The 57,545-nt window shown below is 51.0% G+C and carries 51 protein-coding genes (2 of these 51 only partly in view); 40 read left to right on the top strand and 11 right to left on the bottom strand.

The window, feature by feature from the left end:
• The 4 genes from gltB to radA form a co-directional block, all read left to right on the top strand.
• A protein-coding gene (gltB, locus tag O5O45_RS30330) for a glutamate synthase large subunit (RefSeq protein WP_305902990.1) crosses the window boundary here: on the top strand, window positions 1-3,806 show its 3' portion. 646 nt of this gene lie to the left of the window's left edge; 3,806 of the gene's 4,452 nt are visible here — the last part of the coding sequence; its start codon lies beyond the left edge, outside the window; the stop codon is at window positions 3,804-3,806.
• A 128-nt stretch (window positions 3,807-3,934) separates the two neighbouring features.
• Entirely contained in the window at window positions 3,935-5,353 is a 1,419-nt protein-coding gene (locus O5O45_RS30335; RefSeq protein WP_305902991.1) for an FAD-dependent oxidoreductase, read from the top strand.
• Between the two features lie 130 nt (window positions 5,354-5,483).
• Window positions 5,484-6,554: a uroporphyrinogen decarboxylase gene (hemE, locus tag O5O45_RS30340; RefSeq protein WP_305902992.1), complete on the top strand. Its 1,071-nt coding sequence runs from the start codon at window positions 5,484-5,486 to the stop codon at window positions 6,552-6,554.
• Between the two features lie 32 nt (window positions 6,555-6,586).
• Complete coding sequence (gene radA / locus O5O45_RS30345) at window positions 6,587-7,945, top strand: DNA repair protein RadA (RefSeq protein WP_305902993.1); 1,359 nt, start codon at window positions 6,587-6,589, stop codon at window positions 7,943-7,945.
• Window positions 7,946-7,955: 10 nt separating this feature from the next.
• On the opposite strand, the gene O5O45_RS30350 is transcribed toward radA, so the two are convergent.
• Both O5O45_RS30350 and ettA read right to left on the bottom strand, forming a co-directional pair.
• Window positions 7,956-8,333 carry a PilZ domain-containing protein gene (locus tag O5O45_RS30350; protein WP_305902994.1) on the bottom strand — a complete coding sequence of 126 codons (378 nt, stop codon included), beginning with the start codon at window positions 8,331-8,333 and terminating at the stop codon, window positions 7,956-7,958.
• A gap of 104 nt (window positions 8,334-8,437) precedes the next feature.
• Window positions 8,438-10,099 carry an energy-dependent translational throttle protein EttA gene (gene ettA / locus O5O45_RS30355; RefSeq protein WP_305902995.1) on the bottom strand — a complete coding sequence of 554 codons (1,662 nt, stop codon included), beginning with the start codon at window positions 10,097-10,099 and terminating at the stop codon, window positions 8,438-8,440.
• A gap of 387 nt (window positions 10,100-10,486) precedes the next feature.
• Between ettA and glyA the strand changes: the two genes are divergently transcribed.
• Genes glyA through O5O45_RS30400 form a run of 9 tightly spaced genes read left to right on the top strand, consistent with a single transcriptional unit; the run spans window position 10,487 to window position 17,783 of the window.
• The gene (gene glyA / locus O5O45_RS30360; RefSeq protein ID WP_305902996.1) at window positions 10,487-11,743 is read left to right on the top strand and encodes a serine hydroxymethyltransferase; all 1,257 of its coding nucleotides are present in this window, start codon (window positions 10,487-10,489) and stop codon (window positions 11,741-11,743) included.
• A 57-nt stretch (window positions 11,744-11,800) separates the two neighbouring features.
• Window positions 11,801-12,310 (top strand): transcriptional regulator NrdR, encoded by a 510-nt coding sequence (gene nrdR, locus O5O45_RS30365; protein WP_305902997.1) that lies wholly within the window; start codon window positions 11,801-11,803, stop codon window positions 12,308-12,310.
• On the top strand, window positions 12,310-13,428 hold the full coding sequence (gene ribD, locus O5O45_RS30370) for a bifunctional diaminohydroxyphosphoribosylaminopyrimidine deaminase/5-amino-6-(5-phosphoribosylamino)uracil reductase RibD (RefSeq protein ID WP_305902998.1): 1,119 nt from the start codon (window positions 12,310-12,312) through the stop codon (window positions 13,426-13,428). The genes nrdR and ribD overlap by 1 nt, the downstream gene beginning before the upstream one ends.
• Before the next feature lies 1 nt (window position 13,429).
• On the top strand, window positions 13,430-14,098 hold the full coding sequence (locus tag O5O45_RS30375) for a riboflavin synthase (protein ID WP_305902999.1): 669 nt from the start codon (window positions 13,430-13,432) through the stop codon (window positions 14,096-14,098).
• Window positions 14,099-14,149: 51 nt separating this feature from the next.
• Window positions 14,150-15,286 (top strand): bifunctional 3,4-dihydroxy-2-butanone-4-phosphate synthase/GTP cyclohydrolase II, encoded by a 1,137-nt coding sequence (gene ribBA / locus O5O45_RS30380; RefSeq protein WP_305903000.1) that lies wholly within the window; start codon window positions 14,150-14,152, stop codon window positions 15,284-15,286.
• 20 nt (window positions 15,287-15,306) lie between these two features.
• On the top strand, window positions 15,307-15,783 hold the full coding sequence (gene ribH, locus O5O45_RS30385; protein ID WP_305903001.1) for a 6,7-dimethyl-8-ribityllumazine synthase: 477 nt from the start codon (window positions 15,307-15,309) through the stop codon (window positions 15,781-15,783).
• Between the two features lie 30 nt (window positions 15,784-15,813).
• Window positions 15,814-16,263 (top strand): transcription antitermination factor NusB, encoded by a 450-nt coding sequence (gene nusB / locus O5O45_RS30390; protein ID WP_305906260.1) that lies wholly within the window; start codon window positions 15,814-15,816, stop codon window positions 16,261-16,263.
• 30 nt (window positions 16,264-16,293) lie between these two features.
• Window positions 16,294-17,271, top strand: coding sequence for a thiamine-phosphate kinase (thiL, locus tag O5O45_RS30395; RefSeq protein WP_305903002.1), 978 nt, complete (start codon window positions 16,294-16,296; stop codon window positions 17,269-17,271).
• Complete coding sequence (locus O5O45_RS30400) at window positions 17,268-17,783, top strand: phosphatidylglycerophosphatase A family protein (protein WP_305903003.1); 516 nt, start codon at window positions 17,268-17,270, stop codon at window positions 17,781-17,783. The genes thiL and O5O45_RS30400 overlap by 4 nt, the downstream gene beginning before the upstream one ends.
• A 4-nt stretch (window positions 17,784-17,787) precedes the next feature.
• Here the strand turns inward: O5O45_RS30400 and O5O45_RS30405 are convergent, their stop codons facing one another.
• Entirely contained in the window at window positions 17,788-18,018 is a 231-nt protein-coding gene (locus O5O45_RS30405; RefSeq protein ID WP_305903004.1) for a DUF6316 family protein, read from the bottom strand.
• 170 nt (window positions 18,019-18,188) lie between these two features.
• Between O5O45_RS30405 and O5O45_RS30410 the strand changes: the two genes are divergently transcribed.
• The 3 genes from O5O45_RS30410 to amrA all read left to right on the top strand — a co-directional run bounded on the left by O5O45_RS30410 (window position 18,189) and on the right by amrA (window position 20,441).
• Complete coding sequence (locus O5O45_RS30410; RefSeq protein ID WP_305903005.1) at window positions 18,189-18,962, top strand: YccT family protein; 774 nt, start codon at window positions 18,189-18,191, stop codon at window positions 18,960-18,962.
• 149 nt (window positions 18,963-19,111) lie between these two features.
• Complete coding sequence (gene amrB, locus O5O45_RS30415; RefSeq protein WP_305903006.1) at window positions 19,112-19,891, top strand: AmmeMemoRadiSam system protein B; 780 nt, start codon at window positions 19,112-19,114, stop codon at window positions 19,889-19,891.
• On the top strand, window positions 19,878-20,441 hold the full coding sequence (gene amrA / locus O5O45_RS30420; RefSeq protein ID WP_305903007.1) for an AmmeMemoRadiSam system protein A: 564 nt from the start codon (window positions 19,878-19,880) through the stop codon (window positions 20,439-20,441). Before amrB ends, amrA begins: the two co-directional genes overlap by 14 nt.
• A 13-nt stretch (window positions 20,442-20,454) precedes the next feature.
• Here the strand turns inward: amrA and O5O45_RS30425 are convergent, their stop codons facing one another.
• Both O5O45_RS30425 and O5O45_RS30430 read right to left on the bottom strand, forming a co-directional pair.
• The gene (locus O5O45_RS30425; RefSeq protein WP_305903008.1) at window positions 20,455-22,032 is read right to left on the bottom strand and encodes a WS/DGAT/MGAT family O-acyltransferase; all 1,578 of its coding nucleotides are present in this window, start codon (window positions 22,030-22,032) and stop codon (window positions 20,455-20,457) included.
• Window positions 22,033-22,133: 101 nt separating this feature from the next.
• Window positions 22,134-23,102 (bottom strand): polyprenyl synthetase family protein, encoded by a 969-nt coding sequence (locus O5O45_RS30430; RefSeq protein ID WP_305903009.1) that lies wholly within the window; start codon window positions 23,100-23,102, stop codon window positions 22,134-22,136.
• A gap of 502 nt (window positions 23,103-23,604) precedes the next feature.
• On the opposite strand from O5O45_RS30430, the gene rplU reads away from it, so the two are divergent.
• The 4 genes from rplU to proB all read left to right on the top strand — a co-directional run bounded on the left by rplU (window position 23,605) and on the right by proB (window position 26,724).
• Window positions 23,605-23,916, top strand: a complete 312-nt coding sequence (gene rplU, locus O5O45_RS30435; RefSeq protein WP_127973434.1) for a 50S ribosomal protein L21 — start codon at window positions 23,605-23,607, stop codon at window positions 23,914-23,916.
• Window positions 23,917-23,945: 29 nt separating this feature from the next.
• Window positions 23,946-24,206 carry a 50S ribosomal protein L27 gene (gene rpmA / locus O5O45_RS30440; protein ID WP_011399650.1) on the top strand — a complete coding sequence of 87 codons (261 nt, stop codon included), beginning with the start codon at window positions 23,946-23,948 and terminating at the stop codon, window positions 24,204-24,206.
• A gap of 141 nt (window positions 24,207-24,347) precedes the next feature.
• The gene (gene cgtA, locus O5O45_RS30445) at window positions 24,348-25,538 is read left to right on the top strand and encodes an Obg family GTPase CgtA (protein ID WP_305903010.1); all 1,191 of its coding nucleotides are present in this window, start codon (window positions 24,348-24,350) and stop codon (window positions 25,536-25,538) included.
• Window positions 25,539-25,563: 25 nt separating this feature from the next.
• Window positions 25,564-26,724: a glutamate 5-kinase gene (proB, locus tag O5O45_RS30450; protein ID WP_305903011.1), complete on the top strand. Its 1,161-nt coding sequence runs from the start codon at window positions 25,564-25,566 to the stop codon at window positions 26,722-26,724.
• Window positions 26,725-26,787: 63 nt separating this feature from the next.
• Here the strand turns inward: proB and rpsT are convergent, their stop codons facing one another.
• Window positions 26,788-27,057, bottom strand: coding sequence for a 30S ribosomal protein S20 (rpsT, locus tag O5O45_RS30455; protein ID WP_011399647.1), 270 nt, complete (start codon window positions 27,055-27,057; stop codon window positions 26,788-26,790).
• 254 nt (window positions 27,058-27,311) lie between these two features.
• Here rpsT and murJ point away from each other — a divergent pair, with 254 nt between their 5' ends.
• The 12 genes from murJ (at window position 27,312) to O5O45_RS30515 (ending at window position 41,510) form a co-directional block, all read left to right on the top strand.
• Complete coding sequence (gene murJ, locus O5O45_RS30460) at window positions 27,312-28,880, top strand: murein biosynthesis integral membrane protein MurJ (protein WP_305903012.1); 1,569 nt, start codon at window positions 27,312-27,314, stop codon at window positions 28,878-28,880.
• An 87-nt stretch (window positions 28,881-28,967) separates the two neighbouring features.
• Window positions 28,968-29,930: a bifunctional riboflavin kinase/FAD synthetase gene (gene ribF / locus O5O45_RS30465; protein WP_305903013.1), complete on the top strand. Its 963-nt coding sequence runs from the start codon at window positions 28,968-28,970 to the stop codon at window positions 29,928-29,930.
• Between the two features lie 182 nt (window positions 29,931-30,112).
• A complete protein-coding gene (gene ileS, locus O5O45_RS30470) occupies window positions 30,113-32,938 on the top strand; it encodes an isoleucine--tRNA ligase (RefSeq protein WP_305903014.1) in 2,826 nt (941 codons plus the stop codon).
• The gene (lspA, locus tag O5O45_RS30475) at window positions 32,938-33,477 is read left to right on the top strand and encodes a signal peptidase II (protein WP_305903015.1); all 540 of its coding nucleotides are present in this window, start codon (window positions 32,938-32,940) and stop codon (window positions 33,475-33,477) included. Before ileS ends, lspA begins: the two co-directional genes overlap by 1 nt.
• A gap of 16 nt (window positions 33,478-33,493) precedes the next feature.
• Window positions 33,494-33,967, top strand: coding sequence for an FKBP-type peptidyl-prolyl cis-trans isomerase (gene fkpB / locus O5O45_RS30480; protein WP_305903016.1), 474 nt, complete (start codon window positions 33,494-33,496; stop codon window positions 33,965-33,967).
• Window positions 33,957-34,910 (top strand): 4-hydroxy-3-methylbut-2-enyl diphosphate reductase, encoded by a 954-nt coding sequence (ispH, locus tag O5O45_RS30485; protein ID WP_305903017.1) that lies wholly within the window; start codon window positions 33,957-33,959, stop codon window positions 34,908-34,910. Before fkpB ends, ispH begins: the two co-directional genes overlap by 11 nt.
• Window positions 34,911-35,064: 154 nt before the next feature.
• Window positions 35,065-35,547, top strand: coding sequence for a GspH/FimT family pseudopilin (locus tag O5O45_RS30490; protein ID WP_305903018.1), 483 nt, complete (start codon window positions 35,065-35,067; stop codon window positions 35,545-35,547).
• Window positions 35,525-36,004: a type IV pilus modification protein PilV gene (gene pilV / locus O5O45_RS30495; RefSeq protein ID WP_305903019.1), complete on the top strand. Its 480-nt coding sequence runs from the start codon at window positions 35,525-35,527 to the stop codon at window positions 36,002-36,004. The genes O5O45_RS30490 and pilV overlap by 23 nt, the downstream gene beginning before the upstream one ends.
• Before the next feature lie 12 nt (window positions 36,005-36,016).
• A complete protein-coding gene (locus O5O45_RS30500; RefSeq protein WP_305903020.1) occupies window positions 36,017-37,027 on the top strand; it encodes a PilW family protein in 1,011 nt (336 codons plus the stop codon).
• A 9-nt stretch (window positions 37,028-37,036) separates the two neighbouring features.
• Window positions 37,037-37,576: a pilus assembly PilX family protein gene (locus O5O45_RS30505; RefSeq protein WP_305903021.1), complete on the top strand. Its 540-nt coding sequence runs from the start codon at window positions 37,037-37,039 to the stop codon at window positions 37,574-37,576.
• A 22-nt stretch (window positions 37,577-37,598) separates the two neighbouring features.
• Window positions 37,599-41,003 (top strand): PilC/PilY family type IV pilus protein, encoded by a 3,405-nt coding sequence (locus tag O5O45_RS30510; RefSeq protein ID WP_305903022.1) that lies wholly within the window; start codon window positions 37,599-37,601, stop codon window positions 41,001-41,003.
• Between the two features lie 12 nt (window positions 41,004-41,015).
• Entirely contained in the window at window positions 41,016-41,510 is a 495-nt protein-coding gene (locus tag O5O45_RS30515; protein ID WP_305903023.1) for a type IV pilin protein, read from the top strand.
• Window positions 41,511-41,571: 61 nt separating this feature from the next.
• Here O5O45_RS30515 and O5O45_RS30520 read toward each other — a convergent pair whose 3' ends face one another.
• The 3 genes from O5O45_RS30520 to O5O45_RS30530 form a co-directional block, all read right to left on the bottom strand.
• Entirely contained in the window at window positions 41,572-42,120 is a 549-nt protein-coding gene (locus O5O45_RS30520) for a GspH/FimT family pseudopilin (protein ID WP_305903024.1), read from the bottom strand.
• A 131-nt stretch (window positions 42,121-42,251) separates the two neighbouring features.
• On the bottom strand, window positions 42,252-43,610 hold the full coding sequence (locus tag O5O45_RS30525; protein ID WP_305903025.1) for a sigma-54-dependent transcriptional regulator: 1,359 nt from the start codon (window positions 43,608-43,610) through the stop codon (window positions 42,252-42,254).
• Window positions 43,611-43,621: 11 nt separating this feature from the next.
• Complete coding sequence (locus tag O5O45_RS30530) at window positions 43,622-45,211, bottom strand: sensor histidine kinase (RefSeq protein ID WP_305903026.1); 1,590 nt, start codon at window positions 45,209-45,211, stop codon at window positions 43,622-43,624.
• 169 nt (window positions 45,212-45,380) lie between these two features.
• On the opposite strand from O5O45_RS30530, the gene O5O45_RS30535 reads away from it, so the two are divergent.
• A complete protein-coding gene (locus tag O5O45_RS30535) occupies window positions 45,381-47,009 on the top strand; it encodes an NAD+ synthase (RefSeq protein WP_305903027.1) in 1,629 nt (542 codons plus the stop codon).
• Window positions 47,010-47,117: 108 nt separating this feature from the next.
• Here the strand turns inward: O5O45_RS30535 and O5O45_RS30540 are convergent, their stop codons facing one another.
• Complete coding sequence (locus O5O45_RS30540) at window positions 47,118-47,972, bottom strand: outer membrane protein assembly factor BamD (RefSeq protein WP_305903028.1); 855 nt, start codon at window positions 47,970-47,972, stop codon at window positions 47,118-47,120.
• Window positions 47,973-48,074: 102 nt separating this feature from the next.
• Here O5O45_RS30540 and rluD point away from each other — a divergent pair, with 102 nt between their 5' ends.
• The 4 genes from rluD (at window position 48,075) to O5O45_RS30560 (ending at window position 53,841) form a co-directional block, all read left to right on the top strand.
• The gene (gene rluD / locus O5O45_RS30545; protein WP_305903029.1) at window positions 48,075-49,034 is read left to right on the top strand and encodes a 23S rRNA pseudouridine(1911/1915/1917) synthase RluD; all 960 of its coding nucleotides are present in this window, start codon (window positions 48,075-48,077) and stop codon (window positions 49,032-49,034) included.
• Window positions 49,035-49,799: a peptidoglycan editing factor PgeF gene (pgeF, locus tag O5O45_RS30550; RefSeq protein WP_305903030.1), complete on the top strand. Its 765-nt coding sequence runs from the start codon at window positions 49,035-49,037 to the stop codon at window positions 49,797-49,799.
• Between the two features lie 153 nt (window positions 49,800-49,952).
• Window positions 49,953-52,532: an ATP-dependent chaperone ClpB gene (gene clpB, locus O5O45_RS30555; RefSeq protein WP_305903031.1), complete on the top strand. Its 2,580-nt coding sequence runs from the start codon at window positions 49,953-49,955 to the stop codon at window positions 52,530-52,532.
• A gap of 100 nt (window positions 52,533-52,632) precedes the next feature.
• On the top strand, window positions 52,633-53,841 hold the full coding sequence (locus O5O45_RS30560) for an IS256 family transposase (RefSeq protein WP_305901731.1): 1,209 nt from the start codon (window positions 52,633-52,635) through the stop codon (window positions 53,839-53,841).
• Between the two features lie 37 nt (window positions 53,842-53,878).
• Here the strand turns inward: O5O45_RS30560 and O5O45_RS30565 are convergent, their stop codons facing one another.
• Window positions 53,879-54,322, bottom strand: coding sequence for a DUF4124 domain-containing protein (locus O5O45_RS30565; RefSeq protein WP_305903032.1), 444 nt, complete (start codon window positions 54,320-54,322; stop codon window positions 53,879-53,881).
• A 449-nt stretch (window positions 54,323-54,771) separates the two neighbouring features.
• Here O5O45_RS30565 and O5O45_RS30570 point away from each other — a divergent pair, with 449 nt between their 5' ends.
• The 3 genes in view from O5O45_RS30570 to ilvC are tightly spaced (at most 40 nt apart) and all read left to right on the top strand, a layout consistent with a single transcriptional unit that may run on beyond the window.
• Window positions 54,772-56,487, top strand: a complete 1,716-nt coding sequence (locus O5O45_RS30570) for an acetolactate synthase 3 large subunit (protein WP_305906261.1) — start codon at window positions 54,772-54,774, stop codon at window positions 56,485-56,487.
• A 5-nt stretch (window positions 56,488-56,492) separates the two neighbouring features.
• Window positions 56,493-56,984 (top strand): acetolactate synthase small subunit, encoded by a 492-nt coding sequence (ilvN, locus tag O5O45_RS30575; protein ID WP_127974600.1) that lies wholly within the window; start codon window positions 56,493-56,495, stop codon window positions 56,982-56,984.
• Between the two features lie 40 nt (window positions 56,985-57,024).
• Window positions 57,025-57,545: the 5' portion of a ketol-acid reductoisomerase gene (ilvC, locus tag O5O45_RS30580; RefSeq protein ID WP_305903033.1), read on the top strand. The gene runs 496 nt beyond the window's last position; 521 of the gene's 1,017 nt are visible here — the first part of the coding sequence; it begins with the start codon at window positions 57,025-57,027; the stop codon falls past the right edge of the window.

A 57,545-nucleotide genomic window follows, 5' to 3' on the forward strand; every position in this document is an offset into this window, starting at 1 on the left:
GCGTATTCCATCAACGCTTTTCCACCAATACGGCCCCGCGTTGGCCGTTGGCGCAGCCTTTCCGATATCTGGCTCACAATGGTGAGATCAACACGATTGATGGCAACCGTAACTGGGCGATGGCGCGCGCAAGCAAATTTAAATCCCCACATCTGCCTGATCTGGAGGCATTGCAGCCGATTGTGAATCGCATTGGCTCAGACTCCTCCTCCATGGACAACATGTTGGAGGTCTTGCTGGCAGGCGGCGTTAACCTGTTCCGCGCCGTGCGTATGATGATCCCGCCCGCATGGCAGAATGTTGACACGATGGACCCGGATTTACGCGCGTTTTATGAGTACAACTCCATGCACATGGAGCCCTGGGATGGTCCCGCCGGCGTGGTATTGACTGACGGTCGCTACGCGGTGTGTCTGCTGGATCGTAATGGATTGCGTCCTGCGCGCTGGGTTATCACCAAAAACGGCTACATTACACTGGCCTCGGAAGTGGGTACTTATGGATATAAGTCTGAGGATGTCGTCGCCAAGGGTCGTGTTGGCCCGGGTCAGATTTTGGCGGTGGACACCCATACCGGCGAAGTACTGCATACTCAGGACGTGGATAACCGTCTGAAATCGGCGCACCCCTATAAAAAGTGGTTGCGTGAAAATGCGCTGCGCGTAGAAACCAAGCTCAATCAGCAGACGCCTGAATTCACGCTGATGGAAAAGGAAAGCCTGCATGAATACATGAAAATGTTCATGATTTCCTTTGAAGAGCGTGATCAGGTGTTACGTCCCCTGGCTGAATCCGGTCAGGAGGCGGTCGGCTCAATGGGAGATGATGCGCCGATGGCGGTGCTGTCCACCCGAATTCGTTCCGTTGCGGACTATTTCCGCCAAAAATTTGCGCAGGTGACCAACCCGCCGATCGACCCGTTGCGTGAAACCATCGTCATGTCTCTGGAGACCTGTTTGGGCGCGGAACGCAATGTATTCCAGGAAACGGCTCAGCATGCTAACCGTATTATCCTGAGTACTCCGGTCTTGTCGCCCGCCAAGTTCTTCCGAATTGCTAACTTGCAGCGTGAAGGGTTCTCCGTAGAGAAAATCAAGTTGTCGTACCGCCCTGAGCTGGGTCTCAAACAGGCAATTGAAGCGGTAGCGGATCAGGCGGAAAATGCGGCGCGCAACGGCAGAGTATTGTTGATACTGAGCGACAACGGCATCAATCAGGGCGAACTGCCCATCAACGCCTTTATGGCGACGGGCGCTGTGCATCACCGTTTGGTGAACAAAGGTCTGCGTTGTGACGCCAATATCATCGTGGAAACAGCTTGGGCGAGAGATCCGCATCATTTCGCTGTGTTGTTTGGTTTCGGCGCCACCGCGGTCTATCCGTACCTGTCTTATCAAGTGCTTAATGACCTGATTAATACCGGCGAAGTATTGATCGACCCTATCGAGGCCAAGAACAACTATCGGAAGGGCATTAACAAAGGGTTGTTGAAAATACTCTCCAAGATGGGGATTTCGACAATCGCCTCTTATCGCGGCGCGCAATTGTTTGAAGCCGTGGGACTGGCGGATGATGTTGTTGACTTGTGCTTCTGCGGCGTTTCCAGTCGCATTCAGGGCGCTTCTTTCTATGATTTCCAGGCGGAGCAGGCAGAGCTGGCCAAAATGGCCTGGGCCAAACGCAAGCCAATCTTACAAGGCGGCCTGCTGAAGTTTGTTCACGGCGGCGAATATCATGCATATAACCCGGACGTGGTGGGCGCGCTGCAGAAGGCGGTGCGCGAAGGCGACTACGGCGTTTATCAGGAGTATGCCTCCTATGTAAACGGCCGGGCGCCGATGACGCTGCGCGACCTCTTCAAAATTTCTGATAAGGTCAAGCCGGTTTCCATTGATGAAGTTGAGCCGCTGGAAAACATACTTCCAAGGTTTGACTCCGCGGCCATGTCTATCGGCGCATTGTCCCCAGAGGCGCATGAAGCGCTGGCGGTCGCGATGAACCGTTTGGGCGGGCGCTCTAACTCAGGCGAAGGCGGTGAAGATCCTGCTCGTTATGGGACGGAGAAGCGCTCCAAGATCAAGCAGGTCGCATCAGGTCGCTTCGGCGTGACGCCGCACTATCTGGTCAGCGCGGATGTGCTGCAGATTAAAGTGGCGCAAGGCGCTAAGCCTGGCGAGGGCGGGCAGCTTCCAGGCGGTAAAGTGAATCAGCTGATAGCGCGTTTGCGTTACGCAGTTCCTGGCGTAACTCTGATTTCTCCGCCACCGCATCATGATATCTACTCGATTGAAGATTTGGCGCAGCTGATTTTCGACTTGAAACAGGTCAATCCTGAGGCGCTGGTGTCGGTCAAGCTGGTGTCTGAGCCTGGCGTCGGCACAATCGCGGCGGGCGTAGCCAAAGCCTATGCGGATTTGATCACGATTTCGGGATATGACGGCGGCACTGGCGCCAGCCCGCTGACCTCTATCAAGTACGCCGGCTCTCCCTGGGAATTGGGCCTATCAGAAGCGCATCAGGCGTTGCGTGCAAATGATCTGCGCGGCAACGTGCGCCTGCAGACGGACGGTGGTCTGAAGACCGGTCTGGATGTGGTGAAAGCCGCCATTCTCGGTGCGGAAAGCTTCGGCTTCGGCACTGGACCAATGGTGGCGTTGGGTTGTAAATACCTGCGGATTTGCCACTTGAACAACTGCGCCACGGGTGTTGCGACGCAGAATAAAGATCTGCGCGATAAGCATTTCCAGGGCACAGTGGAGATGGCGATCAACTACTTCAAATTCGTCGCAACGGAAACCCGTGAGTGGATGGCCAAGCTGGGCGTTCGTTCTCTGGAAGAACTGGTTGGCCGCACGGACCTGCTGGAGATTTTACCGGGCGCGACAGCCAAGCAGCGTAATCTGGATTTGACGCCGATGCTGAGCAACGACGCGATTCCTGCGGACAAACCGCATACCTGCCAGTCCGCTCGAAATGCCCCATACGACAAAGGCCGTTTGGCGGAAGAAATGGTGAAGGCTGCGCTGCCAACCATCGAAGCCAAGAGTGGTGGTGAGTTTGTGTTTCGCGTCACCAACTGTGATCGCTCTATCGGCGCTCGCTTGTCCGGCGAGATCGCCAAGCGACACGGCAATCAGGGCATGGCGGAAAACCCGCTGGTATTCCGTTTGACCGGCACCGCTGGGCAAAGCTTCGGCGTGTGGAACGCTGGCGGCTTGCACATGTATCTGGAAGGCGACGCCAACGATTACGTGGGTAAAGGTATGACTGGCGGGAAGTTGACCATACGTCCGCCCCAGAACAGCTCTTTTGCATCGCAGGAAACCTCTATCATCGGTAACACCTGTCTGTATGGCGCCACTGGCGGCAAGCTTTTCGCCGCGGGTGTGGCGGGCGAACGCTTTGGCGTGCGTAACTCCGGCGCCTATGCGGTGGTGGAAGGCGTGGGCGATCATTGTTGTGAGTATATGACGGGCGGCATGGTGGCTGTGCTGGGGAAAACTGGCTACAACTTCGGTGCGGGCATGACCGGCGGCTTTGCTTATGTTCTTGACCTGGAGAATCGCTTCGTCGACCGCTATAACCATGAGCTGGTGGAGATTCACCGTATTACCAGCGAAGCGATGGAAGCGTACCGCAACTATCTGCGCGACGTGATTGACGAGCACGTTCGGGAAACCAGCAGCGCCTGGGCGGAAAACATGCTGGATAACTTCGATGACTATGTAGGGCGCTTCTGGCTGGTGAAACCCAAAGCCGCCAGCCTTGCATCGTTGATGGACAGCACTCGGGCAAGGCCTGAGTAATAAATCGGGGCTGTTAAGTGTATTCGGAGTTCCCGGCGTAAGAGGCTGGCGAGACTGCGCCTCAGGCGTGCACGCCGCGCCGGGTCCAGAAACAGATTTTTTGTATACAGTTTAGAGGTTTAGACGCAATGGCGGAGAGACTGAGCAATAACTTTCAGTTCCTCGATGTGGGACGGCAAGATCCTGAAAAGGTTCCGGTTGGGCGTCGTAAGAAGCAGTTTAGAGAAATCTACAAGCCCTTTAAGGAAGAGGAAGTCAAAAACCAGGCGCACCGTTGTCTGGAGTGCGGCAACCCTTATTGCGAATGGAAATGCCCAGTGCATAACTACATTCCCAATTGGTTAAAGCTGGCGTCGGAAGGCAACATCATGGCGGCGGTTGAGCTCAGCCATCAGACCAACACGCTCCCCGAAGTCTGTGGTCGGGTGTGCCCTCAGGACAGATTATGCGAAGGCGCCTGTACGCTGAATGATGGATTTGGCGCCGTGACGATCGGTTCGACCGAGAAATATATCACGGATACGGCGCTGGCGCTGGGCTGGAAGCCGGATATGTCCAATGTGAGCATGACCGATAAGCGGGTCGCCATTATTGGCGCGGGCCCCGCTGGCTTGGGGTGCGCGGATGTCCTGATTCGCAATGGCGTGAAGCCTGTCGTGTTTGATCGCTATCCGGAAATTGGCGGGCTGCTGACCTTCGGTATTCCAGAGTTCAAACTGGAAAAAGAAGTGATGGTGCGCCGTCGTAAACTGTTCGAAGAGATGGGCATCGAGTTCCGTCTGAATACGGATGTAGGGATAGACGTGGCGTTTGCGGACTTGTTGAATGAGTTCGACGCCGTCTTCCTGGGAATGGGAACCTACAACTATATGAAAGGCGGCTTCCCAGGCGAGGAATTGCCTGGAGTATATGACGCGCTTCCGTACCTGATCTCCAACGTCAACCGTTGCTTGGGATATGAAAAAACGCCGGAAGAATTTGTCGACATGCAAGGCAAGCGAGTCGTCGTCCTTGGCGGCGGCGATACCGCCATGGACTGTAACCGGACGGCGATTCGTCAAAAAGCCAAATCAGTAACCTGTGCTTACCGTCGCGACGAGGCCAACATGCCTGGCTCGCGCAAGGAAGTCGCCAATGCGAAAGAAGAGGGCGTCAAGTTCCTGTTCAACCGTCAGCCTGTCGCCATTATTGGCGATGAGCGGGTGGAGGGCGTGAAAGTGGTGCAAACTCGCTTGGGCGAGCCGGATGAAAATGGTCGGCGTCGTCCTGAAGTGGTGGCGGGCAGCGAAGAGATACTGCCAGCGGACGCGGTGCTGATCGCATTCGGCTTCCGTCCCAGCCCATCGCCCTGGTTCCAGGAGTTTGGCATTGATGTCGATAACGGCGGACGGGTCATCGCGCCGGAGCAGCAGCAATACAAGTTCCAGACCACTAATCCGAAAGTGTTTTCCGGCGGAGACATGGTGCGTGGCTCCGACCTGGTAGTCACCGCTATTTGGGAAGGCAGACAGGCTGGCGAAGGCATTCTCGATTATCTGGAAGTATGACGCCGTGAAGTGATTGATTAACAATCAAAAAGCTTCAGACGTATGAAAAGGCATGGTTTTCCATGCCTTTTTTGTTGGGGGCGAACGTGGTATATGTGCTGCTCTCAAATTCTGGAACCCTGGAGACGTCATGTCAGAACTGAAGAATGATCGATTTTTACGCGCATTGATGAGACAGCCGGTGGACGTTACACCGGTGTGGATGATGCGCCAGGCCGGGCGTTACTTACCTGAATATAGGGCTTCCAGGGCTCGTGCAGGCAGCTTCATGGACCTGTGTAAAAATGCGGAATTCGCCTGTGAAGTCACGCTGCAGCCACTGGAGCGTTTTGAGCTTGATGCGGCGATTCTTTTCTCTGACATCCTCACTATTCCTGACGCCATGGGGCTGGGCCTGTACTTCGAAACTGGAGAAGGCCCCCGTTTCAAAAAGACGGTAAGAACGGAAGCGGACGTCAACGCGCTGCATATGCCAGACGCGGACACGGATCTCGGCTATGTCATGAACGCCGTACGCACCATTCGCCGGGAGTTGAACGGCCGCGTTCCCCTGATCGGCTTTTCCGGCAGCCCCTGGACCCTGGCTACTTATATGGTGGAGGGCGGCTCAAGCAAGGACTTCCGTGAAATCAAAAAGCTCGCATACGGACAACCGGAATTGTTGCATTTGTTGCTGGATAAACTGGCGGATTCCGTAGCGGATTACCTGAACGCGCAAATTCGCGCGGGCGCGCAGGCCGTGCAGATTTTTGATACTTGGGGCGGCGCTCTGACTGCGGCGGGATACCTTGAGTTTTCGCTGGCCTATATGAAAAAGATCGTGTCGAAACTGCAGCGCGAGGCGGAGGGGCGTCCTGTGCCGGTGATTCTGTTCACCAAAAATGGCGGCCAATGGCTGGAGCATATTGCTGACGCAGGGGCCGATGCGCTAGGTCTGGATTGGACGACAGAGATAGGCGACGCCAGACGGCGGGTTGGCGACAGAGTCGCTTTGCAAGGCAACATGGACCCGGCAACTTTATATGCGCCGCCTGCTGCGATTCGGGATCAGGTTTCACGCATTCTGGCGAGCTTTGGTTCTGGTGAGGGGCATGTCTTTAATCTTGGCCACGGGATCACGCCGGACGTGGACCCAGAGCACGCTAAAGTCTTTATCGACGCTGTCCATGAGCTAAGCGCCCCATATCATCAGAATGCCTGATTGCGATTGGCGTTAATGGAGTATTTGTAGGAATGGCGAAGAAACAGACCAGTTATGTCTGCACGGAATGTGGCGCGGATTACCGTAAATGGATGGGACAGTGCATTCAATGCGGCGCCTGGAATACGGTCAGTGAATTCCGTGAAAGCCGGGCGCCGGTCAAGAGCGCCGCACGCAGCGGTTTCACTGGGCAGCGGGCGCAAGTACAGTCTCTGGAAGAGGTCGAACTGGTCGATCTCCCTCGCACTTCCACTCTGAGTCCTGAGTTTGACCGTGTGCTCGGAGGCGGCATTGTTCCCGGATCGGTCGTGCTGATCGGCGGTCATCCTGGCGCCGGTAAAAGTACGCTGCTGCTGCAGACGACCTGTCGTCTGGCGGAGCGCCACAAAATCCTCTATGTGACCGGGGAAGAGTCCATTCAACAAATCGCCATGCGCGCTCGCCGGCTGCAGCTGAATAGTCACGGCATGCAGGTGATGTCTGAGACGGATGTTGAAAGCGTCCTTGACACCGTGCGTGAGCAGCAGCCGAATATTCTCGTGATCGATAGTATTCAGGTGATGCATATGGCGGAGCTGCAATCCGCGCCTGGCAGTGTGGCGCAGGTGCGCGAAGCTGCTGCGGCGCTTACCCGTTACGCCAAGCAGTCCGGCGTCGCCTTGTTAATTGTTGGTCATGTCACGAAAGACGGTTCTTTGGCGGGCCCCAAAGTGCTTGAGCATATGATCGACGCCTCCATCATGCTGGAGGGCAATGAAGACAGCCGTTTCCGGACGCTGCGCGCGATCAAGAATCGTTTTGGCGCGGTGAATGAACTCGGCGTTTTCGCCATGATGGAGACGGGGCTAAAGGACGTTAAAAACCCCAGCGCTATTTTTCTTAATCGCGAGGGACACACCGCGGCGGGCAGTGTTGTGACCGTCGCCTGGGAAGGCACCCGACCATTGCTGGTGGAAATTCAGGCGCTGGTGGACCAAGGCTTCGGCGCGGCCCCCAGACGTTTGGCGATAGGCTCGGACCCCCAGCGTCTGGCTCTGCTATTGGCGGTCTTGCATCGTCATGGAGGCCTGCATGTTGGAGATCAGGACGTGTTCATCAATGTGGTGGGCGGCGTGAAAATTGCCGAAACCAGCGCGGACTTGGCGGTATTGATGGCGATTTCCTCAAGCTTCAAAGACCGAGCGGCTCCAAGCGATTGGGTGGTGTTTGGCGAAGTGGGTCTGTCGGGAGAAATTCGGCCCGTCAGCAGCGGTCAGGAGCGTATTGTCGAAGCGGCCAAACATGGCTTCACCAAGGCGATTGTTCCCAAGTCAAACGTACCCAAGAAAGCCCCTGAAGGCATGCAGGTGATTGGCGTATCCCGTCTGCAGGAGGCGTTGGAACTGCTGTAACGCGAGGGCGTTACACGGTTTCAATCAGCGCGGCGAGTTCTCTTTCCAACAGATCGGAACTCCCCAAGTTCAACTCCACCAAGCGTCTCAGGGTTGAGGCGCTATCCAGATCCATGTGTTCGCAGGAAAACCCCAGGTGGCCTTTTTCTGCGTGGCGCAAATGCCCATTGAAACTGATTAAATGCTCCGCTCCCAGATTGACGCGAAGCTCAAACGGGGCGTTGGCGTCAGCTTCGCCCCAGTCTGCAGGCTCATGCACCAGTGCGCCGCGAAAAGAGATGTCCAATAACTGACTGATCCAGCTGCGGTGGCTTTGTTGAATGGTCACCTCCGCATCAAATGATATGCGCTGAAAGCGGCGGCGATCGGAAGAAGTCGTGGGCGACATAGTTTTTATTCCCTGTAGCGATACCTAAACTATAGTCGCTTCATGGGAGAACTTCACGTTGAGGGGAAGGACGGGGCGTTGACCCCGTCCAGTAAGAAAGGCTATCAGGCCAGACGCTTGTATTTCATGCGCTGAGGCACGGCGGCGCTTTCGCCGACGCGTTTCTTGTAGTCTTCGTCGTATTCGGAGAAGTTGCCTTCGAACCAAACCACTTCACTGTCGCCTTCGAAAGCCAGAATGTGGGTGGCGATACGATCAAGGAACCAGCGATCGTGCGAGATGACGATGGCGCAACCTGGGAACGCCAGCAAGGCTTCCTCTAGCGCTCGTAAGGTCTCAACGTCCAAATCGTTGGTCGGTTCGTCCAGCAGCAACACGTTGCCGCCCTGTTTCAACAGCTTGGCCAGGAATAAGCGGTTGCGTTCACCGCCAGACAACTCCTTGACCCGTTTTTGCTGCTCGCCGCCCCGGAAATTGAAGCGGGACAGGTAGGCGCGGGATGGAGTGCGGTAAGAGCCGACTTCAATCATATCCTGACCGTCGCTGACTTCTTCCCATACTGTCTTGCTGTCGTCCAGCTCGCGCATTTGTCCTACATAGGAAAGCTGTACTGTGTCGCCAAGACGAATCGCGCCAGACTCTGGTTGCTCCATGCCTGCGATCAGCTTGAACAACGTGGATTTACCCGCTCCGTTGCCGCCGATGACGCCAACAATGCTGCCTGGGGGCACATTGAAGCTGAGGTTGTCGAACAGCAGCTTGTCGCCAAAGCGTTTCTTGACGTCATTCACTTCAATGACGATATCCCCCAAACGTGGTCCGGGCGGAATGTAGATCTCGTTGGTTTCGTTGCGGGACTGGAAGTCCTGAGAGGACAGCTCTTCAAAGCGGGCCAGACGTGCTTTGCTCTTGGCGTGACGGCCTTTTGGATTGCTGCGCACCCACTCCAGCTCCGACTTGATGGTTTTCTGGCGGGCGGCCTCAGTTCTTTCTTCCTGTTCAAGGCGTTTTTCCTTGGCTTCCAGCCACTGGCTGTAGTTGCCTTCGAAAGGAATGCCGCGGCCTCGGTCAAGCTCTAGTATCCAGCCGGCGACATTGTCGAGGAAGTAACGGTCGTGGGTAATCGCCACGACGGTGCCAGGATATTCATGCAGGAAGCGCTCCAGCCAGGCGACGCTTTCTGCGTCCAGATGGTTGGTAGGTTCGTCCAACAGCAGCATGTCCGGTTTGGAAAGCAGCAGTTTACACAGGGCGACGCGGCGGCGTTCGCCTCCGGAAAGAGTGCTTACCTTGGCGTCCCAGGGCGGAAGACGCAGCGCATCGGCGGCGACTTCCAGCGTTCGCTCAAGGTTATGCCCGTCAGTGGTCTGTAACAGCGCTTCCAGCTTGGCCTGCTCTGCGGCCAGGGCGTCGAAGTCGGCGTCAGGCTCTGCATAGGCTGCGTATACCTCATCCAGACGCGTCATGGCGTTTTTAATTTCTGCTACGGCTTCTTCGACGTTGCCGCGGACATCTTTGCTCTCGTCCAGCTGTGGTTCCTGTGGCAGGTAGCCGACATTAATGCCGGGTTGCGGACGGGCTTCGCCGATAATGTCGGTATCCACGCCCGCCATAATGCGCAATAAAGTGGACTTACCTGAGCCGTTCAGACCCAGAACGCCGATTTTGGCGCCCGGGAAGAAGCTGAGAGAGATGTCCTTAAGAATTTCTCGCTTCGGGGGGACCACTTTGCCCACCCGATTCATGGTGTACACGTACTGTGCCATGAGATTGAAACCTATATCTTTGATTTGATAATGAAAACGAAAGCGTTCGCCCGCGTTAAGCTGTTTATGGAAATAATTCTGAGACTCCATCTGTCCTAACGAGTGACGGCTGGAAACTGCGCGGGCCTGTCTGGACATTGGCGTAAAGTCCGGCCGCAAGCGTCTGGGCGAATGGAATGGTACTGTGAATGGCCGTTTAAGTTAGCTGAAATCGTCGTCTTTGGCAAACGGGGGGCGGTTTTACGGGAGCTTTGAGCCGCCTTCTCCGACACGCAGTAAAATGGGGTGAAGAGCAGGGGATAATCGATTAAAATAGCGGCTTTTCTCACCGCCGTACGCTGACTTCACGAAACTACGGTACTCACTTCCTAGAGATAGAGGCGACAGATGTTTACGCGTGACATGACCATTGCAAGTTTTGATCCTGATCTTTGGAACGCCATGCAAGGTGAAACCCAGCGTCAGGAAGAGCACATAGAACTGATTGCATCTGAAAACTACACCAGTCCACGCGTTATGGAAGCCCAGGGCTCCGCGCTTACCAACAAGTATGCGGAAGGTTATCCCAACAAGCGCTATTACGGCGGTTGTGAATATGTCGACGTGGTTGAGCAACTGGCTATCGACCGCGCAAAAGAGCTATTCGGCGCAGATTACGCCAACGTGCAGCCTCACTCCGGCTCTCAGGCGAACGCAGCGGTATACATGGCCCTGTGTAAACCTGGCGATGTGATTCTCGGTATGAGCCTGGCTCACGGAGGTCACCTGACTCACGGCGCTTCCGTCAGCTTTTCTGGTCGTATCTACAAAGCGGTGCAGTACGGCTTGAATCCCGAAACCGGTGAGATTGATTACGAAGAAGTCGCCAAGTTGGCGCGTGAGAACAAACCTAAGATGATCGTGGCGGGCTTTTCCGCGTACTCCCGAGTCATCGATTGGGAACGCTTCCGCGCCATCGCTGATGAAGTCGGCGCATATCTGTTTGTCGACATGGCCCACATCGCTGGTTTGGTGGCGGCGGGCGTATATCCCAGCCCTGTGCAGATCGCCGACGTTACGACGACCACGACCCACAAAACACTGGGTGGTCCTCGCGGAGGTCTGATTCTCGCCAAAGCCAACGAAGAGTTGGAAAAGAAGCTGAACTTCGCTGTCTTCCCGGAAAGCCAGGGCGGACCCTTGATGCACGTTATCGCCGCTAAGGCGGTGTGCTTCAAAGAAGCGATGACGGACGAATTCAAGCAATACCAGGCGCAAGTAGTTAAAAATGCCCGGGTTATGGCGGAAACCTTTATCCAGCGCGGTTTTGATATTGTCTCCGGCGGTACTGACGACCATTTGTTCCTGGTTGATCTGATCAAGAAAGACATCACCGGAAAAGACGCTGACGCAGCATTGGGGCGCGCCAATATTACGGTGAACAAAAACGCGGTGCCTAACGATCCTCGCTCTCCCTTCGTCACCAGCGGCTTGCGCATCGGTACTCCGGCCATTACGCGCCGTGGTATGGGTGAAGTGGAAGCCAAAGAGCTGACAGGATGGATCTGCGACGTCCTGGACGATATCGAAAACGAAGAGACCATCCAACGGGTTAAGCAGCAAGTGCTGGAGCTGTGCAAAAAGTTCCCGGTATACAAAGGATAAATAAAGCGCTCCCCGCGGGGAGCTTTTGCTTTTCTGGACACAGGAATTTGGTGATTTATGCATTGCCCGTTTTGCAGCGCTGCGGACACAAAGGTTATTGATTCCCGCTTGGTCGCCGATGGCAGCCAAGTGCGGCGTCGCCGCGAGTGCGTCTCTTGCTCCGAACGCTTTACTACCTACGAAGCAGCGGAGTTGGTGATGCCCAGAGTCGTGAAACAAGACGGCACCCGCGAACCTTTCGACGAAGACAAGCTGCGGGCGGGCTTCCTGAAGGCATTGGAGAAGCGACCGGTGAGCATGGAGGAAATCGAAGCGGCTGTGGACCGTATTAAGTTTCGTCTGCGTGCAACCGGGGAGCGGGAACTGAACTCCAGAGTCATTGGGGAAGAGGTTATGGCGGAGCTGCGTGAACTGGATCAGGTCGCTTTCGTCCGTTTCGCTTCGGTTTATCGCCGGTTCCAGGACCTGGATGAGTTTCGCGCTGAGATTGACAAACTCTCTCGGGATGCGGCCACGCCCCTGATGTCGGAAAAAGCGTCCAATAAAGACGACGTCCCTTCTAAATAATGGCTATTTCCACACAAGATTATTCATTCATGGCGCGCGCGCTGCGATTGGCGGAGCGTGGCTTATATACCACAGACCCCAATCCCAGAGTGGGCTGTGTCTTGGTGAAAAATGGCGAGATTGTCGGCGAAGGTTGGCATGAACGCGCTGGTGAGGGGCACGCGGAGGTCAATGCGTTGCGTGCAGCAGGCGACTCTGCAAGAGGCTCCGACTGTTATGTCACGCTGGAGCCATGCAGTCACTTCGGGCGCACGCCGCCTTGCGCTGAAGCGCTGGTTAAGGCCGGCGTGGGTCGAGTCGTCGCGGCGATGGAAGATCCTAATCCCAACGTTGCCGGCAGAGGTCTGGCGCTACTGCGAAATGCTGGTATTGAAGCCCATGCCGGATGTATGGCGGCGGAAGCGGATGAGCTTAATATTGGCTTTTTTCAGCGTATGCGTACAGGTCGTCCCTGGGTGCGGGTAAAAGTCGCAAGCAGTTTGGATGGAAAGTCGGCGTTACATAATGGCGTCAGCAAATGGATTACTGGCGGTGCGGCGAGAGAGGACGTGCAAAAATTGCGCGCACGCAGCTCCGCTGTCATTACGGGTATCGGCACAGTTATCGCGGATGATCCCTCGCTGAATGTCCGAAGTCAGGAGTTGGAACGGATCTGTAACGGTAAGCTGAGGCAGCCTTTGCGCGTGGTATTGGACTCCCAATTGCGGTTTCCTGCCGATAGCAACATGCTCAAACTACCAGGCAAAATATTACTGGTTACGTGCTCTGACGTTCCTGAAAGTTGGCTTGCGCAACGACAGAACAGCGAGGCCGACTTTGAGGTGCTGAAACTCACTGGCGAGAATGGGCGGATTGACCTTACAGCTTTGCTTTCCGCTTTAGCGTCCAGAGAGTGCAATGAAGTCCTGGTTGAAGCGGGCGCTAATTTAGCGGGCGCCTTTGTCGCACAAGGGCTTGCAGATGAGATCTGGACTTATATTGCTCCCAAGTTAATGGGAGAAGGGCGTCCGGCATTCGTCTTGCCGTGTTTCGATCAAATGGATCAGGTTTTATCTTTGAAGTTAAACGAAGTCCGTCAGGTCGGCGACGATGTGCGCATGATCTGGAGGAAGGGGTGACATGTTTACCGGGCTGGTAGAAGAAGTCGGCGTAGTGAACGCCATCCATCAACAGAGCGGCGATTGGGTGCTGGAAATCGGAGCCACTGGAAGTTTCATGGAGGATGTCCGCTTGGGCGATAGCATCGCCGTAAACGGAGTGTGTCTGACGGTGACGTCAATGAGCGGAAAAGGCTTCCGCGCAGATGTGTCCCGGGAAACATCTGCGCATACGTCTATTGCTGTGTGGCGCGCAGGCGTAAAGGTGAATCTGGAAAAAGCCATGCAATTGAATGCGCGTTTAGGCGGTCATCTGGTGTCTGGACATGTAGATGGCGTCGGTGAGCTGATTTCAAAACAGGAAGATGCACGCTCCCTGCGCCTGGCGATTCGAGCGCCGAAGGAGTTGCTACGCTATATCGCCGCCAAGGGCTCTATTACTGTCGATGGCGTTAGCCTGACTGTTAATGATGTCGCGGGGTCTGAGATGAGCCTGAACATTGTGCCCCACACTGCGCATGCGACAACGCTAGGGGGGCTGAAGGCCGGGAGTCAGGTGCATTTGGAGGTGGATCTCCTGGCCCGCTATACCGAACGACTACTGTTTTGCGCTTCCGCTGAAAAGGGCGACGCGAAGACGTCTACAATAAGTAAAGAATTTCTGGCGCAACACGGCTTTTATAAGTCATAAAAGTTGCATGCGCTGAATGCAGGTGTGAGTACGATATTTGAGGCTGAGAGTATGCAGCTTAACAGCGTAGAAGAACTGATTCAGGACATCCGTCAAGGCAAAATGGTTATTTTGATGGATGATGAGGATCGCGAAAACGAAGGCGATCTTATTATGGCTGCGGAGATGGTGCGCCCGGAAGACATCAACTTCATGGCGAAACACGCCCGGGGCTTGATATGTCTCCCCATGACCCGGGAGCGTTGCCAGTATCTCGGCTTGAATCCTATGGTGAACGCCAATAATGCGCAATTCGCTACTGCGTTTACTGTTTCCATTGAGGCGGCGGAGGGCGTTACTACCGGAATTTCCGCTGCAGATCGCGCGCATACCATTCGTGTCGCGGTAGGGCGTAATGCCAAACCAACGGACTTGGTGCAGCCAGGCCATATCTTCCCCCTCACTGCCCAGCCTGGTGGGGTGCTGAGTCGCGCGGGACATACTGAAGCGGGCTGTGATTTGGCGCGTTTGGCAGGATGCGAGCCGGCAGCGGTGATCGTCGAGATCATGAATGAAGACGGCACTATGGCGCGCCGCCCGGAATTGGAGGCGTTCGCTCGCGAGCACGGCCTCAAAATCGGCACGATCGCCGATCTGATACATTATCGCGCCACAACAGAGCAGACCATTGAGCGCCTGGAGGAAAATGAGCTACCGACAGAGTATGGCTCTTTCAAGTTGGTCACGTACAAAGACACGATTCAGGAAAATATACATTTGGCGCTGGTGATGGGTGAGCCGAGCCCTGACAAGCCCGTGCTGGTTCGGGTTCACTTCGCCGATGTATTAAAAGATTTATTTGGCGCCATACGCCCCGGTTCTGAGAGCTGGCCTATTGGCAAAGCACTGGCGAAGGTGGCTGAAGAAGGCGAGGGCGTGGTAATTCTGCTGGACAGTGAAAGTGGCGAACAGGATATCAGCGAAAGAGTCCATGATTTCTTTAAGCCCAAGAAAAAGCGGTCGGGCAATGTGTCTCCGGTTTCCGGAGCGTATCTGACTATTGGTACGGGATCCCAGATATTAAGGGACCTCGGCGTCGGTAAAATGCGCGTCATGAGCGCGCCGATGAAGTTTAGCGCGTTGTCCGGCTTTGACCTTGAAGTTGTGGAATATGTTCCCTTTTGTGGCGAAGCCGTGTCAGCGAATTAAGTTAAGTTTGGAGAGAAGATATGACGGTCAAGGTGGTAGAAGGCGATTTCTTGCAAGGGGCGTCCGCGAAGTACGCCATAGTTGTAGGGAGATTTAACAGCTTTGTAGTGGAAAGTTTGCTGGAAGGCGCGCTGGACGCTTTGCGTCGTCATGGCGTTGCGGAAAGTCAAATCACGGTATACAGAGCGCCAGGGGCCTTCGAAATTCCTTTGCTGGCCCAGCAAGTCGTTGTGCGCACCAAACCGGATGCGGTGATTGCTTTAGGTGCGGTGATCCGTGGTGGTACGCCTCATTTTGAGTATGTCGCAGGCGAGTGCGCCAAAGGACTTGGTCAGGTCTCCTTGCAGGCGGGCATCCCTGTCGCATTCGGCGTCCTGACTGTAGATAGCATTGAGCAAGCCATTGAGCGGTCAGGCACCAAGGCCGGCAACAAAGGAGCGGAAGCCGCTCTGTCAGCGTTGGAAATGGTCGGACTATTACAGCAGGTGGGTGAATAAGTGAGCGAACAACCGTCTACAGGGCGTCCGATGTCCAAGGCTATGGAAAAGCGCCGCGCCGCACGTAAACTGGCGCTGCAGGCGCTTTATCAGTGGCGCGTCGCCGGCGCCTCCATTAGCCAGATTGAAGCGGAATTCGCCGTGGATAACGATCTGCAACAAGTGGACAGGGATTTGTTCAAGGCGGTTTTGTATGGCGTACCCTCCAGCGTAAGCGAACTTGACGCGTTATTACAGCCATTCGTTGACCGGAAGCTCGCGGACGTGGACCCAGTGGAGCTGAGCTTGATCCGCATGGGGGCTTTCGAGTTGCGCTCGCGTATTGAAGTGCCCTATCGCGTGGTGATTAATGAAGCCGTTGAATTAGCCAAGCAGTTTGGCGGTACGGATGGACACAAGTTCGTCAACAGCGTCCTGGATAAGCTGGCTCCGCAATTGCGGCAGGCGGAAGTGGCCGCTGCGAAAAGCAAGAAAAAGTAAACTGGGCGGACACGGTAGGTAGAGCGGCTAATGGGCGAGTTCGAACTAATATCGCGCTATTTTCATGCGCCTTTTGCGAATTTTCCCAATGTTGAGCGTCTAATTGAGACAGGAATCGGGGATGACTGCGCTGTTTTGGCTCCTCTAACCGGTCGTCTTGTAATTTCTACCGATACCTGTGTGTCCGGCTCCCACTTTCCGGCGGATGCGTCTGCGGAAATGGTGGCCGCCCGTAGTCTTGGCTCAAGCGTTAGCGATTTGGCGGCGATGGGGGCTGAGCCTGTCGGGTTTACACTGGCGCTGACTCTGCCGAATATCAATGAGGCGTGGTTGCAAGCGTTTGGCTCTCAATTGCATGAGTCCGCCTCGGCGTGGCGGATTCCCCTCATCGGCGGAGATACGACGAAAGGCCCTCTTACAGTTACAGTGACTGTATTTGGGCGTGTTCAAGATCAATGCTTATATCGCCACGGGGCTTCGCCTGGGGAGGATGTATGGGTTTCCGGATTTCTTGGCGACGCCGCCGCCGCTTTGCCTTTGTTAGAGCGACCGAGAGCCTCTTTAACGCCTCTGGAGCGGCAGCTTTACCAACGCTATGAAAGTCCTCAGCCTCGTTTGAAGCTAGGGAGTAAATTGCGGGGAATTGCAACGGCGGCTATTGATGTTTCCGACGGGCTGGTCGCTGACTTGATGCATATCTGTTCCGCCTCAAGCTGCGGTGCGTTGATAGACGAAGACGCGATACCTCTTTCCTCTGCTTTGTTGGCGACTTTTTCCCAGCAGGATGCGCTGAGTTACGCTCTTAAGGGGGGGGATGACTACGAACTCTGCTTCACCGCGCCACAATCTGCTCGTAACCTTATCCAATCATTGTCCGCTGATGTGGCGTTAAGCCGTATCGGAATCTTGCGAAGGGAATCGGGTATAGCAATGCGAAAGCATGGAGAAGAAGTAAAGCTAATGTCAAAAGGCGGATATGACCACTTCAAAGAGAACTCTGTAACGTGACCTTGACTACGCGCGCCGAATCTTCTTATACACCACCTGTTATAGAGACGCTGAAGTCTCCGACTCATTTGCTCGCCGCCGGTTTGGGATCGGGTTTAGCTCCCTGGGCGCCGGGAACCTTTGGCTCCGCGCTGGCGGTGCTCATTTACATGGCCTCTTTGGCGCATTTGGGGCCATGGCTGCAATTGTCTGTTATCTTCGTTTCCGCGCTGTTGGGCGTATACTTGTGCGGTAGAACCGCCCGTGACTGGGGCGTGCATGATCACAAGGCCATTGTGTGGGATGAGTTTGTTGGGCAATGGATAGCGTTGTTCCTCTTACCCTGGAATAGTGTGTTTATCCTGCTGGCTTTTGTTTATTTTCGGCTGTTTGATATCTGGAAACCGTGGCCGATCCGGTGGTGCGATCGTCATATTCATGGAGGTAAAGGAATTATGCTCGACGACCTGCTGGCAGGCGCCATGGCGTTGGCGGCGACGCAACTGACTATCTACTGCGTCGCATTGTTTTAGCCATTCAGAAAATTCTATGCGCTCGCATGACTCTGGCGGCCTGGCCTTCGCCGGGCAGGATCTGGGCGACTTTCAGGAAGCGACGCAATCCCTCTTCCGCGCGTTCTTTGGCGGCGTAAGGGCCGCTATCAAAGCCTTCCCGTGTAGAAAAATACCACTTGTCGCCGACGGCGAAAAAGCGATCGCTGCGAAACGGCGTCAAGCCATCTTCACCTCTTCTGTTGGTCGTATCCATATTAAAGTCCCTCTTCTGCATAGATATAGTGTTGTTATCGTTTGATTAAAAAGTGGCACAACTTATTAAATTAGGCAAATGGGTTAGCCTATGCGTTATTTTATTGGCTCAATAAGTGGCGTTACGAGGTTGCATAAGCCCTTCCGCCGTATGACAATTGAGCCCGTTTTATGAAAGCTCCTGAAGCTTCTTACGAAATAAAAGTTAAAGAGGATGATATGAAGGTTATTTGGTCCTGGCTCCAGTCGTCGCTTGTAGTGGCGTTAGCAGTCGCCATTAGTGCGTGTGGAACGACGCGAGCGATTAAAACCTATGATGGTCAAACCCTGGGCGATGGCCAAGTGGCTAAAGTCATGGCTCCAGCTGAAATAGAGCTGCTTGAAATTGATGGCGTTTCTCAAAAGAGCTTTCTCTTGGAAAACATTAATTTAACTTATGATATCTTGCCTGGTCAGCGCACCCTTGTTTACCGCTATACCAGTATTTGGGCTAAAACGAGGGAAAGTGACGACAGTGACGCGGAACATGTAGATAAGGTTGTGTCTGATCGCTTCCAAGTGACTGTTGATATGCAGCCTGGGCAGGTTTACACATTCGGATTCAACAAGCCTGATTCCAAAAGGGAGGCTGAAGCCTTTGCAAGAGCTCCCGAGATTGCTCTAGTGGATAGCGCCAATAGAGTTGTAGCTAATAGCGGGCCCTATCAGCCTGCTGTTGTTGCGGCTACCCAGCCTACTGTGACTCAGCCTTCGGCTGTGGGAACTGTTAGGGCTAATTCGCCAGTAGTGACTCCATCTCAGCCAACTCAAGGCGTTCAGGCGCCTGCTAATGCCGCTGTATCGCCATCAGATGCTGGCATCTCCCGTATTGAGGCATTAAAAGTGCTTTGGGAGAAGGCGTCAGCAGAAGAAAAGAAACAATTTCTTCGTTGGGCGTTTAAGTAGTTCTCTCTCTTCCCCGAGGCGTCACCCTGTACGCTTCGGGGGATGACAAATTTTCTTGGCGGGTTCAGAATAGACTTTCGATAAGACTCTCTAATTGTCTGCAAACTTGAAATTAATAATAGTTGTGAGACATCCAAAGGGAGATATTAATGTCTGTTCGAAAGCCTGCGGTGAGTGGGTTATTCTACCCCGCCAACGCGGAAGACCTCTCTGACACAGTGAGTCGCTATCTCGCGACGCCAGCCTCTTTTGATCATAATCCCAAGGCGATTATCGCACCTCATGCGGGCTATATTTACTCTGGTTCGATAGCCGGAGTGGCTTATAGCGCTCTGCGTAATTCTGCTAAACGCATCAGTAAGGTTGTTTTGTTGGGGCCAAGTCATCGTGTTGGCTTTAGGGGGATAGCTGTTCCGTCCTCTGATGAATTCTCTACACCCCTTGGCAATATTGCCATTGATGCCGTTAATCTCGGGAAACTTACATTACTCCCCCAAGTTATTACTTTGGACTCGGCGCACGCTCAGGAGCATAGTCTGGAGGTGCATTTGCCATTTCTGCAGCAGTGCCTTGATAGCTTTGAGCTCACTCCTCTTGTGATTGGCGACGCTGACGCCGAATCAGTCGCGGAAGTTCTGGAGCTTCTATGGGGAGGAGAGGAAACGCTGATCGTCATTAGTACGGACCTGAGCCATTATCATGATTATGTGACAGCTTTGGAAATTGACGCAGCGACGACACGTGAAATTCTGGCTCTTCAGCATAGTCTTATGGGAGATCAGGCCTGCGGCTGTAAATGTGTAAACGGGCTTTTGCTGTTGGCTGGCCGTAAAGGAATGCATATTTCCTGTCTGGCTCAGGCTAACTCTGGCGATACTGCTGGCGATAAGCGTCGAGTTGTGGGGTATGCCTCCTATGCCTTGTATTAATCTCTCGGACAAAGAAAAGACGCAGCTATATGAGGTGGCTTCTCTGGCGATTGAACAGGGGCTTGCTTCCGGTGAGAGACGGATAGTTGATCTATCTGGGTTTTCAAACACGCTGCGTCAGCCTGCTGCTACCTTTGTTACGGTCTTGAAGAAAGGTGGATTACGTGGATGCATTGGCGTTTTGGAGGCGATCCGTCCTTTAGTTCAGGATGTGTCGCATAATGCTTACAGCGCAGCATTTGAAGACCCCCGCTTCGCTCCTTTGAAACCGGATGAATGGCGACTATGTGCATTGCATATCTCCGTGCTTTCTCAACCGCGGTTAATACCCGTTACCTCCGAGCAAGATCTGGCTTGCAAGCTGAGGGTAGGGGAGGACGGGCTAATACTCTCATGGCGTGGACACCGCGCTACATTTTTGCCCTCTGTTTGGGGGCAACTCCCTGATCCTGGTGATTTTATTGGTCAATTAAAGTGTAAGGCTGGTTTGGGAAAGGAGTTCTGGGCTAAAGATATCAAGGCTGAAATATACCAGACTACATACATATAGCTCTGGGCGCGGCTCAATGTTCCGAGTTGACGTCCTTTTGCTTTTCCCCGGTTTCGTCAGGTTTCTTTGCTTCGGATAATAAGTTGCTAAAAAGAGCTGTGATATCCCCCAGTAAAGCTGCGAGGATGTTCGAAGGGCGTTGCTCTGCTAACTCTGGTACAGACTTCAGAGAGTTTAAGTCTGTATGCGCTAGTTCTTTTTCCAGTTGAGTGATTGCACTCTCAAAATGCTTGGTCAGGTCTTCTGGGTTTGTAATGACCTTCGGGTTGCTGGTTAACGTAAATGTTACCTCTCCGTTGTAACTCACCACGACGATAGAAAGGCCAAGACCGTCAAACAAAGGCGCGCTGCCAAGCTGTTTGATCACTTTGGCTCCGTTGAAGTAAAGGGGAATTTGTGGGCCTGGAATATTGGTAATTGGTATATTGAACAATGGTTTGTGTCTCTGAGCGAGCTGAAACTCGGTGTAGATGCGAGCGGAAAGCCCAAGCATGGAGGAGGGAATGAGCTGAGTCAGGCGAGCAGCGGATATCGCCTGTCCATATATTTGTGATGAGGTTGCGTTGTCATGGATAGACTTCAGGCGAATGGCCAGATTGGGCTCATCCGTAGCCAGCGAAATCAGCATGGCTGACAGCTGACTACCTGTGGGGCTATCAATGCGCTTGGAGCGAACTGAGATGGGCGACACAGCTATAAGTGGGCGCTCGGCGTCTTCGTTCAGGGAATGCAGGTAGCGTACTAATACTTCGGAGCATAGCGTCATTACTATGTCGTTAAGAGTAGTGTCTTCATGCTGTTTTTTTAGTTGCTTAAGCCTATCGAGGTCGCATGCGAAGTAGGCTAGGCTGCGTTCTTTTCCAATGGCGCGATTAAACGATGTGGGAGGCGCGCTGAAAAGGGCGGGTGGAAGCGCCAGTCTATGTAAACGTTGAATCAATAATGTATAGAATGCTGATGCCGCGGCGTCTTTAGCCATATTGGCAAGTCTGAATGGCGTGTTCAGGGCGGAGCCGTAGACGTTGCTGATCAGGCGTGTTTTGGACGGCAAAGGATTCGGGCTCCAGGCTTGTTGTGGCCCTCTTTTAGTTGGCTCAGGAGAAAAGTCGAGCAGGGCGCTCATCAGCTCTTCGCCCGTTGCGCCATTGATCACTGAATGATGGATCTTGACGACCAAGGCGCAGCAGGCGCGCTCTTTTGTGTCGTTTGGCCGGTAACCGCTTACCAGCGTTATCTCCCACAGCGGTCTCTCGCGGCTTAACGGCTCTGCGAGTATTGCCGAAGTGAGTTGGAGTAATTGTTCTTCCGTGCCAGGTGTTGGGAGATGGACGTTACGAAGATGATTATTTAGGTCAAAGTCTGGATCATCTACCCAGTAAGGGTGGTCCAGTTTTAACGGCACCTCCACAAGACGCTGCCTGAATTGTCTGGCGGCAGGCAGGCGGGACTCAATGTGCTGGTGAAACGCCTCGAAGCTCAGCTTTCTGTTTTGTTCTGAGCAGTCAAGGACATACACGCCGCCGATATGCATGGGGGCGTTCTCTGTTTCCAGATAAAGGAAGGACGCATCCAGTTCGCTTAGCTGCTGCATATCCGCTTAATATCCAGTAATGGCGTACTGCTCACTTTAACAGTACGGCGCAGTCCGCGATAGCGGGTTGTTTTCGCTTGTCCTAATATTCTCGTTTGAGCTTATTTGGTGCGGTTTACTGCTATTTTGGTCAAAGCAAATAACGCATCTCGATATACCGAGGGAGCTAGCCGTTCGAGTCTTGCTGCGGCTCGGTCTGCGTACTCTTTCGCAAGCTTGACGGTATAATCCAGAGCCCCGGATTCCCTGACCGCGCTCATTACCGCATCCAGTTGCTCTAATCCGCCTTCTCTAATTGCTTTTCGGATCAGTTTTCTTTGTGCGTCATCGCCTTGTTGCTGTGCGTAAAGTAGTGGCAGGGTAGGCTTACCTTCAGCTAAGTCGTCGCCTACATTTTTGCCCATTTCCGCTGCGTTACCCTGATAGTCCAGAACATCGTCGATCAGCTGGAATGCAATACCGAGCTCCAGGCCAAATTCCTTCATGTCTGAGGTCGTTTCGGCACTAGCCTGACAAAGTATTGCTGCGCTATGTGAAGCGGCTTCGAATAGCATGGCTGTTTTGGCGGTGATCACTTCCATGTATTGTGCTTCAGTGATATCGGGGTTTTTACAGTTGGTCAGCTGTAATACTTCTCCCTCGGCAATAACATTTGTAGCGTTGGCCAATACCGCCATCACGTCCATGTCACGCAGCTCCACCATCATTTGAAATGCCCGGGAATAGAGAAAGTCACCGACCAGAACGCTGGGGGCGTTACCCCATTTCGCATTGGCGGTGTCTCGCCCGCGGCGTAGGTCTGACGTGTCCACAACATCGTCATGCAGCAGTGTCGCAGTGTGTAGAAACTCAATGATTGCAGCCAATTTCAGATAGTGCTTTGAGTTGGCGTTTAGAGCATTGCTGACCAGTAAGACCAGAAGGGGGCGCAGTCGCTTTCCGCCAGAGTCGATGATGTATTGGCCAATCTTTTCCACAAGTGGAACATTGGAGAAAAGCTGATTTTTTATGAGCCCGTCGACGGACAGAAAGTCTTCGTTAACGGCTGCGTAAATAGTTTCTGCCTGCATGCTTGAATGTTCACCGGAAGGCTATGCGCCCGCTATCGGATGTCCGGCGCTGTCGCCGGCCGGTTCGCATATAATGCGGCCGATTAAGTGATTACCGATGGGAGCGTGAGTGTCGACACTGGGTTTGGCACCCTACGGGAGAGGAATGCTAGGGGGGAAGTCCCTGCTGTGTCAAGGTTTTGCGGGCAATTATAGGGCGCTTGGCCCGGATGAAACAGGATTCTCTCCCAAGCCTCGGAGTAGCGTGAGCCTATCTATAAACTTAGTTGCTCAATCTTTCTGCATTTTGTATAATCTTGCGCCCGCAAAAACCATTCCCTGTCATAGGGTCACCAAAGAGTTTCCCCTGGCAACAGGCGCTGCGGCGGTTTGCCCGTTCAGTTTTCTGGCGGAGCCGGTATTAAGTAATGGTGGTGCATGGACTTCCTGCAGGCCTGATGAATGACTTAAGAAGACAGGCGGCGAAGTTCATATTTAACCCGTGTGATTGGAGATTTATCTCATGTACGCAGTTATCGTGAGTGGCGGTAAGCAACATCGCGTAAAAGAAGGCGAGCGTCTTAAGCTGGAAAAAATTGAAGTTGAAACCGGTGGTGTTGTTGAGTTCGACAAAGTGCTGCTTGTCGCCAACGGAGACGATGTTAAAGTAGGCGCTCCTGTTGTTGAAGGCGCTAAAGTGACTGCAGAAGTTGTAGCTCACGGCCGTCACAAGAAGGTCAACATCATTAAGTTCAGACGTCGTAAGCACCATATGAAGCGTATGGGGCACCGTCAGTGGTTTACTGAAGTTAAGATCACCGGAATTTCCGGCTGATACGGCAACTAATCTAGAGGAGTAATAACATGGCTCACAAGAAGGCGGCGGGTAGTAGCCGTAACGGTCGCGATTCAGAATCCAAACGACTTGGCGTCAAGCGCTTTGGCGGTCAATTCGTTAAGGCTGGCAACATTCTGGTTCGTCAGCGTGGCACAGAGTTCCATCCAGGTGAGAATGTAGGTTGTGGCCGCGACCACACTCTATTCGCCAAGCAAGATGGCTTTGTTAAGTTCAACGTTGGTGGCCCGTTAAACCGCAGAACAGTCAGTATTGTCGCTGCGGAATAAGGCTGGCCCGTAACGTTAAAAAGCTCCGCAGATGCGGAGCTTTTTTGTTTGCGCCGCACTTGCGCAAACCTTGTGTTATAAAGATGTTGGTAATAGCTGGCTTTAAACGTCGGCGAAATTGCAATTGTTGGGAGAAAAGGCATGAAATTCGTTGATGAGGCCACAATTTACGTGGAAGCAGGTAAAGGTGGAAATGGCTGTTTGAGCTTTCGTCGCGAAAAGTATGTGCCGAAGGGCGGGCCGGATGGCGGCGATGGTGGTGACGGCGGATCTGTCATTCTGGAGGCGGACGAGTCTATTAATACGCTCATTGACTATCGCTATACGCGTAAGTTTAAGGCGGCGAATGGCGAGAGCGGTCGCGGAGGCAACTGTACTGGCGCCAGTGGCGCTGATCTGGTGCTGAAAGTCCCTGTGGGAACAACTATTATCGATACGGATATTGATGAGGTGCTTGGCGATTTAGTGGAAGTCGGACAGCAAATTAAAGTGGCGCAAGGAGGCTTTCATGGTTTGGGTAATACCCGCTATAAGTCCAGTGTTAATCAGGCTCCTCGCCAAACCAAACCAGGGCAGCCTGGGGAGTCGAGAAATATCCGACTTGAGCTAAAGGTGTTGGCCGATGTGGGGTTGCTTGGTTTGCCCAATGCGGGTAAATCGACGCTGATTCGTGGTATCTCCTCCGCCAAACCCAAAGTGGCGGACTATCCTTTCACGACTCTGGTTCCCAATCTTGGCGTTGTGCGCGTGCAGGCGCACCGTAGCTTTGTTGTGGCTGATATTCCAGGATTGATTGAGGGGGCGGCTGATGGCGCAGGGTTAGGTATACGTTTTCTTAAGCATTTGGTTCGTACTCGCCTCCTGTTGCATGTGGTGGACGTATCTCCGCTGGATGAGTCGGATCCGGTCGAGTCGGCGGTAAAAATTGTGGCGGAACTGGAAAAGTTCAGTCCGGCGTTGGCTGCTCGCGATAGGTGGTTGGTGCTCAACAAAACGGATTTGTTGGCGGAGGATGAGAAAGACGCAATTTGCGCTGATATTTTGAAGCGTTTGAATTGGTCTGGCCCTAGCTATGAGATTTCTGCTTTGGCGGGCGAGGGCTTACCGCGTCTTTGTCAGGATATTATGACCTGGATTGAGCGAAGGGCTGAGGAAGAGCGTGATGACCCTGATGTGGCGGAGGCGGATCGCCTGAATCGTGAGCAAATGGATCAGGAAGTTCGTGAGCGCATTCAGTTTCTGAATGAGCAGCGTCGCCAGGCGAGAAAGAAGGCGAAGGAATCTGATGGCGATGATGATGACGAAGATGTTGAAGTTTTTTATGCGCCTTAACGGGATCTATGGGGTTGTGTGAATTATGTCGGTCAGGCTGCAACTAGGACAATTAAACGAATCGCAGGCGCGAGCGCGTCTGCGGGAAACCCGTCGCTGGGTGATTAAAATCGGCAGCGCATTGCTGACAAATGATGGTCGCGGGTTGGCCTTGGACGCAATGGGGCTGTGGGTGGATCAGTTGGCGGCTTTACGCAAAGATGGTGTAGAAGTGGTCGTTGTCTCTTCTGGCGCGGTGGCGGAAGGGATGAGTCGCTTAGGGTGGAAGGAGCGTCCAAAATTACTGGACGAACTGCAAGCTGCAGCCGCAGTGGGGCAAATGGGGCTGGTTCAGGCGTGGGAGGCGCAATTTAAGCGTCATAATATGCAGACCGCCCAAATCCTTTTGACTCATGAAGATTTGTCCGACCGCAAGCGCTACCTGAATGCTCGGGGAGCGTTATGTACCTTAATTGATATGGGGGTGGCTCCTATTATCAATGAAAACGATACGGTGGTGACGGATGAGATTCGCTTTGGCGATAACGATACGCTAGCTGCCTTGGTTGCGAATCTGGTCGAGGCTGACCATTTGATTATTTTGACGGATCAGTCGGGCTTGTTTGATAAGGATCCTCGCTCCAATGCCGATGCTAGCTTGGTGGGAGTGGCCAAGGCTAATGACGCGGCCTTGGATAGTATGGCTTCTGGTAGCTCTGGGGCTTTGGGTCGGGGCGGAATGTTCACCAAACTGCGCGCCTCGCGTTTGGCGAGTCGCTCGGGGGCTGCGACAGTTATTGTGGGTGGGCGCATCGATTCGGTGCTTACCCGTTTGCGTAATGGGGATGAGCTGGGGACGCTTCTGCTTCCTGACCAAGAGCGCTGGGTTGCGCGTAAGCAGTGGCTTGCCGGACATCTCAAAACCCGGGGGCGTCTAGTGCTGGATGATGGCGCCGTGCGCGTGCTGACGCAGCAGGGGCGGAGCTTGCTGCCTGTTGGAGTCAAGTCTGTGGATGGCGGCTTTCAGCGCGGAGAGATGGTGAGTTGTTATGATTTGCAGGGTAATGAGGTCGCCAGAGGGTTGGTGAACTACGATGCGGATGAAGCGGTGCGAATTGTTGGCGTTGCTTCTGAGAAAATTGAATCTATTCTAGGCTATATCAATGAACCAGAGTTAATACATCGAGATAACTTAGTTTTATTGTAGTTTTTCCTGGAAAGCAGACAATAAAAAACCGACCTAAGCCGGTTTTTTATTGTTCAGAAGAACTTAGCTAGCCTTCAGCGCCTTAATTTTGGCGTTTAGACGGCTCTTGGTGCGAGCAGCTTTGTTCTTGCTGAAAATGCCTTTGTTGACCATGGAGTCAATGATCGGCGCTGCAGTAGTTAATGCTTGGGTTGCGCCGTCATAGCTGCCTTGCTCGATCTGGGCGCTAACTTTCTTGATGTATGTGCGTACCATGGAGCGCAGGCTCATGTTATGAGCGCGGCGTTTTACTTGCTGCCTGGCGCGCTTCTTGGATGAAGGATTGTTCGCCACCTTGAAACTCCTCAATAATCGAATGCTGTCGGTTGGTGTCGCCGAAATAAATGACGCGGAAATATGCCGCTTTCGTGGTCATTTGTCAACGATTATGGCAAAAAAAATGATTGTTTTTCATTCAACGCAAGCGTGGCGCCCGAGTGATCTATTTTTCCGCTAACTCTCACATGATAGGATGTGCCGCCTGTCAATAAAGGGGCTTTCGTCCGCCTCTCAACGCTATTCTCAATTTTCCTAGGTATGAATGATTTGTGAGCGCAGCAGATACGCATAAAGAAAAGCCTACTCCGTCATTATTGAGGTCCAGTGGCTTGGTCGGAGTGATGACCATGCTTTCCAGGGTGTTAGGCTTGGCTCGGGACATTGTAATCGCCAACTTTTTTGGCGCGGGCGCTGGGGCTGATGCTTTTTTTGTGGCGTTTAAAATTCCAAACTTTATGCGCCGCTTGTTTGCAGAAGGCGCCTTTTCGCAAGCTTTTGTTCCGGTGTTGTCGGAATATCGTACGAAGCAGTCGCCGGTTGCGGTGAAAACGCTTGTGGATAATGTCTCCGGTACGCTGGGGGTGGTTTTATTGATCATTACTGTTCTGGCTGTAGTGGCGGCTCCACTCTTGGCGGCATTATTCGCTCCGGGCTTCCTGGATAATAATGATAAGTTTGCGCTTACAGTGGAAATGCTGCGTCTGACATTTCCTTATCTGCTGCTTATTTCAATGACGGCGTTTGCGGGAGCAATATTAAATAGCTACGACTATTTTGCTGTTCCGGCATTTACTCCCGTGCTGCTGAATCTATCATTGATTGGCGCGGCATTTTTGATCACGCCATATATGGACGAGCCAGTGATGGCTTTAGCTTGGGGCGTATTAATTGCTGGTATGGCTCAATTGCTGTTCCAACTTCCTTTTCTCTCTCGCTTGCAGTTGCTTCCCAAGCCCAAGGTGGATAGAAAGCATGAGGGAGTCCGCAGAATTTTGCGATTGATGACGCCAGCCATGTTTGGCGTGTCAGTAAGCCAGATAAACCTTCTCCTGGACACCATCCTGGCCTCTTTTCTGGTGACGGGGAGTGTTTCCTGGCTGTATTACTCTGATCGCTTATCGGAGCTGCCTTTAGGTGTTTTTGGAATCGCGATTGCGACTGTGATCTTGCCCAGTCTGTCGCGAAAACATGCGGCAGATAACGCCAAAGACTTCTCCGCCACCCTTGATTGGGCGATACGAGCGGTGCTTTTGATTGGCCTGCCTGCTGCGGTGGCTCTAATGACGCTTGCGCAGCCTATGATTGCTACGTTGTTCCAGCATGGGGCGCTGACTGACTTCGATGTGAGAATGTCTGCGCAAAGCTTGCAGGCGTATTCTCTCGGCTTAACTTTTTTTATGTTGGTGAAAGTTCTGGCGCCAGGCTACTTCTCACGGCAGGACACTAGAACGCCTGTAAAGATAGGGATTGCGGCGATGATCGCTAATATGGTGTTCAATCTCGCATTGATTTACCCCATGGCGCACGCGGGTTTGGCTCTGGCGACGTCTTTATCGGCAGCGTTAAATGCTGGTCTGCTATGGCGCGGACTGGTGAAAGCCGGCGTACTCCAGCACCAATCTGGTTGGAGAGTGTTCTTGTTGCGTCTTGTGGGCGCCAATGTCGTGATGGCGCTGGTTCTCGTGGCATTATTGCCTGCTGAGGGTTTCTGGTTTTCGGCGAATACTGCGACGCGTGCGTTTTGGTTGTTGGGAATATGCTGCGCAGGCGGGTTGAGTTATTTCGCGTCTCTTTATGTGTTTGGCGTTCGGCCCCGCCAGTTTTTTATGCGCGGATAAAGGCCTTGCTTCAAATGAGACCTCATAGATTGGGCAGCCGGCGCCACATGCTTTATAATCGCGCTTTTGCATGGCCGCTGTAGACGCATGAAACTGATTCGGGGACTGCACAACTTAAAACCATTCGCCTCTGGCTGCGTGGCGACTATTGGAAACTTTGATGGCGTGCATATTGGTCACCAAGTCATAATCAGTCAACTACAGTCCAGGGCTGAAAGCATGGGCGTTCCCGCCGTCGTCATGGTGTTTGAGCCACAACCGCGGGAATTTTTTGAGAAGTTGGACGCCCCCCCGCGCTTGATGCGGTTCCGTGAGAAATTGGATGCCATCGCCGCCCTAAATGTGGATTATCTGTTGTGTCTTCAGTTTAATCGCCGACTGCGAGGCCTGACTGCTCAACAGTTCATTGATGATGTTCTGGTAACGGGGCTTCATGTTAAGCACCTTGTCGTTGGAGATGACTTTCGCTTTGGCTGCGATCGCTCTGGAGACTTCCGCCTGCTGGAGAAGTCTGGCGTGGCATCTGGCTTTAGTGTTGAAAATACGCCCACTGTAGAGGTAGAGGGGGAGCGTGTTAGCAGTACGCGAATTCGCGCCACACTGGCGCAAGGCGAATTTGCGCAAGCGGAAGACCTGCTTGGAAGGCCGTACAGTATTACCGGATGCGTGGTGCACGGACGTAAGCTGGGACGACAGCTCAATGCGCCAACGGCCAATGTATCGTTAGGCCGTAAAAGGCCTGTGCTGTCCGGTGTCTATCTGGTTAAGACGACACTGGCCGCAGGTCACGTGCGTTTTGGTGTGGCTAATATTGGGGTTCGTCCTACCATTGATGGTTCGGGAGTGACGCCAGCTTTAGAAGTGCATCTTTTTGAGCATGCCGACGACATATACGGTCAGCGAATAAATGTGCAATTTCTGGAAAAACTGCGAGATGAACGTAAGTTCAGCGGATTGGAGCAGTTACAAGAGCAAATACGAAGAGATATTGAAGGCGCTAAGAGGCGACTGCAATCTATGCCACTGCACGACATCAGTAGCGCAGGTTGAAGAAAAATCTGCATGATGTGTGGTGGGCCGTAATCGTACGTTCTTTAAGTATGGTGAGGCTCTGCTGTAGGGCGGTCGCAGCAATTGAACTGACCGCCGTAAGATGACTTTTAAGTGAAAACAGTAAAATGTAAGTGGATGGCAGGCGCAAAATCCTGACTTTGGCATATTTTAGGTAAATTATGAGCGACTATAAGCACACCCTTAATCTTCCTCAGACCGATTTCCCCATGCGTGGCAATCTCCCTCAACGTGAGCCGGATATGCTGAAGCGCTGGGGAGATATTGAGCTCTACGAGAAGATTAGAACGGAGTTTAAGGGGCGTGAAAAGTTCATACTGCACGATGGCCCTCCTTACGCCAACGGCAATATTCACTTGGGGCATGCGGTTAACAAAATACTGAAGGACATCATCGTCAAGTCAAAGACTGTGGCGGGTTACGATGCGCCTTATGTTCCTGGCTGGGATTGCCATGGTTTGCCCATTGAGCACAAAGTCGAAACTATGATCGGTCGCGCTGGCGACAAGGTCGGCTATAAAGAATTCAGGCAGAAATGTCGTGAGTATGCTCTGGAGCAGGTGGCCAAGCAGCGGGAAGATTTTATTCGCTTGGGAGTCTTCGGCGACTGGTTCAAACCGTATCTGACGCTTGATTTCAAAACTGAAGCGGACATCATCCGGGCGCTGGGCAAGATTGCGACGAGTGGACACCTTCAGAAAGGATATAAGCCGGTCTACTGGAGTGTTGTTGGCGGCTCCGCCTTAGCGGAAGCAGAGGTTGAATACAAAGATAAGACTTCTAACTCCATTGATGTCAGCTATCCTGCCGAAAATGAGCAAGACGTACTGAGTGCGTTCGCTGACGCATCTGGCGAAGGGGATGTTTCCATCGTTATCTGGACGACTACCCCGTGGACTTTGCCTGCTTCTCTGGCTGTGTCATTGGGAGCGGAGATTGAATACGCGCTGACGCAGTGCAGCGTTGATGGGCGTCCGCAACGTTGGATCGTAGCGGAAAAAATGCTTGAGTCAGTGATGTCTCGCTGCGGCGTTGAAGATTATCAGGTCGTGGGGCGTTGTACTGGGCAGGACCTTGAAGGCAAGATATTCCATCACCCTTTCTATAACCGCAGCATTCCTGCGTTGTTAGGGGATCATGTCACTCTGGATGCAGGCACCGGCGTTGTCCATACCGCTCCTGACCACGGTATGGAAGACTTTGCTGTCTGCAACAAATACGGTATCGAAACTGTTAATCCGCTGGATGACCGCGGCGTGTACCGGGATAACGTTGAGTTATTCGCAGGGGAGCATGTCTACAAAGTCGATGACCATGTAATTGAAGTATTGAAAGAACGCGGGCGCCTGTTAAGCCATGGCAAAATCACCCATAGCTATGCCCATTGCTGGAGAACCAAGACGCCGCTGATTTACCGCGCCACGCCGCAGTGGTTTATAAGCATGGATAAACAAGGGTTGCGTGATCAGGCATTGGCGGAAATCAAGCAGGTGCGTTGGGTTCCATCCTGGGGACAAAACCGCATTGAGGCGATGATTGAGCAGAGTCCGGACTGGTGTATTTCTCGTCAACGTACATGGGGTGTCCCCATCGCTTTCTTTGTGCATAAAGAAACTCAGGAGCTACACCCGGAAACCGCGCGCTTGGTGGAAGAAGTCGCCAAACAAGTTGAGAAAACAGGTATTGACGCATGGTGGGATATCAATGCGGAAGATCTGTTGGGCGCTGATGCGCAGAATTATGAGAAAGTGACGGACACTTTGGATGTGTGGTTTGATTCCGGCGTCACGCATAGTGCGGTTCTGGAGCAGCGGGAAGAGCTGGGGCAGTTCCCTGCGGATCTGTATCTGGAAGGATCTGACCAGCATCGAGGCTGGTTCCAATCTTCTTTGAAAACAGCTGTAGCGATCAAAGGCAAGGCTCCGTATCGGCAGGTCCTCACCCATGGCTTCACCGTGGATGAAAAAGGCCACAAGATGTCTAAGTCCTTGGGTAACGGCATCGAGCCTCAGGAAGTCATGAACAAGCTTGGCGCGGATATTCTACGGCTGTGGGTCGCGGCGACGGATTATAGCGCTGAGATGGTGTTGTCGAAAAATATCCTGGAGCGTACGGCGGACTCTTATCGCCGAATTCGTAATACTTCTCGCTTCCTGCTTGCGAATATCAATGATTTTGATCCTGCCAACGACATGGTGGCGATGGATGATCTGTTGGCGTTAGATCGCTGGATTGTTGATCGCGCCTGGTTGCTGCAGGAAGAACTGAAAAAAGCATACGAGCAGTATAATTTTGTTCAGGTATATCAGAAGGTGCATAACTTCTGTTCCGTAGAACTGGGTAGCTTCTATCTTGATGTCATCAAGGATCGTCAATACACCATGAAGCTGGACAGCCTTGGCTGTCGATCAGCGCAAACTGCGCAATATCATGTCATTGAAGCGCTAGTGCGTTGGATTGCGCCGATCCTGAGCTTCACCGCAGAAGAAATTTGGTCGTACATTCCAGGACAGCGCTCAGAAAGCATCTTCCTCGAAACTTTCTATGAAGGTTTGCAGCCTCTGGTTGAAGGCTCTGAGATGGGGCGCGAGTATTGGAGCCGCCTGTTGCGGGTCAGAACCTCCGTCAACAAGGCGCTTGAAGAAGCGCGTAATGCAGGCAAAGTGAAAGGTTCACTGACAACGGAAGTGTCCTTGTTTGCCACTCCGGAAATGCAGCGTGACCTGAGCGCTTTGGGTGAAGAGTTGCGCTTTGTATTCATTACATCAGGCGCATCTGTTTTCGGCGTGGAAGAGGCGTCTGAAGCCAATTCAGTCGCTACGGAAACGGAAGGTCTGCGTGTGGGTATCAGGAGCTCTGAATATAAGAAGTGCGGCCGCTGCTGGCATCATCGCGAAGATGTTGGCGCTCACTCGTCTCATGAAGATCTGTGTGGGCGTTGTATCGAAAATATCGATGGCTCAGGAGAAGAAAGGAAATATGCCTAATGGATGCGCGGATAAGTGAAGCCAGTCAAGGCGGAGGCGAGATGCAGAAAGTGAATCCGGGAATGCTGCGTTGGTTTTGGCTGACCCTGGCGGTTATCGTTCTTGATCTGGGAACCAAGTGGTATGTGAGCGCCAATATGGTTCTGGGCGAGTCTGTGCCTGTCGCGCCTTTCTTCAGCTTTACGCTGCTGCATAATACCGGCGCGGCGTTCAGCTTTCTGGCGGATGCGTCAGGCTGGCAACGCTGGTTCTTTATCATCCTGGCGGCCGTAGTGAGTGTTGTTTTAGCACTCTGGCTGGTGCGGTTAAGCCGTGAAGAGCGTTGGATGGCCTGCGCTCTCAGTTTGGTGCTCGGGGGGGCTCTAGGCAACCTGTATGATCGGGCTGTATTGGGGTATGTCGTTGACTTCCTGCACTTTTTTTATGGTGGATACAACTTCCCCGCGTTTAACTTTGCCGATACCGCGATTACTATTGGCGCTTTCATGATTGCGATTGATGTATTCCGTAATCCTTCCGGTGCGACGGAAGATAAGTAATTAATGAGATGATGCAATGACTGAAATGTTTGTCGGCGCCGGTACGCTTATCACTCTGCATTTTGAGCTGCGTTTAGAGAGTGGGGAAGTTGTTGACTCAACTTTTTCTGGCAAACCGGGTGAATTTGAGTACGGCGACGGCGCGCTGCCCGCAGGCTTTGAAGAGCTGTTAAGAGGGATGCGAGCAGGAGAGCGTAAGAGTTTTTCCGTTCTGCCTGAGAAGGGGTTTGGTATGCCGAATCCCAATAATGTTCAGGAATTTCCATTGGATAGCTTTCCTGACAAGGAAAGCTTGGAAGTGGGAATGGTGATGTCATTTGCTGACGCCGCTAAAGCGGAATTGCCTGGCGTGATTAAGCAGATCGAAAGCGGTATGGTGACAGTGGACTTCAATCACCCGCTTGCAGGCCATACGCTGGACTTCGAGGTAGAAATTTTAGCGGTAAAAGAAGCGCAAACTGACAAACAGGAGGGCGGTCATGAAAATTAAGTTGGCGAATCCTCGGGGTTTCTGTGCAGGGGTAGACCGCGCTATTGAGATCGTGAACCGGGCTTTAGACGTCTTTGGCGCTCCGATATATGTGCGTCATGAAGTGGTGCATAATCGCTTTGTGGTGGAAGGGCTCAGAACAAGAGGCGCGGTCTTTGTGGATGAGCTTGACGAAGTTCCTGACGGCGCTTTGGTTATTTTTAGCGCTCATGGCGTCTCTCAGGAAGTGCGGCAGGAGGCCGACGCCAGAGGGTTGAAGGTTTTCGACGCGACTTGTCCCTTGGTTACCAAAGTCCATATGGAAGTGATGCGTTACTCCAGAGATGGCCGGGAATGTATCCTGATTGGTCATGCCGGGCACCCTGAAGTAGAAGGCACCATGGGGCAGTACGACAGCGCTAATGGCGGCGCTATCTACTTGGTAGAGGATGAAGAGGATGCTGGCAAGCTCATTGTTAATGATCCCGGCAATCTCGCCTATGTCACCCAAACAACCCTGTCTGTTGATGACACGGCTCGAGTCATCGACGCCCTGCGTCAAAAATTCCCTGAAATCAAAGGTCCGCGTAAAGATGATATCTGCTACGCGACGCAAAATCGCCAGGATGCAGTCAAAGAATTGGCCGCCACATGCGATGTGGTGCTGGTGGTCGGTTCAGTAAACAGCTCAAACTCCAACCGTTTACGGGAGTTGGCTGAACGTATGCAAACTCCTGCGTACCTCATTGATGGCGCCCATGAGATCCAGCCAGACTGGTTCGCCGGAGCCGCCACTATTGGCGTCACTGCAGGCGCCTCCGCCCCAGAGGTGCTGGTGCAGCAGGTTGTTCAAAGACTAAGAGAACTTGGCGGCGAAGCTCCGGCTGAGATAGCTGGACGCGAGGAAAATATCGTATTTTCGATGCCTAAAGAGCTCAGAATTCCCGCCGTTAACCAATCATAATCAAACACTGGAGCGCAGTGCTGACCTGTGCTCCAGTTCACACTTCCCATCTCATTGAGACCGTTTATCCCGCAAATGCTCCGTTTATCGTGCGGCGCATGACTATGCTATTCATCTAAATTATTTTTAAGGTGCTGAAGAAGGGTGAAATTCTATGAAGCAGAAAGGTTTTACATTAATTGAGCTGATGCTGGTGGTGATCATCACCGGAATAGTTTTGGCGTTTGGGGTGCCTTCTTTTCAGGAAATGATAAGAAATCACCGTTTAACCTCAAATACTAATGAGATTGTATCTGCGCTTAACTTTGCAAGAGTGGAAGCTGTGAAAAGAGGTAATAACGTCCGGCTTGGTAGGCGAGATGGTGCGTCATGGAGTGGGGGGCTTGTCGTATATATTAGTAGCGACGACAACTGGGATGCAGGAGAAGAGCTCAGGCTGTGGGACGGTATAGCTGGAGAAAATACGGTGACAGTGTCAGGAAGCGCTACGAGCTTTGTATTTTCCGGCACTGGTGAAGTTGATAAAAGTGCAAATGTCACCATCGACATTTGTGACGACAGAACCGGAGAAGAGGGACGCCGTATCACTATATTACCGTCAGGAGTAATAATGAATGCAAAGCTTAACTGTGCGTAACAATATGATTGGGAAAAGAAATAGTCAAAGAGGCTTCTCTATGATGGAAATCCTAGTAACTCTATTGATTACAGCAATAGGTTTATTAGGGTTGGCGTCTATGCAAATGTTAAGCCTTAAGAATGTAAATAATAGTCAGTTTAGAACCCTTGCCACTTTTTATGCATATGATATGGCTGAGCGCATGCGATCGAATAAGAAGGGGCTGACGACTTATCAGTCAATTACTGGATCTGAGACAAAACCATCGTGCTCATCATCCTGTAGTGCATCAGATATCGCCAAGCTTGACGCATATGAATGGAACGAGTTGATCGATAACCTGCCTGAAGGTAATGGGAGTGTCTCCAAAAACGGCGATAAGTATGAAATAAAAATAGAGTGGAGCGAACAGGTTAAAGGAGGCGGTGGCGGTAGCGTAGAAAAACAGTCACTGACTTTAGATGTGTCGATATAGGGGGGGCGGCATATGAGTTATAGTTTTAAAGCCAAACAAAAAGGGCTGTCTCTCGTTGAGTTGATGATTGCTTTGGCGTTAGGGCTGATGATTATGCTGGGTGTTCTTCAAATCTTTGATGGAAACCTGGCAAGCTCAAAGTTACAGACTGCGTTTGCACGAGTTCAGGAAAGCGGTCGTATCGCTACTGAAATGATGGCGAGAGATATCCGAATGGCGGACAACTGGGGGTGTATGCGTGATTTGGAAAAAATTAGTGACCACCTCGATAAGTCAGATAAAGATTACGCAAATTTTGCTCCAAATAATCCTTTTAAATCGCATGGTGTATTAGGAAAAGATAACGTGGCTGCTGGTACAAAAATTAATTCAATTGAAGTTGTGGCAGGTACGGATACGCTAACTTTAAAAGGGGCTCACTCGCTATCAAGCACACGAGTTGTTCCTCCCTACATGACTCCAAACGCAGCAACAATTCATCTTAATAAAGGAAACAAAATTGATATTGGACAAATTGTGCTTATAACTGATTGTAATGGTGGGGATCTTTTTTCTAATACGGCGGCTAATACAAAAGATAGTGGAAGTTTGGTGCATAACACTGGGGCTATCTCAAGTACTGACGCGCCAAATGCTATCAATAATTCAATTAAAGATATGTCTCATACATATGATTCTACTGCGCAAATTCTAGTGCCAGTAACAAAGTCATATTTTGTGGGTAAGAACAGTGCAGGCTCAAATTCTCTATATCGATCTGTTGATGGGAGAGCAAGCGAAATTATCAGAAATGTAACTGATCTTCAGTTTAAGTATGGCGTTGACTCAAACTATGTGACGCATACTGAAAATTATATGGACAAAGTAGTTGATACATATACTGACGCAGCTGGTGAAGCGACAATGGATAAAGTTATTTCGATCCGGTTTACCCTAACCGTTGAAAACGATGAAGGCATTGATGGGGATAAGGTAACGAAAGTGTTCTCAGCTACAGCTAATGTAAGAAATAGGACTTTGTAGGAGGCAGTTATGATGAATGTTTATAGAAGGCAATCAGGTGCTGCTTTGATCGTTAGTCTTATTATCTTGATTGTATTGACGGTCATTGCACTACAAGGAGGGCGCTCTGTTGTAATGCAGGAAAAGATGACGGCTGCAGTCAGAGATGGGCATATTGCGCTTCAGATTGCTGAGGCGGGCGTACTTGATGCGCAAGTATTCATTCAAAATAATGTGAATAATCTTTCTGATTACAATGAAACTGGTACAGGTGGTTTGTACAGCTTGGGAACTGGACCGATAGATGCGTGGTCTGAAAGTGTTTGGTCTGACTCTACCAAGATTAAGACTGCGACTACATCAATAGAAGGTATGGTGGCGCAATATTACATTGAATATATGGGGCGTATTAAAACGGAAGATGATGACCTCGGAGGGATTAATTTGAATAACTATGGACAAACCACCGGGGAGGGGGATGTTGATGCATTTAAAGTTGTTTCCCGTTCTTTAGGGAAGAGTGGAAATTCTGAGAGGATTATAACGGCTCTTTTTGGTAAGCGCATATAACAGGCAATGAGGAGATGTTGTAATGTGTGATAAATATTTTAATAGATTTCTATATAGCGCCTTGGGATTTTTGCTTGTCGCGCCAAGTGCTTCCTTTGCGACCAAATTGGGTTTGCCGGATAATCCGTTAGTTGTATCTTCGCGGCTAAACCCTAATCTTATGATGCTGCTTGACAGCTCTGGTTCTATGCAGAATGTTGTAATGGACGCGCCTTTTGATGCAGCTAGTTTCAGCTTTAAATGTACAGGCGGGAATGTACTGAGTGAAACTTATCCCATTCATATCTCTATTCGCCGCAGCAATGGCCTTGTTAATATTTATCGGAATGGTAGAGACTTGGCTTTTGGAAATGGGTCTGGTCAGTACTGCTTTAATAACTCTGGGACTTATACAGCGGAGCTCTATGCAGACTACTCTGATGACACTTGGTATTGGGCGAGCAGTAACTATGGTTATGGTGAGTATAGTGGTCAGTATCTGAACTGGTATTTTTCTAATGGCAGTGGAAGCGCAGATTACTTTGTGTCTGGAGGGGTTGTTCAGAAAAAGAAACCATCCGTTAAGACGCGCGTTGAAGTAATGCAGGAGGCGGCTGAAGCCCTCGTTAATTCGATGGAGGATATTCGTGTTGGTTTAGCCAAATTCGATGGAGGCGCTGGAGCTAGAGTTCTGACTAACATCGGTGATATTAAGTCAAATAAGACGAACTTGATAAATGGCATCAACTCTATTAGCGCTGGCGGCTCTACTCCTCTGGCTGAAGCATTTCAAGAGCTTGGACGTTATTTTTCATATGGAACTACGAATACCAATATAACTATCCACCCAGGAGGGGTTACAGGTAAACAAGAGGAAGTTGCTCTTACAACGGTATTTCCAGCAGAGCCGAGTTTTTCAAGCGGCTTGAAGGCCCCGTCGAATGTTGTTCAAGGTTGGTGTCAGTCAAACTACATAATGGCATTAACTGACGGTCAGCCTACCAATGACTACAACGATGTTTCTTCATACCTCCGTGACTATGATGGAGATTGTACTCCAGCTAATGGGTGTAATGGATCGGGTACAGGGAGTAGCGATCGAGACAAAAAAAGTACAACCGGCTATACATATGATCCAAATGGTTCCGACTACATGGATGACGTCATTCTAGCCCTATATGACATTGACTTTCGTACAGATTTGTCAGAGGACGCTACGGTTAAGGAAAAACGGACTAAGAATAATATCCGTACATTCTTAATAGGATTCGCTGAAACTGGTCTGGCAGGCGATCAATTAATGGCTGATGCTGCCAAGGCAAGCAACAATGGCACACCTTATAATGCACTGAATAGCTCAGAGCTTGCGGAGGATTTTGAGGACATTATCAAGACAGTTAAATCTGAGGAAGCTGCTGTTGGCTCTGTTGCTTTCAACTCTAGTCAATTAAGTTCAGATAGTGCAGTTTTTCAGGCGAAGTTTACGACAGGAACCTGGACTGGCTTGCTGCAAGCATATCCTTTGAATGGAGATGGCTCTTTTGAAACTGAGACTGACGCAGATGGGAATGTTTCGCTAAAAGTGGCATGGGAAGCTGGCGCTCTCTTAAACTCTACATCAGCTTCTGCACGTAACATATTCTCTTACAATGGTAATGCCGGAGTGCGCGATGGCGTGGCGTTTAAGACCTTTGCTGACTTAGGTGACGCTATGAAGGCTGACTTATATATGGGCGTTGATATAGATGGCGATGGAAACTCCACAAATGATGCAGATGATGCACAGTCGCTTTTAAATTATATAAGAGGCGATGATTCCAATAAAGGCGCGGCGACTAATAAGTATCGTTCAAGAAGTGGTAAGTTGGGGGATCTCGTAAACTCTACTCCCGTTTATGTTGGTGTTCCTCAAATGGACTGGCCCGATAATACTGGGGTTGCTAATACTAAGTTCGGAACTGTGGACAAGAAGTACTCAACCTTTAAATCCAATACTACGAGAGATGAGGTTCTATACGTAGGCTCAAATGATGGGATGCTGCACGGATTTAATGCTTCACTGACAAATACAAATAAAGGCAAAGAAGTTTTTGCGTACATTCCCGAGGCGATAGCTTCTACATCGGGAACGGCTGGACTGCATTATTTGGCGAGTCAGGATTATGTCCATAAATTTTATGTTGATTTAACTCCAGTAGTAAATGATGTATTTATTGATCCAACTTCGCCTGTGTCAAGCGCTAGTAGAGACTGGCGTACAGTATTAATAGGTGGGCTTCGAGCTGGTGGAAGAGGATATTTTGCTTTGGATGTAACAGATCCTTCTAAATATTCAAGTGCAAGTAATGCTAGTGATATTGTGCTTTGGGAGTTCACCAACAAGGATGACGCTGACCTTGGGTATACATATAGCACCCCCACTATTGCCATGATGCAAAACGGAAAGTGGGCGGCCATATTTGGTAATGGCTACAATAGTGACGCTGAAAAAGCGAAGCTCTTTATTGTATTTATTGAAGAGGGGGTGGATGGCACTTGGAGTGCGGGAGACTACATAAAGATAGAGACTGACAATACACTGGACTCCAATGGATTATCTACCCCACGAGCGGTTGATATAGATGGGGATAAGGTGGTCGATAGAATTTATGCTGGCGACTTACGCGGAAATCTGTGGGCATTTGATGTGACGGATGCTAGCGAAAAAAATTGGAAATTAGCTTATAGCGATCCTCTATTTACCGCTAAAAACGCAGCCAACGAAGAGCAAGCGATTACTAGCGCTCCACTGTTGGCGTTAAATCGTAACGTTACTACAGTTGATGCAAACAGGCCGAACGCGTTGGTTTTGTTTGGTACTGGGCAATTCCTTCAACCATCCGATCTGAACTCTACTCGTGAACAGAGCTTCTATGCTGTTTGGGACTCAGGAAAGTCAAAGATCAGTCGTAGCGATTTGAAGGCGAGAGTTCTAACTACTACTGGAAACCAGCGGGAAATTACAGGGGCGGATGTGAACTATAGTGGGGCTACGCCAGATTATGGCTGGTACATGGACCTTAAAGACTCCTCTTCTGCAAGCCTACTTGGGGAACGGGTTGTTTCGGAGCCGCTATTAAGACGTCAGGTTCTATTCTTTAACAGTATTATTCCTTCAAGCACAGATTGCTCTTTTGGGGGAACTGGCTGGTTGATGTCAGTTGACTTTGATTCTGGGAAAGCGCCCACGTTTCCGGTTTATGACGCAAATGGCGATGGTAAGATTGACTCCTCAGATTTAGGCAAGGTTGGAGAAAGATACGTAGAAGGGTTACCTTCTAAGTCTGGTATCCTTGGAGATATTCAATACACACCCGGAACCAAGGGTGTAATAGAGGCCCGAGAAGTGGAAATAGGACCTGGCCCTAAAGAAGGCCGTTTATTCTGGGAACAATATTTCCGTGACTAAAGAGATTTAACTATGAAAGCAAATAAGGGATTCACTCTGATCGAGCTTATGATAGTTATTGCTGTCATTGGAATAATTGCAGCCTTTGCATACCCAGCGTATCAGGACTCGATTGAAAAAAGTCGTAGGAGAGACGCGCAAGCGGCTCTCCAAGGATTTGCTCAGGCAATGGAGCGGCATTACACAGACTCTGCGTCTTATGCCGGTGCAGCAGGAACGAGTGGCGCTCCTAAGGATACTGGTGCCCCATGGATATTTCCGAGTAAGTCGCCAATTGATGGATCGCAGTCTTTTTATAATTTAAAAGTTGTTTCTGCAACTGCTACTGGTTATGTACTAGCGGCCGAGCCTGTTAATGGGCAGGCTGGCGATGGAATATTGGTCCTGAAATCAACTGGCGCTCGAGGCTGGGATCGAAATAATAGTGCAGGCGGCGTTGTTGGTGGCCTAGGCGCGTCTCCTAACGAAGTCGAGGCGGGGGAGTGGTGTTGGGAGAACTCTTGCTAAATTGATTTAATTGTTAGGTTGGATATGTCCGCATATAAGGCGGACATATCCCTGGGGGCTACTAAGAACACAACGGAGTTTTGTTCTCGGGCAGCTCAATTATCCCGTCATTGTTTGCATCTCTTGCAACGAGAGGTCTACCGCCACGATTAATTATAATTGCTCGGATATATTCTTTATTCTCTGTACACAGCGTGAATGTGCCATTCTGGCGATAAGTGGTCCCGTCTGGCTGATACCTTAGGTAGTATTGTCCGCCCCAGCCCTTCCAAACTAATTGATAATTTATGTTTCTTTCTTGAACTCGATATATGGTTTCATTTGCATCGATTTTCTTATTCCAGTTTGTATCAGAAAATACATATAGAGTATTGTCCCAGTTACTGGTGCATGTGATTCCATCGGGGGTGGGACATAAAGTAATTGCTTTTCCGCCAGTAACAGCTTGAATGCGAGTAAAGTTAATTATATTCAGCAGCCCATTAGTGGCGGAGCTTGCCTTTATCTTTTGTATGAAATGAGCTAGTTGGGGATAGCCAAAGCCGACAGTGATCGTTAGGACGGCGAGAACAGCCAAAAGCTCAATGAGGGTAAATCCCTTGCGGTGCATAATTCAGTTCCTTCTGTTTGGTTAAACCGATTCCAATCGGAAGGCGTATTATGCAGATTTTTGAGTCTTTGGCTAGTGTTTGATCAAAGGGGCTGAGTTTTGCTTGGTTTGTTATAGCGTGGAGGGATGGATTACTCCATCCCTAGTTTCTTCAGGCGATAGCGCAGGGCGCGAAAACTGATTCCCAGCTTTTTGGCTGCCGCTGTTTTATTCCACCGAGTTTCTTCAAGTGCTTTCTCAATAGCTTGCTTTTCAATGTTCTCAAGAAAGTGTTCAAGGTTGACCTTGTTCTCGTCGAACTCAGGAACATCTAGTTCCATTGCGTCTGCTGCTGAGCCTTCTGTATCTGTCTTAGGCAGGTGGATGTCCTCTTCGTTTATGACGTCGTCTTCGCATAGGGTAAAGGCGCGCTCCATAATATTTTCGAGTTCACGAACGTTGCCAGGGAAATAATAAGATTCCAGTTTCTGCATGGCGGCTTTGCTAATTGAAGCGTTGGGGATCTCACACTCGTCCGCCAGTTGTTTAAGAAAATGATTAGCAAGAAGCGGAATGTCTTCTTTTCGTTGGCGTAAGCTTGGGACTCTCAGTTCAATGACATTAATTCGGTAGAAAAGGTCTTGACGAAACCGTCCCTCATCTACTTCATTGTGCAAATCTTTATGGGTGGCGGACAGTATGCGAACGTCGATGGGGATCTCTTTTTGTTCGCCGACTGGACGAACCGCTTTTTCCTGAATCGCGCGCAGAAGTTTCACCTGCATCGTTAGGGGTAAATCAGCGACTTCGTCGAGAAACAAGGTTCCGCCGTTTGCCGCCTGAAATAGTCCCACTTTATTTTCAACTGCGCCGGTAAATGCCCCTTTTTTGTGGCCGAAAAATTCACTTTCCATTAGCTCGCCGGGAATAGCGCCACAGTTGACTGGCACGAAAGGTCCTTCGCATCGCGGCCCTTGTTCATGAATCGACTTGGCGACCATTTCCTTACCGCTGCCTGACTCGCCGCTGATATAAATCGGCGCCTGACTGCGCGCGAGTTTTCTAATTTGCCCGCGTAGTTTGTCCATGGTGGATGACTCGCCGAGCAATTGGGTTACTTGAGGGGATGCTTTGGGCGCGTCATTTTTCGACAGCTTCAGTGCACTGTTAACCAGCTCGCGCAGACGGGCAAGATCTACAGGTTTAGAGACAAAATCAAAGGCGCCAGCCTTAAGTGCGGAAATGGCCGTATCAATGCTACCGTAAGCTGTAATGACTGCTACTGGTGTATTAGAGGACTGCTTCTGGATGTGGGCGACAAGGTCGATACCATTGCCGTCCGGCATGTTCATATCAGTCAGTACAAGGCTGAAGCTTTCTTCACTTAGCAACTGCTTGGCTTGTGTAATATTTTCAGCCGCCCGTGTTTCTATCTGCATGCGGCTTAAAGTGATTTCCAGTAACGCGCGAATATCGGGTTCGTCGTCAACGATGAGTACTTTCTTTATCATAACTGATTGTTCTATATAGCTCTTTTCGGATGGGGAAAGGTGATGCGGAAGCAGCCGCCCCCTTCCTGTCTTGTGAGATAGTCTAATTGCGCTTGATTAGCTTCACATAGCTCTTTGGATAAGTATAAACCCAAGCCTGTCCCTTTGGGGTCAGTTGTGAAAAAAGGCTCAAATAGATGATTTAGTTGCTCCTCATTGATGCCCGGGCCAATATCTATTACGTCAATAAAAGCTTGCCCTGTCTCTTCAATTTCGCCCACGACCAATTTAACCCAGGAGTGTGTGCTTTCCTGTTTGCTGTAGCGCAACCCGTTGCCCACGAGATTATTGAGGATCTGATTTAAGTGATTGGGGTCGAAGCGGCCATGTATGTCGCCCTTTAAGGGGAGTATTTCAATTTCTGCGTCGCGCGTGCCGGCAGCTGTGTAGTCACACACAAAGTCCGTTAGCCAGGGAATCAGAGTTAGCATCTGTGGTGAGCTGATTTTTCTGCGTGACAGGCTCAGTACATTCTCGATGATGCCGTTCATACGGGTGGCGTGTCGTAAAATAATCTCCGCCATTTGTTTGTCGGGAGGTGTTAACTCCTGTGACTCCAATAGCAACTGTGCGGCGTGGCTGGCTGCCCCCAGCGGATTTCTAATTTCATGAGCGATGCCCGCAGTTAGTCTGCCTAATGACGCTAATTTGAGTTGCTGAGCCTGTTGCGCGATTTTGCCTGTATCTTCGAGAAAGATCAGAATGTCCTGGCCTTCTTCCTTCTGCAAAATGGCGAAATTGGCTTGTATAGGCGCTCTGTTTGCCGAACCTCGAAAAGGAGTGGTTTTCTTGCTTGAATCTTCCTGCCATTCCTGTAATCGGAGCAGTAAATCCTCTGGTAATGAGGTTAACTCATGCGTTTCATCAACGCTGAGTAAACTTTGGGCGGCCTGATTGGCCATTCTCACAGCGCCTTTTTCGTCTGCGACAATAATGCCGGTTAACATTCTTTGTATGATCTGATGATTGAGACGCTCAAGTTCAAGGATGTTTTGCGCGCGTTTACGGGCGAGGTTCTCACTAGTGGCGATACGTATCGACAGGTTTTTAACGAGCAGTGCGGTGGCGAAGTATACTACACCTAGAATGCCGGCGCGGAATACGTTATCCACGTCACTATATTGCGCCGCCATTCGGAATATTTCCTGAGAAACAACCCCCAAGCTGGCTATGGCCGCCAGTAATGTGCCTAACTGGCCTCGCAAAATTATATTGCCGGCGGCCACGCTGATGACCACCATATTTCCCAAGCCGCTTGAAACGCCTGTCCCGAATAAAAGCATTGCAGAGATCAAGAGAAGCTCTAAAACAACCGACACCATGGCGTGACGTATTTCGGGACGGAAACCTGCTAGTAGTAAAAAACCCGTAAATACGTGAATCGCCAGATAGCAGATGACAGAGACTTCAAAGTAAAACGGCGACAGGTATTGGTTAACACTGGATGAGCTTTGCAGGTATAAGGCGCTCACCAGAATGATGCCCACCGTCACTCTATAGTGGTTATAAACCCGGAATAGCCGGTTGGTGGTTTGTTCTACATCGGTGCTTAAATCAGACATGCGCGAAGCCTGCAACAAAACTATCCTTGAAGATGTGAGCGGTACATTTAATTCGATGTTGACGGAGAAGTGTCCGGCATTGGAATTATTTCGGTATAGTGCTCAGAATTTTAATGAAAACAGTATAATGCAAACTTTCCTAATGTTTGTGTGACAGATGGTAACCAGAATGACGCAGCTTAAAGTCGCTTTCGCACAGATCGACTGTTTGGTCGGGGATATACCCGGCAACGTAGATAAAGTCATAGAGGCCGCGGAGACGGCTAAGACAAAATATAACGCCGACTTGGTAATTTTCCCTGAGTTAACTTTGACCGGCTACCCGCCTGAAGATCTATTGCTGAGGGCTAGCTTGCAGGTCAGAGTCGAGAAAGCCCTGGAGCGGATCTTGAGTTCTGTGAAGGACATTGCGCTGGTCGTCGGTTTTCCTTGGAGAGAGCAGGGCAAGTTGTTCAATTGCGCAGCCTTTATTGATGGTGGCGAGATAAAGGCGAAGTATCGTAAGAAATGTTTGCCGAACTATCAGGTGTTTGATGAGAAGCGCTACTTTGAGCCGGGCTCTGAAACGGTGGTTTTGCCATGGCGAGGTTTCAATCTGGGCATTTCTATCTGTGAGGATGTGTGGGAAGAAGGGCCAATCGCTGCGACAGCCGCCGCAGGCGCTGATTTTATCGTCAATATAAATGCTTCTCCCTACGATATAGCCAAGCACCAACAACGGCGCACGCTTGTTCAGTCTCGCGCAGTGACTAATAGTGTCCCTATCCTGTATGTGAATATGATTGGCGGACAGGATGAGCTGATTTTTGATGGCGGTTCATTCGCGGTTAATCGTCATGGACGAGTTTGTTTTAGTGCGCCTCAATTTGAGGAAGGGATTTATCTGCTTGAGTTGAATGATGTCATTCATGGCGAAAGCCAGGAGGCTGCCGATCAGTCGCCCACTATGACGGTGGAGGAGAGTATCTATAAAGCGCTAGTGACTGGAGTCAGGGATTATGTGAATAAAAACAGGTTCAAATCGGTAGTCATCGGTTTGTCTGGCGGCATTGACTCTGCCGTTACCTTAGCTGTTGCTGTCGATGCGATTGGCGCTGATAGAGTGAGAGCGGTGATGATGCCTTTCCGCTATACCTCCCAAATGAGTCTGGAGGACGCGGAAGCGGAAGCAAAGGCGCTGGGCGTTCAGTATGATGTGGTTCCAATTGAGCCTATCTATGATCAGTTTATGGGAGCGTTAAATCCCTTGTTTGCTGGTTTGGATCGCGACACGACGGAAGAGAACATTCAGGCGCGCATACGTGGCGTTATTCTGATGGGGATTTCGAATAAAACTGGCGCACTAGTGTTGACCACTGGTAATAAAAGCGAAATGGCTGTTGGCTATGCGACTCTGTATGGCGATATGGCTGGCGGCTATGACGTTCTGAAGGATGTCTTTAAGACCATGGTGTTTCGCCTGGCTTGGTATCGTAATACGTTATCGGCAGTTATCCCTGAAAGGGTGATAACGCGTCCTCCGTCGGCTGAGCTGGCTCCGGATCAGAAGGATGAGGACAGCTTGCCTCCCTATGAGATCCTGGATGAAATACTGTCCTTGTATGTTGAGCACGACATTAGTGCTGACGGTATTGTTGCGAAAGGCTTTGATAAGGAGACGGTTTACCGAGTGGTGCGTTTGGTGGACATCAACGAATACAAGCGGCGCCAGGCTCCTGTGGGAGCAAGAATCACCATGCGAGGGTTCGGGCGGGATCGCCGTTACCCGATAACTTCCGGCTGGAAGCTGGGGGAGTGAGTCCGTTCTCTTAGGGGCTAGTCCTAAAATAGGTGTTAACTCTATTCAGGACGGGGCACGAACATAAAAAAGGCCGCAGATGCGGCCTTTTCTACATATGATCCGGGGCTAATCGCCAAGGCCGAAGTCAAAATCAAAGACACTGCTGATATTGCGGTCTTCTTCTTTGAATTCAGAGCCACTGAAGCGCATGTTGGCGTCGAAAGATTTATAGTCTGGGTAGCTCGCGGCGAGCAAGACTAAAGCGTCATCGGCATGACGCTGCATACCCAGGTATCTGTAAAGCTCGACCATTAAAGATAACGCTTCAGGCACGACGGGCGTTTCAGGATAATTTTCGACGACGTATTGGGCGCGAGCTACTGCGGCCACGTAGGCCTGGCGACGAATATAATAGCGTGCGACATGCATTTCATATTGGGCCAGACGCTCTTTTATCGCCAGCATGCGCTTTTCTGCGTCAGCCGCATAGGGGCTGTCTGGAAAGTTAGTGACCAGGGTCGAGAAATCTCTGAAGGCCTCTTTCGCACGTCCTGGGTCACGGGAATTAACATCGATAGGGAGAAATCTTGGACCTAAACCCAAATCTGCATAATAGGCGGCCAGCCCTTTTATGTAGTAGGCATAATCTACATGAGGGCTTTCAGGGTGAAGGCGGATAAATCGCTCTGCCGCTGACTCTGCTCGCTCTGGATTCAGCGAGTTATAGTGGGCGTATATCAGATCCAGCTGCGCCTGCTCCGCATAGCGTCCGAATGGATGGTAAGTCTCCAGATCCTCCAAGTGACGCGCTGCTTCCAAAAAGTTGCCTGAGTCCAAAGCGGATTTTGCCTTGTCGTAGTATTCCTTTTCACTCAACACTTGTGGCGGGGCGGAGGCGCATGCTGTCAGCAGAAGAAAGGCCAGCATGGCAAAAAGGGCGCGAATAGGATGCATATTTGAATTAAACTTCACTAATTTCATGGAATAGAGCAGTCTTGCGCAGCAAGGCTTTCGTGAATATTGGCGCGCCATTATTCCACAACCATAGTTTTGACAACACCCCACAGCCGACGGATTTAATTTATGAGTCATCGCATACAGCAGTCATTGATTGTTCCCGCTGAGCTTGGCGAGCAGCGGTTGGATATGGCTGCAAGCGAGCTAATGCCTGAATATTCAAGGTCCAGGATACAAAGCTGGATTAAGCAGGGAGCCCTGCGCGTCAATGGAAAGCAGGTTAAACCTAAAGAAAAGGTAATTGAAGGCGACCAGATTGAACTGGATGTCGAGCTGGAGGCGCAGGGTGACTGGGAGGCGCAGCCCATTGCACTGGATGTTGTTTTCGAAGATGAACACCTTTTGGTGATTAATAAGCAAGCGGACTTTGTTGTTCATCCCGCTGCAGGACATAGTGACGGAACGGTCGTTAATGCCGTTTTACATCACTGTCCTGCTTTGGCGGAACTTCCCCGCGCTGGCATTGTGCATCGGCTGGACAAAGACACGACCGGTTTGATGGTCATTGCGAAAACGCTTGTTGCGCACAGTTCTCTTGTTGAGCAGTTGCAGGCAAGAGAAATGGGGAGGGAGTATGAGGCTGTCGTATACGGCGAGTTAACTGGCGGAGGAATGGTTGACGCCGCGATTGGCAGGCATCCGCAGAGTCGCCAGAAGATGGCGGTGACCCGTGGAGGAAAAGATGCGGTGACCCACTACAGGCTGATACGACGCTGGCGAGGCTTTACACATTTGAGGTTGAAGCTGGAAACAGGGCGAACGCACCAAATTCGCGTGCATATGGCGCACATTAACCACTCTATATTAGGCGATCCGCTATACGGGAGCCGCCCGCGCCTTCCGAAAGGGCTGTCGGCGGATACTATTGAGCGCCTGCAATCTTTTGGCAGACAGGCGCTGCATGCGAAAGCCCTTGAGCTATCGCACCCGACAACTGGCGAATTGCTGAGCTGGGAAGTGGACTTGCCCGAAGATATGAAAAACTTGCTAAACCGCTTGGATATGGAAGAAGAGGAGGCTTCATAGATGGGTGCCGGCAGACTGCAGTTGATTCAACCTGACTGGCCTGTTCCCACGAATATCCGAGCGCTGGTGACGACGCGAGCAGGCGGAGTCAGTCAGCGGGAATTCGCCAGCATGAATCTTGGCGGCCACGTTGGAGACGATGCTGTTGCTGTTGAAACTAACAGACGTTTTCTTGCTCAGGAGGTGGGCCTGCCTGTTGATCGCTTCCATTGGTTAGAACAGGTGCATGGCGTCGATGTGGTCGTGTTGAAGGGGGTAAGACCTGTCCAGTCACATACCGGTGATGCAGCGTTTACTACTCAGTTGCAGCAGGCATGTTGCATCCTGACCGCAGACTGTCTTCCTGTTCTATTCGCAGCAGCAGATGGTTCTGCAGTGGCCGCAGCTCATGCGGGGTGGCGTGGACTGGCCGCCGGTGTATTGGAAAACACTGCAAAATACTTTAGCGAACAGACAGAATTGCTGGTTTGGCTTGGACCTGCGATTAGTCAGACTGCCTTCGAAGTTGGTCAGGATGTAATGGACGCTTTTGTCGCACAAGAGCCTGAGTCTGCTACTTGCTTCATCCCTTCATCGTCTAACGCCGGTAAATGGTGTGCGGACTTATATGCTCTGGCTCGGCTTAGGCTGCACAGACTTGGAGTTACACGAATCTTTGGCGGCGACTATTGCACCTACACGGATTCAGGCAGGTTTTTCTCCTATCGCAGAGATGGCGTAACAGGACGAATGGCGTCAGTTATTTGGCTTGCCTCATCTCCTTAGAGATTAGGGCTTGAGATAGATCAATATCCAGCACACTTTTCTTCTCTTCTTGGTGCGCAGCCTTGAAGCTTTCAGAGCGTGGCCCCACATTTTCGGTAATTGAAACTGCGTCTTAGTGTGCGCGGGTAACATCGGAATTTTGGGGTAATGCAGATGCGATTTGATAAATTCACCAGTCGTCTCCAGATGGCGATATCAGAAGCCCAGTCGCTTGCCTTGGGTAAAGATCACAACTTCATAGAGCCTGTACACCTGTTCCAATCACTGTTGAGCCAGTCAGGAGGCTCCACGGCGCCGCTGCTACAGCAAGCCGGTGTTGACGTGGCTCGCTTTAAAGCCATGCTGACTCAGGAACTGGATAAGCTCCCGCAGGTTCAGGGCTCTGACGCGGATGTTCACCTATCCAATGATTTGGGACGGCTGTTAAATCTGGCGGACAAGCTTGCGCAGAAACGCAGCGATCAGTTTATTTCCAGTGAGTTGGTGCTTCTAGCGGCGATAGACGACCGGGGAGTCGTAGGAAAGCTGCTAAAAGAGTGCGGCGCTGATAAACAAAGATTGGAGAGGGCGATAGAGACTATGCGTGGCGGTGAAAAAGTGCAAGATCAAGGTGCGGAAGAGAGCCGCCAGGCGCTCGATCGTTTTACTATCGACCTTACCGCCCGTGCGACGGAAGGCAAATTGGACCCTGTTATTGGCAGGGACGATGAAATCCGTAGAACGATTCAGGTATTGCAGCGCCGCCGCAAAAATAACCCTGTTCTAATTGGTGAGCCAGGTGTAGGTAAGACCGCGATTGTTGAAGGGCTTGCGCAACGTATTGTGAACGGTGAAGTCCCTGAGGGGCTGAAAAATAAGCGCGTACTGGCTCTGGATATGGGGGCTCTGATAGCAGGGGCCAAATTCCGCGGCGAATTCGAAGAACGTCTGAAAGGCGTGCTTAACGAGCTGGCGAAGCAAGAAGGGCAGATCATCTTATTTATCGATGAGCTCCATACTATGGTTGGCGCAGGCAAAGCGGAAGGCGCGATGGATGCGGGCAATATGTTAAAGCCTGCATTGGCTCGTGGAGAGTTGCATTGCGTTGGCGCTACGACATTGGATGAATATCGGGAGTACATTGAAAAGGATGCAGCGTTGGAGCGTCGCTTCCAGAAAGTGCTGGTGGACGAGCCGAATGTTGAGGATACCATCGCGATATTGCGTGGATTGAAGGAGCGCTATGAAGTTCACCATGGCGTTGAAATCACTGACAGCGCCATCATCGCAGCGGCGAAATTATCCCATCGCTACATTACGGATCGGCAGCTACCGGATAAAGCTATAGATTTAGTTGATGAAGCCGCCAGCCAGATTCGGATGGAGATTGATTCCAAACCTGAGCCGTTGGATCGGCTGGAGCGCCGGTTGATCCAACTAAAGATGCAGCGAGAAGCACTTAAGAAAGAGAAAGATGCGGCATCCAAAAAAAGCGTGGAAGAGCTGAATACGCAAATAGAGGAGATGGAAAAGGAGTTTGCGGACCTTGAAGAGGTCTGGAGTTCTGAAAAAGCGGCGTTGCAAGGCACGCAACAAATTAAAAGTCAGTTGGAGCAGGCTCGGGTGGATCTGGAAAATGCCCGCAGACAAGGAGACCTGACCCGCATGTCTGAACTGCAATATGGACGCATTCCAGAGCTGGAGAAGCAGCTGGATATGGCGAGCCAAGCGGAAATGCTGGAAATGCGTTTGCTGCGCAATAAGGTTTCTGAAGAGGAAATTGCCGAGATAGTCTCCAAATGGACCGGTATTCCTGTCGCCAAAATGCTCGAAGGCGAACGTGAGAAACTGCTGCGCATGGAAGAAGCATTGCATCAGCGCGTTATAGGACAAGATGAGGCTGTCGTCGCGGTCGCCAATGCGGTGCGTCGCTCCAGGGCGGGTCTGAGTGATCCTAACCGCCCGAACGGCTCATTCCTGTTCTTGGGGCCGACAGGGGTCGGTAAAACAGAACTATGTAAGTCTCTGGCAAGCTTCTTGTTTGACACGGAAGAGGCGATGGTGCGCATCGATATGTCAGAGTTTATGGAGAAACATTCTGTCGCTAGATTAATTGGGGCTCCTCCTGGTTATGTAGGCTATGAAGAGGGGGGGTACTTGACAGAAGCCGTCAGGCGCAAGCCCTATTCTGTCTTGCTTTTGGATGAAGTAGAAAAGGCGCATCCGGATGTATTCAATATTCTGTTGCAAGTGCTTGAAGATGGTCGCCTGACGGATGGACAAGGGCGAACTGTAGATTTTCGCAATACTGTCATTGTCATGACATCCAACTTGGGATCAGATCTGATTCAGGCGATGGGTGGGCAAGATGAAAACTACAATGAAATTAAAGATGCTGTGCTGGAAGTGGTTGGTAGACATTTTCGTCCAGAGTTCATCAATCGAATCGACGAAGTAGTTGTTTTCCATCCGCTGACCGCTGAACAGATTCGCGGTATCGCGCTGATACAGCTGGAAATCTTGAATCGTCGCTTACAAGAGCAGGACCTTAAAGTTGAACTGAGCGCCGAAGCAATGGCGACGCTGGCGGAAGTCGGCTTTGATCCCATATACGGGGCGCGTCCACTGAAACGGGCGATACAGCAACGGGTAGAGAACCCGTTAGCTCAATCCATACTCAATGGTGAGTTTCAGCGGGGGGATGTGATTGAAGCGGAAGTGAAGGACGGTAAGCTGATATTTAGTAGGAAGTAGTTTGATACATAGCGAGGGGAGGGCTTACTGGAGACTGTAATTTAATTTGTGTATCTGCCTATCACTAGTACCCTATAGCGGGGTTAAGGATAGGTAGACAATGAACCAGAAAGAATTAGAAGCATTTGCCCGTGAGGCAGCCAAATCTCTGAAAACAGAAAAGGATCTCAACGAGTTCCGTCAGATGCTCACCAAGGCGACCGTGGAAGCCGCGCTCAATGCAGAGCTGGATGTGCATCTGGGATACGAGAAACATCAATCTTCAAATTCAGACAATAGCCGTAACGGCTATTCCAGCAAGACCCTCCGTACCGAGGACGGTCAGTTTGAAGTTAATACTCCCAGAGATCGTCAGGGCAGCTTTGAGCCTCTACTGGTCAAGAAGCAGCAGACCCGCTTCACCACCATGGACGACAAGATTCTCAGCCTCTACGCCAAAGGCATGAGCACCCGAGAGATCGTGGCCACCTTTAAGGAAATGTATGGCGCGGATGTCTCTCCCACCTTAATCTCCAAAGTCACGGATGCCGTGATTGAGCAGGTGGTGGAATGGCAGTCTCGTCCTCTGGATGCGGTTTATCCCATCGTGTACCTGGACTGCATTGTGGTGAAGATCCGCCAGGACAAGCAGGTGATCAACAAAGCGATCTATCTGGCCCTGGGGGGCAACCTGGAAGGCCACAAAGAATTGCTAGGGATGTGGCTCTCGGAAACCGAAGGGGCGAAGTTCTGGCTGAATGTGCTGACCGAGTTGCAGAACCGGGGCGTGAAGGACATTCTGATCGCCTGTGTGGACGGCCTGAAGGGTTTCCCCGAAGCGATCAATACCGTGTATCCCCAAACCCAGATACAGCTCTGTATCGTGCACATGGTGCGCAATGCGGTGAAGTATGTGCCGTGGAAAGACTATAAGCCGGTCACAACAGATCTGAAGCGGATCTACCAATCGGCCACCGAGGAGGAAGCCCTCTCAGAGCTGGACAGGTTTGCCGAACGATGGGATGAGAAATATCCCCAGATCAGCCGATCCTGGCGGCTTCACTGGGAGAACCTCAACACTCTGTTCCGCTACCCGGAAGACATTCGCAGGGCCATCTACACGACCAATGCCATTGAGTCCCTTAACAGCGTCATTAGGAAAGTGATCAAGAAACGGAAGCTGTTCCCCACGGATGATTCCGCGAGAAAGGTGGTGTATCTGGCGATCATGGATGCGTCGAAGAAATGGACGATGCCGATCAGGAATTGGAAGTCAGCGCTGAACCGATTTATGATCGAGTTCGAAGATCGCTTAACGGAGTATCTTTAATAACCAGGCAGATACACAGAATTATTTACAGGGTCGCTTACTGCCCTCCGCACTCACTATCAACTCGAGCTTGAGTTTCTTTGCGTTGTTGTAAAATTTCTTCAGGTGTCATGTAGCGTTCGGTACCATCTTCCTGCTTTTGACGAATCCGAGCAGTGTTCATTAAAGTCTGTAGATTGGATTTTAATGCATCGCAGATTTCTTTTTGCTTTGCTTCAGCTGTAGAGTTTTCTTGTGCTTGTTGGGCTCTGATTTTTTCCAGCTCTTGTTGCTCATTTAACTGCTGGGTTTGCTCTTGCAAGTCAAGCGCCTCTTTTGTTTGAGAGCCGGTTTGTACATTGATTTCAGTGCTGGACTTAAAGTCAGGCTTTTTGTCCGAATAGTGGATAACGCCATTCTCATCAGTCCATTTATACACGCCGCTTGCAAAGGACAGAGAGCTGATACTTAAAAGAAAAATAGAAAAGATGGCTGTACGCATAAAATGAAGGATCTCCAAGCCACTGAAATTCATAAACAACAGAGAGTACATAATACCGGAAAGATAGATGAAAGCGCAGCGTTGGTAAAGCCGCGGAAGCCGTGAAATGCGCATTTTCTATTGACAGAGACGGACGGGATGTCAAAATTGTCGATTGCTCGAACATCGACGTAACTTTTACGGCAAAACCAACAAAGCTACGAACGATCATGACCACACGATATCTGCAGACCACAGACTCCTAACACCAGGAGCAGTCTTTGAGTAAATGCCCAACAGGCATGTGTGAGCAAGTCAAGAGATAACCTCTCGCGATAAACAGCTAGTGTGGCGGCGTCCACCATATGTATCCTTTTGGGTCTATATTTGAGTGGAAGTTATTAGCAACCAGCCCTAATTCGCGCTGACGCATTCTGCGCGTATTAAGAGAGGAAGACGTGACGGCAGAAATGTTATCTGGCGCCGATATGATCGTGCGCTTTCTGCAAGACGAGGGTATCGAGTACATATACGGATATCCCGGCGGCGCGGTGCTTCATATATATGATGCGCTGTTTCGCCAAAATAAAGTAAAGCATATCCTGGTGAGACATGAGCAAGCAGCCGCCCACATGGCGGATGGCTATGCTCGGGCGACAGGTAAACCTGGCGTTGTTCTGGTGACTTCAGGTCCTGGCGCGACCAATACTGTGACGGGCATAGCAACCGCCTACATGGATTCAATTCCGATGGTGGTGTTGTGCGGCCAAGTTCCTTCCACACTGATTGGCGAAGATGCTTTTCAGGAGACTGACATGATGGGCGTTTCACGTCCTGTCGTGAAGCATAACCTGAGCGTCAGAGATCCCAGTGAAATCCCTGTGGTATTGAAAAAAGCCTTCTATCTGGCCTCTACGGGTCGTCCCGGGCCGGTCGTAGTTGATATTCCTAAGGATATGACTACGCCTAACGAGAGGTTTGAGTACGTATACCCCAAAAAGGTGAAAATGCGCTCATATAGTCCGCCAACCCGCGGACATGCAGGGCAGATAAGAAAGGCTGTAGATATGATGATGGCTGCCAAACGCCCCATCATATATGCAGGCGGCGGCATTGTTCTGGGGCATGCCTCTAAAGAGTTGGTTGACCTGTCGCATCAGCTGAATTTTCCCGTTACCACAACCTTGATGGGCATTGGCGGCTTTCCCGCGGATGACAAGCATAGTCTTGGCTGGTTGGGCATGCACGGTAGCTATGAATCTAACATGGCTATGCATCATAGCGATTTGATTGTGGCCGTCGGTGCGCGATTTGATGATCGCGTCACCAATGCGACGGAAAAGTTTTGTCCAGGCGCCAAAATTATCCATGTGGATATTGATCCCGCTTCAATCTCAAAAACCGTTCAGGTTGATGTGCCTATCGTAGGACCTGCCGCTTCCGTATTGCGCGATATGATTGCGTTTGTGAAAGAGGACAACTCACGTCCAGATAAAGAAGCGCTGTCGGCATGGTGGAAGCAGATTGATGAATGGCGCGCTTACCATGGTGGACGCTATCGAACCGACGACAGTGAGATGCTCAAGCCGCAGCAGGTGATTGAAATGCTGTGCAAGATCACGGAAGGCAACGCTTATGTCGCCACTGACGTTGGCCAGCATCAGATGTTTACGGCACAGTATTACCGCTTCAACAAACCCAATCGCTGGATTAATTCTGGCGGTTTGGGAACCATGGGGTTTGGTTTGCCTGCGGCGATGGGCGTCAAGCTGAGCTTTCCTGAAGAAGAGGTCGTGTGCGTGACTGGAGAGGGCAGTATTCAAATGAATATTCAAGAACTCTCAACCTGCAAGCAGTTCAATCTTCCGATAAAGATCATCAATCTGAACAATCGCTCCTTGGGAATGGTTCGTCAGTGGCAGGACATGAATTATGAGGCGCGCCACTCGCAGTCTTATATGGAATCATTACCGGACTTTATGGCGCTGGCTGAAGCTTATGGGCACGTTGGGATTACCATTCGTAAGCCGGAGGAGCTAGAGGAAGGCTTAAGAAAAGCGTTTGCAATGAAAGACCGTCTGGTGTTTGTCGATATATATGTAGACCCTCATGAGCACGTTTACCCGATGCAGGTGGCGCGCGGCGCAATGAAAGATATGTGGCTAAGCAAAACGGAGAGGGTATAAACGGCATGCGTCGAATCATATCAATGCTACTGGAGAACGAGCCTGGTGCGTTGTCTCGAGTGGTAGGACTGTTTTCGCAACGGAATTACAACATTGAAACGCTGACGGTGGCGCCAACAGAGGATCCGACACTTTCCAGGTTGACTGTCACGACGATTGGTTCAGACCGGGTCATTGAGCAGATTACCAAGCAACTGAACAAGTTGGTGGAAGTCGTGAAGGTGGTCGATCTGACTGAAGGCGCACATATTGAACGTGAGCTGATGTTGATCAAGCTGAAAGCCAGTGGCGCATTAAGGGCCGAAATAAAGAGAACGGCTGATATTTTCCGGGGGCAGATTGTTGACGTGACCAGTACGGTCTATACCGTTCAATTAACCGGAGATAGCGATAAATTAGATGCTTTTATCCAGGCGATTGGAAAAAGCAGTGTGTTAGAAGTCGTGCGCAGCGGGGTTTCCGGCATTGCGCGCGGTGAAAAAACATTATCAGTTTAACGAGTAAGGGCGCGAGCGCGCACAGAAATAGGTGAATAAAATGCACGTTTATTACGATAAAGATTGTGACCTTTCCATCATCCAGGGCAAGAAAGTTGCAATTATTGGCTACGGCTCTCAAGGGCATGCGCATGCTAACAACCTGAAGGATTCCGGTGTTGATGTGTGCGTTGGTTTACGTAAGGGCTCCGGCTCCTGGGCCAAGGCTGAAAACGCGGGACTTGCAGTTAAGGAAGTGGCGGAAGCTGTCGCTGGCGCAGATGTCGTAATGATACTAACCCCTGATGAGTTTCAGGCGAAGCTTTACAAGTCTGAAATCGAGCCGAATCTTAAAAATGGCGCAACGCTGGCGTTCGCTCACGGTTTCAGCATTCATTACAACCAAATCGTGCCGCGCGCAGATCTAGACGTCATTATGATCGCTCCCAAGGCTCCAGGGCATACTGTTCGCTCTGAGTTTGTAAAAGGTGGCGGCATTCCCGATCTGATCGCTATTTTCCAAGATGCTTCAGGTTCAGCGAAAGACTTGGCGCTTTCCTATGCTAGCGGTGTAGGCGGAGG

Origin of the sequence: Hahella sp. HNIBRBA332 (genome assembly GCF_030719035.1) — a bacterium.
Taxonomy (GTDB): Bacteria; Pseudomonadota; Gammaproteobacteria; order Pseudomonadales; family Oleiphilaceae; genus Hahella.

What these genes read in the sequence shown, in the direction of transcription:
- O5O45_RS30350 (WP_305902994.1), bottom strand. Translation starts at nt 8,333, where the DNA reads ATGTCGCCCACGACTTCTTCCGATCGCCGCCGCTTTCAGCGCATATCA.
- O5O45_RS30535 (WP_305903027.1), top strand. Translation starts at nt 45,381, where the DNA reads ATGACGCAGCTTAAAGTCGCTTTCGCACAGATCGACTGTTTGGTCGGG.
- ribBA (WP_305903000.1), top strand. Translation starts at nt 14,150, where the DNA reads ATGCAGCTTAACAGCGTAGAAGAACTGATTCAGGACATCCGTCAAGGC.
- O5O45_RS30540 (WP_305903028.1), bottom strand. Translation starts at nt 47,972, where the DNA reads ATGAAATTAGTGAAGTTTAATTCAAATATGCATCCTATTCGCGCCCTT.
- O5O45_RS30500 (WP_305903020.1), top strand. Translation starts at nt 36,017, where the DNA reads ATGAGTTATAGTTTTAAAGCCAAACAAAAAGGGCTGTCTCTCGTTGAG.
- lspA (WP_305903015.1), top strand. Translation starts at nt 32,938, where the DNA reads ATGGATGCGCGGATAAGTGAAGCCAGTCAAGGCGGAGGCGAGATGCAG.
- pgeF (WP_305903030.1), top strand. Translation starts at nt 49,035, where the DNA reads ATGGGTGCCGGCAGACTGCAGTTGATTCAACCTGACTGGCCTGTTCCC.
- O5O45_RS30560 (WP_305901731.1), top strand. Translation starts at nt 52,633, where the DNA reads ATGAACCAGAAAGAATTAGAAGCATTTGCCCGTGAGGCAGCCAAATCT.
- ribF (WP_305903013.1), top strand. Translation starts at nt 28,968, where the DNA reads ATGAAACTGATTCGGGGACTGCACAACTTAAAACCATTCGCCTCTGGC.
- O5O45_RS30565 (WP_305903032.1), bottom strand. Translation starts at nt 54,322, where the DNA reads ATGCGTACAGCCATCTTTTCTATTTTTCTTTTAAGTATCAGCTCTCTG.
- hemE (WP_305902992.1), top strand. Translation starts at nt 5,484, where the DNA reads ATGTCAGAACTGAAGAATGATCGATTTTTACGCGCATTGATGAGACAG.
- O5O45_RS30530 (WP_305903026.1), bottom strand. Translation starts at nt 45,211, where the DNA reads ATGTCTGATTTAAGCACCGATGTAGAACAAACCACCAACCGGCTATTC.
- amrA (WP_305903007.1), top strand. Translation starts at nt 19,878, where the DNA reads ATGCCTTGTATTAATCTCTCGGACAAAGAAAAGACGCAGCTATATGAG.
- O5O45_RS30425 (WP_305903008.1), bottom strand. Translation starts at nt 22,032, where the DNA reads ATGCAGCAGCTAAGCGAACTGGATGCGTCCTTCCTTTATCTGGAAACA.
- O5O45_RS30410 (WP_305903005.1), top strand. Translation starts at nt 18,189, where the DNA reads ATGAAAGCTCCTGAAGCTTCTTACGAAATAAAAGTTAAAGAGGATGAT.
- ilvN (WP_127974600.1), top strand. Translation starts at nt 56,493, where the DNA reads ATGCGTCGAATCATATCAATGCTACTGGAGAACGAGCCTGGTGCGTTG.
- clpB (WP_305903031.1), top strand. Translation starts at nt 49,953, where the DNA reads ATGCGATTTGATAAATTCACCAGTCGTCTCCAGATGGCGATATCAGAA.
- ileS (WP_305903014.1), top strand. Translation starts at nt 30,113, where the DNA reads ATGAGCGACTATAAGCACACCCTTAATCTTCCTCAGACCGATTTCCCC.
- ettA (WP_305902995.1), bottom strand. Translation starts at nt 10,099, where the DNA reads ATGGCACAGTACGTGTACACCATGAATCGGGTGGGCAAAGTGGTCCCC.
- nrdR (WP_305902997.1), top strand. Translation starts at nt 11,801, where the DNA reads ATGCATTGCCCGTTTTGCAGCGCTGCGGACACAAAGGTTATTGATTCC.
- cgtA (WP_305903010.1), top strand. Translation starts at nt 24,348, where the DNA reads ATGAAATTCGTTGATGAGGCCACAATTTACGTGGAAGCAGGTAAAGGT.
- O5O45_RS30570 (WP_305906261.1), top strand. Translation starts at nt 54,772, where the DNA reads ATGTTATCTGGCGCCGATATGATCGTGCGCTTTCTGCAAGACGAGGGT.
- O5O45_RS30510 (WP_305903022.1), top strand. Translation starts at nt 37,599, where the DNA reads ATGTGTGATAAATATTTTAATAGATTTCTATATAGCGCCTTGGGATTT.
- O5O45_RS30430 (WP_305903009.1), bottom strand. Translation starts at nt 23,102, where the DNA reads ATGCAGGCAGAAACTATTTACGCAGCCGTTAACGAAGACTTTCTGTCC.
- rplU (WP_127973434.1), top strand. Translation starts at nt 23,605, where the DNA reads ATGTACGCAGTTATCGTGAGTGGCGGTAAGCAACATCGCGTAAAAGAA.
- fkpB (WP_305903016.1), top strand. Translation starts at nt 33,494, where the DNA reads ATGACTGAAATGTTTGTCGGCGCCGGTACGCTTATCACTCTGCATTTT.
- amrB (WP_305903006.1), top strand. Translation starts at nt 19,112, where the DNA reads ATGTCTGTTCGAAAGCCTGCGGTGAGTGGGTTATTCTACCCCGCCAAC.
- O5O45_RS30405 (WP_305903004.1), bottom strand. Translation starts at nt 18,018, where the DNA reads ATGGATACGACCAACAGAAGAGGTGAAGATGGCTTGACGCCGTTTCGC.
- O5O45_RS30490 (WP_305903018.1), top strand. Translation starts at nt 35,065, where the DNA reads ATGAAGCAGAAAGGTTTTACATTAATTGAGCTGATGCTGGTGGTGATC.
- O5O45_RS30335 (WP_305902991.1), top strand. Translation starts at nt 3,935, where the DNA reads ATGGCGGAGAGACTGAGCAATAACTTTCAGTTCCTCGATGTGGGACGG.
- O5O45_RS30525 (WP_305903025.1), bottom strand. Translation starts at nt 43,610, where the DNA reads ATGATAAAGAAAGTACTCATCGTTGACGACGAACCCGATATTCGCGCG.
- rpmA (WP_011399650.1), top strand. Translation starts at nt 23,946, where the DNA reads ATGGCTCACAAGAAGGCGGCGGGTAGTAGCCGTAACGGTCGCGATTCA.
- O5O45_RS30520 (WP_305903024.1), bottom strand. Translation starts at nt 42,120, where the DNA reads ATGCACCGCAAGGGATTTACCCTCATTGAGCTTTTGGCTGTTCTCGCC.
- radA (WP_305902993.1), top strand. Translation starts at nt 6,587, where the DNA reads ATGGCGAAGAAACAGACCAGTTATGTCTGCACGGAATGTGGCGCGGAT.
- O5O45_RS30515 (WP_305903023.1), top strand. Translation starts at nt 41,016, where the DNA reads ATGAAAGCAAATAAGGGATTCACTCTGATCGAGCTTATGATAGTTATT.
- glyA (WP_305902996.1), top strand. Translation starts at nt 10,487, where the DNA reads ATGTTTACGCGTGACATGACCATTGCAAGTTTTGATCCTGATCTTTGG.
- ispH (WP_305903017.1), top strand. Translation starts at nt 33,957, where the DNA reads ATGAAAATTAAGTTGGCGAATCCTCGGGGTTTCTGTGCAGGGGTAGAC.
- nusB (WP_305906260.1), top strand. Translation starts at nt 15,814, where the DNA reads ATGTCCAAGGCTATGGAAAAGCGCCGCGCCGCACGTAAACTGGCGCTG.
- O5O45_RS30505 (WP_305903021.1), top strand. Translation starts at nt 37,037, where the DNA reads ATGATGAATGTTTATAGAAGGCAATCAGGTGCTGCTTTGATCGTTAGT.
- ribD (WP_305902998.1), top strand. Translation starts at nt 12,310, where the DNA reads ATGGCTATTTCCACACAAGATTATTCATTCATGGCGCGCGCGCTGCGA.
- O5O45_RS30375 (WP_305902999.1), top strand. Translation starts at nt 13,430, where the DNA reads ATGTTTACCGGGCTGGTAGAAGAAGTCGGCGTAGTGAACGCCATCCAT.
- rluD (WP_305903029.1), top strand. Translation starts at nt 48,075, where the DNA reads ATGAGTCATCGCATACAGCAGTCATTGATTGTTCCCGCTGAGCTTGGC.
- ribH (WP_305903001.1), top strand. Translation starts at nt 15,307, where the DNA reads ATGACGGTCAAGGTGGTAGAAGGCGATTTCTTGCAAGGGGCGTCCGCG.
- pilV (WP_305903019.1), top strand. Translation starts at nt 35,525, where the DNA reads ATGCAAAGCTTAACTGTGCGTAACAATATGATTGGGAAAAGAAATAGT.
- thiL (WP_305903002.1), top strand. Translation starts at nt 16,294, where the DNA reads ATGGGCGAGTTCGAACTAATATCGCGCTATTTTCATGCGCCTTTTGCG.
- proB (WP_305903011.1), top strand. Translation starts at nt 25,564, where the DNA reads ATGTCGGTCAGGCTGCAACTAGGACAATTAAACGAATCGCAGGCGCGA.